48 protein-coding genes and 6 tRNA genes (2 of these 54 running past the window's edge) are annotated in these 57,671 nt (G+C 35.5%); 37 read left to right on the top strand and 17 right to left on the bottom strand.

Annotated elements, in window-relative coordinates:
• The 7 genes from G7059_RS09730 to G7059_RS09700 all read left to right on the top strand — a co-directional run.
• On the top strand, positions 1-277 hold the 3' portion of the coding sequence (locus G7059_RS09730) for a hypothetical protein (RefSeq protein ID WP_166081904.1). It extends 473 nt beyond the left edge of the window; the window shows 277 of its 750 coding nt (coding positions 474-750); its start codon lies beyond the left edge, outside the window; it ends in the stop codon at positions 275-277.
• 11 nt (positions 278-288) lie between these two features.
• Positions 289-681, top strand: coding sequence for a YxeA family protein (locus tag G7059_RS09725; protein WP_166081903.1), 393 nt, complete (start codon positions 289-291; stop codon positions 679-681).
• 370 nt (positions 682-1,051) lie between these two features.
• A complete protein-coding gene (locus G7059_RS09720; RefSeq protein ID WP_166081902.1) occupies positions 1,052-1,720 on the top strand; it encodes an ankyrin repeat domain-containing protein in 669 nt (222 codons plus the stop codon).
• An 11-nt stretch (positions 1,721-1,731) separates the two neighbouring features.
• Complete coding sequence (locus tag G7059_RS09715) at positions 1,732-3,780, top strand: translation factor GTPase family protein (protein ID WP_166081901.1); 2,049 nt, start codon at positions 1,732-1,734, stop codon at positions 3,778-3,780.
• 89 nt (positions 3,781-3,869) lie between these two features.
• Positions 3,870-4,451 (top strand): histidine phosphatase family protein, encoded by a 582-nt coding sequence (locus G7059_RS09710; protein WP_166081900.1) that lies wholly within the window; start codon positions 3,870-3,872, stop codon positions 4,449-4,451.
• A gap of 52 nt (positions 4,452-4,503) precedes the next feature.
• A complete protein-coding gene (locus G7059_RS09705; protein ID WP_166081899.1) occupies positions 4,504-5,709 on the top strand; it encodes an MFS transporter in 1,206 nt (401 codons plus the stop codon).
• 19 nt (positions 5,710-5,728) lie between these two features.
• Positions 5,729-6,397, top strand: coding sequence for an AIM24 family protein (locus G7059_RS09700; protein WP_166081898.1), 669 nt, complete (start codon positions 5,729-5,731; stop codon positions 6,395-6,397).
• Between the two features lie 21 nt (positions 6,398-6,418).
• On the opposite strand, the gene G7059_RS09695 is transcribed toward G7059_RS09700, so the two are convergent.
• The 3 genes from G7059_RS09695 to G7059_RS09685 all read right to left on the bottom strand — a co-directional run bounded on the left by G7059_RS09695 (position 6,419) and on the right by G7059_RS09685 (position 8,674).
• Positions 6,419-6,916 carry a CarD family transcriptional regulator gene (locus tag G7059_RS09695; RefSeq protein ID WP_166081897.1) on the bottom strand — a complete coding sequence of 166 codons (498 nt, stop codon included), beginning with the start codon at positions 6,914-6,916 and terminating at the stop codon, positions 6,419-6,421.
• A gap of 83 nt (positions 6,917-6,999) precedes the next feature.
• Positions 7,000-7,809: an ABC transporter permease subunit gene (locus G7059_RS09690; protein WP_166081896.1), complete on the bottom strand. Its 810-nt coding sequence runs from the start codon at positions 7,807-7,809 to the stop codon at positions 7,000-7,002.
• On the bottom strand, positions 7,790-8,674 hold the full coding sequence (locus tag G7059_RS09685; protein WP_166081895.1) for an ABC transporter ATP-binding protein: 885 nt from the start codon (positions 8,672-8,674) through the stop codon (positions 7,790-7,792). Before G7059_RS09685 ends, G7059_RS09690 begins: the two co-directional genes overlap by 20 nt.
• Before the next feature lie 332 nt (positions 8,675-9,006).
• On the opposite strand from G7059_RS09685, the gene G7059_RS09680 reads away from it, so the two are divergent.
• Genes G7059_RS09680 through G7059_RS09670 form a run of 3 tightly spaced genes read left to right on the top strand, consistent with a single transcriptional unit; the run spans position 9,007 to position 13,806 of the window.
• Positions 9,007-9,885: an ATP-binding cassette domain-containing protein gene (locus G7059_RS09680; RefSeq protein WP_166081894.1), complete on the top strand. Its 879-nt coding sequence runs from the start codon at positions 9,007-9,009 to the stop codon at positions 9,883-9,885.
• A complete protein-coding gene (locus G7059_RS09675; protein WP_166081892.1) occupies positions 9,834-10,553 on the top strand; it encodes an ATP-binding cassette domain-containing protein in 720 nt (239 codons plus the stop codon). Before G7059_RS09680 ends, G7059_RS09675 begins: the two co-directional genes overlap by 52 nt.
• Positions 10,554-10,611: 58 nt before the next feature.
• Positions 10,612-13,806, top strand: a complete 3,195-nt coding sequence (locus tag G7059_RS09670; protein ID WP_166081891.1) for a collagen binding domain-containing protein — start codon at positions 10,612-10,614, stop codon at positions 13,804-13,806.
• 23 nt (positions 13,807-13,829) lie between these two features.
• Here G7059_RS09670 and G7059_RS09665 read toward each other — a convergent pair whose 3' ends face one another.
• Positions 13,830-14,723, bottom strand: a complete 894-nt coding sequence (locus G7059_RS09665; RefSeq protein WP_166081890.1) for an acetamidase/formamidase family protein — start codon at positions 14,721-14,723, stop codon at positions 13,830-13,832.
• Positions 14,724-14,840: 117 nt separating this feature from the next.
• Between G7059_RS09665 and G7059_RS09660 the strand changes: the two genes are divergently transcribed.
• Together G7059_RS09660 and G7059_RS09655 are read left to right on the top strand one after the other, a co-directional pair.
• Complete coding sequence (locus tag G7059_RS09660; protein WP_166081889.1) at positions 14,841-15,287, top strand: GNAT family N-acetyltransferase; 447 nt, start codon at positions 14,841-14,843, stop codon at positions 15,285-15,287.
• 65 nt (positions 15,288-15,352) lie between these two features.
• Positions 15,353-15,706, top strand: coding sequence for a hypothetical protein (locus G7059_RS09655; RefSeq protein ID WP_166081888.1), 354 nt, complete (start codon positions 15,353-15,355; stop codon positions 15,704-15,706).
• Positions 15,707-15,757: 51 nt separating this feature from the next.
• Here G7059_RS09655 and G7059_RS09650 read toward each other — a convergent pair.
• From G7059_RS09650 to argS, 7 genes are all read right to left on the bottom strand, one after another.
• Positions 15,758-15,831, bottom strand: a tRNA-Gly gene (locus tag G7059_RS09650).
• An 8-nt stretch (positions 15,832-15,839) separates the two neighbouring features.
• Positions 15,840-15,915: transfer RNA gene (locus G7059_RS09645), tRNA-Lys, on the bottom strand.
• A 10-nt stretch (positions 15,916-15,925) separates the two neighbouring features.
• A tRNA-Tyr gene (locus G7059_RS09640) sits at positions 15,926-16,009 on the bottom strand.
• A gap of 13 nt (positions 16,010-16,022) precedes the next feature.
• Positions 16,023-16,098, bottom strand: a tRNA-Thr gene (locus G7059_RS09635).
• A gap of 4 nt (positions 16,099-16,102) precedes the next feature.
• Positions 16,103-16,178, bottom strand: a tRNA-Val gene (locus tag G7059_RS09630).
• 153 nt (positions 16,179-16,331) lie between these two features.
• Positions 16,332-17,303 (bottom strand): phosphate acetyltransferase, encoded by a 972-nt coding sequence (pta, locus tag G7059_RS09625; protein ID WP_166081887.1) that lies wholly within the window; start codon positions 17,301-17,303, stop codon positions 16,332-16,334.
• 89 nt (positions 17,304-17,392) lie between these two features.
• Positions 17,393-19,141, bottom strand: coding sequence for an arginine--tRNA ligase (gene argS, locus G7059_RS09620; protein ID WP_166081886.1), 1,749 nt, complete (start codon positions 19,139-19,141; stop codon positions 17,393-17,395).
• Positions 19,142-19,335: 194 nt separating this feature from the next.
• Here argS and G7059_RS09615 point away from each other — a divergent pair.
• A tRNA-Gln gene (locus G7059_RS09615) sits at positions 19,336-19,410 on the top strand.
• A 224-nt stretch (positions 19,411-19,634) separates the two neighbouring features.
• Here G7059_RS09615 and G7059_RS09610 read toward each other — a convergent pair.
• A complete protein-coding gene (locus G7059_RS09610; RefSeq protein WP_166081885.1) occupies positions 19,635-19,955 on the bottom strand; it encodes a hypothetical protein in 321 nt (106 codons plus the stop codon).
• 432 nt (positions 19,956-20,387) lie between these two features.
• On the opposite strand from G7059_RS09610, the gene G7059_RS09605 reads away from it, so the two are divergent.
• The 7 genes from G7059_RS09605 (at position 20,388) to G7059_RS09575 (ending at position 31,853) form a co-directional block, all read left to right on the top strand.
• On the top strand, positions 20,388-20,738 hold the full coding sequence (locus tag G7059_RS09605; RefSeq protein WP_166081884.1) for a hypothetical protein: 351 nt from the start codon (positions 20,388-20,390) through the stop codon (positions 20,736-20,738).
• A gap of 482 nt (positions 20,739-21,220) precedes the next feature.
• Positions 21,221-26,890, top strand: coding sequence for a SpaA isopeptide-forming pilin-related protein (locus tag G7059_RS09600; RefSeq protein WP_166081883.1), 5,670 nt, complete (start codon positions 21,221-21,223; stop codon positions 26,888-26,890).
• Between the two features lie 94 nt (positions 26,891-26,984).
• Positions 26,985-27,623 (top strand): ArsR family transcriptional regulator, encoded by a 639-nt coding sequence (locus G7059_RS09595; RefSeq protein WP_166081882.1) that lies wholly within the window; start codon positions 26,985-26,987, stop codon positions 27,621-27,623.
• Positions 27,624-27,909: 286 nt separating this feature from the next.
• Positions 27,910-28,473, top strand: coding sequence for a hypothetical protein (locus tag G7059_RS09590; protein WP_166081880.1), 564 nt, complete (start codon positions 27,910-27,912; stop codon positions 28,471-28,473).
• Positions 28,474-28,618: 145 nt separating this feature from the next.
• A complete protein-coding gene (locus G7059_RS09585) occupies positions 28,619-30,499 on the top strand; it encodes a glycosyltransferase (protein ID WP_166081879.1) in 1,881 nt (626 codons plus the stop codon).
• Between the two features lie 108 nt (positions 30,500-30,607).
• Positions 30,608-31,360 carry a protein ligase gene (locus G7059_RS09580; RefSeq protein WP_166081878.1) on the top strand — a complete coding sequence of 251 codons (753 nt, stop codon included), beginning with the start codon at positions 30,608-30,610 and terminating at the stop codon, positions 31,358-31,360.
• 70 nt (positions 31,361-31,430) lie between these two features.
• Complete coding sequence (locus G7059_RS09575) at positions 31,431-31,853, top strand: cupin domain-containing protein (protein ID WP_166081877.1); 423 nt, start codon at positions 31,431-31,433, stop codon at positions 31,851-31,853.
• Positions 31,854-31,907: 54 nt separating this feature from the next.
• On the opposite strand, the gene G7059_RS09570 is transcribed toward G7059_RS09575, so the two are convergent.
• The 3 genes from G7059_RS09570 to thrC are packed head-to-tail and all read right to left on the bottom strand — an operon-like array spanning position 31,908 to position 34,697.
• A complete protein-coding gene (locus G7059_RS09570) occupies positions 31,908-32,348 on the bottom strand; it encodes an ACT domain-containing protein (protein ID WP_166081876.1) in 441 nt (146 codons plus the stop codon).
• Positions 32,330-33,214: a homoserine kinase gene (gene thrB / locus G7059_RS09565; RefSeq protein ID WP_166081875.1), complete on the bottom strand. Its 885-nt coding sequence runs from the start codon at positions 33,212-33,214 to the stop codon at positions 32,330-32,332. The genes G7059_RS09570 and thrB overlap by 19 nt, the downstream gene beginning before the upstream one ends.
• Positions 33,207-34,697 (bottom strand): threonine synthase, encoded by a 1,491-nt coding sequence (gene thrC, locus G7059_RS09560; protein WP_166081874.1) that lies wholly within the window; start codon positions 34,695-34,697, stop codon positions 33,207-33,209. The genes thrB and thrC overlap by 8 nt, the downstream gene beginning before the upstream one ends.
• Positions 34,698-34,781: 84 nt before the next feature.
• Here thrC and G7059_RS09555 point away from each other — a divergent pair, with 84 nt between their 5' ends.
• The 5 genes from G7059_RS09555 (at position 34,782) to G7059_RS09535 (ending at position 41,291) form a co-directional block, all read left to right on the top strand.
• Positions 34,782-35,927: a homoserine dehydrogenase gene (locus G7059_RS09555; protein ID WP_166081873.1), complete on the top strand. Its 1,146-nt coding sequence runs from the start codon at positions 34,782-34,784 to the stop codon at positions 35,925-35,927.
• Complete coding sequence (locus G7059_RS09550) at positions 35,915-37,240, top strand: aspartate kinase (RefSeq protein WP_370519180.1); 1,326 nt, start codon at positions 35,915-35,917, stop codon at positions 37,238-37,240. The genes G7059_RS09555 and G7059_RS09550 overlap by 13 nt, the downstream gene beginning before the upstream one ends.
• Entirely contained in the window at positions 37,237-38,244 is a 1,008-nt protein-coding gene (locus G7059_RS09545; RefSeq protein ID WP_166081872.1) for an aspartate-semialdehyde dehydrogenase, read from the top strand. Before G7059_RS09550 ends, G7059_RS09545 begins: the two co-directional genes overlap by 4 nt.
• Positions 38,245-38,577: 333 nt before the next feature.
• The gene (locus G7059_RS09540) at positions 38,578-39,843 is read left to right on the top strand and encodes a PTS sugar transporter subunit IIC (RefSeq protein ID WP_166081871.1); all 1,266 of its coding nucleotides are present in this window, start codon (positions 38,578-38,580) and stop codon (positions 39,841-39,843) included.
• A 62-nt stretch (positions 39,844-39,905) separates the two neighbouring features.
• The gene (locus G7059_RS09535) at positions 39,906-41,291 is read left to right on the top strand and encodes a glycoside hydrolase family 1 protein (RefSeq protein ID WP_166081870.1); all 1,386 of its coding nucleotides are present in this window, start codon (positions 39,906-39,908) and stop codon (positions 41,289-41,291) included.
• A gap of 33 nt (positions 41,292-41,324) precedes the next feature.
• On the opposite strand, the gene G7059_RS09530 is transcribed toward G7059_RS09535, so the two are convergent.
• On the bottom strand, positions 41,325-42,125 hold the full coding sequence (locus tag G7059_RS09530) for a MurR/RpiR family transcriptional regulator (protein WP_166081869.1): 801 nt from the start codon (positions 42,123-42,125) through the stop codon (positions 41,325-41,327).
• Positions 42,126-42,452: 327 nt separating this feature from the next.
• On the opposite strand from G7059_RS09530, the gene G7059_RS09525 reads away from it, so the two are divergent.
• Positions 42,453-43,799, top strand: a complete 1,347-nt coding sequence (locus G7059_RS09525; protein ID WP_166081868.1) for an MATE family efflux transporter — start codon at positions 42,453-42,455, stop codon at positions 43,797-43,799.
• A 32-nt stretch (positions 43,800-43,831) separates the two neighbouring features.
• A complete protein-coding gene (locus G7059_RS09520) occupies positions 43,832-44,404 on the top strand; it encodes a thermonuclease family protein (RefSeq protein ID WP_166081866.1) in 573 nt (190 codons plus the stop codon).
• 13 nt (positions 44,405-44,417) lie between these two features.
• Here the strand turns inward: G7059_RS09520 and G7059_RS09515 are convergent, their stop codons facing one another.
• The gene (locus tag G7059_RS09515) at positions 44,418-44,924 is read right to left on the bottom strand and encodes a GNAT family N-acetyltransferase (protein WP_166081865.1); all 507 of its coding nucleotides are present in this window, start codon (positions 44,922-44,924) and stop codon (positions 44,418-44,420) included.
• Between the two features lie 56 nt (positions 44,925-44,980).
• On the opposite strand from G7059_RS09515, the gene G7059_RS09510 reads away from it, so the two are divergent.
• From G7059_RS09510 to G7059_RS09465, 10 genes are all read left to right on the top strand, one after another.
• Positions 44,981-46,129 (top strand): glycerate kinase, encoded by a 1,149-nt coding sequence (locus G7059_RS09510; protein ID WP_166081864.1) that lies wholly within the window; start codon positions 44,981-44,983, stop codon positions 46,127-46,129.
• 353 nt (positions 46,130-46,482) lie between these two features.
• The gene (locus G7059_RS09505; RefSeq protein ID WP_166081863.1) at positions 46,483-47,172 is read left to right on the top strand and encodes a phosphoribosylaminoimidazolesuccinocarboxamide synthase; all 690 of its coding nucleotides are present in this window, start codon (positions 46,483-46,485) and stop codon (positions 47,170-47,172) included.
• Between the two features lie 44 nt (positions 47,173-47,216).
• The gene (locus tag G7059_RS09500; protein WP_166081862.1) at positions 47,217-50,639 is read left to right on the top strand and encodes an AIR synthase-related protein; all 3,423 of its coding nucleotides are present in this window, start codon (positions 47,217-47,219) and stop codon (positions 50,637-50,639) included.
• 10 nt (positions 50,640-50,649) lie between these two features.
• On the top strand, positions 50,650-51,126 hold the full coding sequence (gene purE, locus G7059_RS09495) for a 5-(carboxyamino)imidazole ribonucleotide mutase (protein WP_166081861.1): 477 nt from the start codon (positions 50,650-50,652) through the stop codon (positions 51,124-51,126).
• On the top strand, positions 51,127-52,311 hold the full coding sequence (locus G7059_RS09490) for an amidophosphoribosyltransferase (protein ID WP_166081860.1): 1,185 nt from the start codon (positions 51,127-51,129) through the stop codon (positions 52,309-52,311). It abuts the gene before it with no gap.
• Positions 52,311-53,324, top strand: a complete 1,014-nt coding sequence (gene purM / locus G7059_RS09485) for a phosphoribosylformylglycinamidine cyclo-ligase (RefSeq protein ID WP_166081859.1) — start codon at positions 52,311-52,313, stop codon at positions 53,322-53,324. The genes G7059_RS09490 and purM overlap by 1 nt, the downstream gene beginning before the upstream one ends.
• On the top strand, positions 53,321-53,917 hold the full coding sequence (gene purN, locus G7059_RS09480; protein ID WP_166081858.1) for a phosphoribosylglycinamide formyltransferase: 597 nt from the start codon (positions 53,321-53,323) through the stop codon (positions 53,915-53,917). Before purM ends, purN begins: the two co-directional genes overlap by 4 nt.
• A 2-nt stretch (positions 53,918-53,919) precedes the next feature.
• Positions 53,920-55,440 carry a bifunctional phosphoribosylaminoimidazolecarboxamide formyltransferase/IMP cyclohydrolase gene (gene purH, locus G7059_RS09475; protein WP_166081857.1) on the top strand — a complete coding sequence of 507 codons (1,521 nt, stop codon included), beginning with the start codon at positions 53,920-53,922 and terminating at the stop codon, positions 55,438-55,440.
• A gap of 1 nt (position 55,441) precedes the next feature.
• Complete coding sequence (gene purD / locus G7059_RS09470) at positions 55,442-56,671, top strand: phosphoribosylamine--glycine ligase (RefSeq protein WP_166081856.1); 1,230 nt, start codon at positions 55,442-55,444, stop codon at positions 56,669-56,671.
• Positions 56,672-56,858: 187 nt separating this feature from the next.
• Positions 56,859-57,671, top strand: the 5' portion of a protein-coding gene (locus tag G7059_RS09465; protein WP_166080031.1) for a hypothetical protein. It continues 69 nt past the right edge of the window; the window shows 813 of its 882 coding nt (coding positions 1-813); the start codon lies at positions 56,859-56,861; its stop codon lies beyond the right edge, outside the window.

Genomic DNA, 57,671 nt, shown 5'->3' with positions numbered 1-57,671 from the left:
CTTCCAAAAAGCAACTACAGCAACAACCTTGTATGTTTTACTAAGTGCTGGAGTATTCCATATGATGTTCTCAATATTCCTAACACAGTCATTTGTTATTAATGCTATTGGAAACTTACAACCTTATTTATTAACGGAAGTTATTGGAAGTATTTCCATGTACATTCAAAACGGTACTGGCGATATTGTTCTAAACCTCATGATTATGGGTGGCTATATCTTAGTAGCTACAGTAGCTGCAATCATTGTCTTTAATCATAAAGAACTAGAGTTCTAGAAAGAATTAATATGAAAAAAACAGTAGGTATTATCGGATCCATTATTGCGATTGTAGTCGTAGGATTCGGAATTATTAAATTTAAAGAATATTATGAAAATCGTTACGTTGCAGGGGATGATGTTTTTGTTAGAATCCCTGACAGTCAATCTGTAACACTTGATGACATTGTCGGAGATGATGAATCATCACTAGGTAAAGGGAAAATGTATATCTTAACAGGTTATACAGAAAAAGGTGATAAAAGAGATGTTGAATTTACAGTCTATACAAAAAATGCAGCAGAACTTTTCCAACCTGGTCAATACTTAAAAGTTGAAGCAAGTGATATCTTGGTTCTTGGACAAAAAGTTATTTCGGAATCTGAAGTTCCTGCAAATGTATTGAAATTATTAAATCAATAATCAAAGAGAACCTGTCATGTTTATGATAGGTTCTTTTATATTATTATGTATTATTAAGGTTTCTTGCTCATGTAGTAAGTAAAAATTATTCTGGTGATAAGATATTAATATGTGAAAAACACAAGCAATTTTATGAAGCAAAGCTGGATTATTAATCGAGAACATAAATATTGTGAAGATATTAAGAAATTAAATAGAAGTACTTGAATCATTTCTGTAATCGGTTACAATATAGATACGGAGGTGATCACAATGTTCTTCTTAGAGGTTGATTCCAATGTACAATGCATTGAAGACGCTGTGATTGCTATGGTTTTAATGTGAGACGGGTATGGACCTGTCTTTTTTGTTTGCTAGGGAGGTTTTAGACATGGATCAGACAAACAAGAAATTATTTGATGCTGCAGCACAAGGAGATCTTGAGCTTGTAGATGTTGCTTTACGAGAAGGTGCTGATGTTAACGTTGTTAATGGAGAACATCGTACTGCTCTAATGCGTAGTGCTAAACGTGGCCATATTGATGTTGTTAGACTGTTAATAGATAACGGTGCTGACGTAACACTACGTGATACATTTGGTAAGGATGCACTTATGAGCTCTGCCAAAAAAGGACATGCAAAGATATCTGAAATCTTGATTAAACAAGGTGCAGATGTTAATTTGCAAGATAATAAAGGTCGTACTGCATTGATGAGAGCAAGCTTCTTAGGACATGTTGATATCGTTGAACTCCTGGTTGAGTCAGGAAGCGATGTTAATATCGGTGATAAGATGGGAAGAACGCCTCTAATGGAAGCAACTATTGCTTATCATGAAGATATTATTAAGTATCTTATTCGCCATGGTGCAGATATTAATGCCCAAGACGAAAAAGGTTGTACTACATTAATGCGTGCATGTTATGCAGGATTTGAACCACTAATTGTTTACTTATTAGATAACGGTGCTGATAAAACAATTGAAGATAATGAAGGAAGACTTGCTATCCACTACATTCGACAACATGATTTTGATGCATTGAAGAAACATTTGAAGTAGGAGGATAGATGATGAGAGACTATAAAAGTGAAGATGTTAGAAACCTAGTTGTATTAGGACATAATGGTAGCGGTAAAAGTAGTGTTATTCAATCCATGCTATTTGAAGCAAAGCAAATAGAACGAATAGTAACTGCAAGTAGTGGACAATCGCTTTTAGACTTTGAACCACTTGAAGTACAGAAAGGTCAAACCTTATCATTAAAACTTGTACCGATTGAGTGGGAAAATAGAAAAATTAACTGTATCGATACACCGGGTTATTCTGATTATGTTGCTGAAACACTGTCAGGATTCAGTGTAGGTGATAATGTATTGATTGTAGTTGATGCTGGTGCATCTGTTGATGAGGGAACTAAATCAGCATTCAGATGGGCACAACGTGATCAAAAACCAACAATCTTCTTCGTCAATAAAATGGACAGCGAACAAGTTAGCTTCCATAAAATCTATAATGAATTACGAGATGAATTAGGTAAAAGTATTATTGCTTTTGAGATTCCTATTCGAGAAAATGATCAAGTTATTGGTAGTATCAACTTATTAAGTAAGAAAGTATGGTATTACGATAATCCTGAAACTCCACAAGAAGTTCCAGCAGAATACCAAGAACAAGTTGATGCTCATTGGGATGAGATATGTGAAGCTGTCGCAATGACTGAAGATAGCCTTATGGAAAATTATTTTGAAAATGGTTCTCTAACAGAGGAAGAGATCCTAAGAGGTGTTTCTTTAGGTGTGCGAAGTGGAGATATTCGTCCAGTTTACTGTGGTAGTGCTGATAAAGGTATTGGTATGAGACGTCTTCTTGATTTAATTACCGAATATTTCCCAAGTTATTATGAAAAAGGGGAAGTTCAGGCTGAAGACGACCGAAAGAATCCACGTACATTAAAAACTCAAGAAGATGAAGTATTAAGTGCACAAGTATTTAAGACAATCGTTGACCCATTTGTGGGTAAGATTAGTTATCTTAAAGTATTGAGTGGTGTTTTATCATCAGACTCTGATGTATATAATGCAAATCGAGATGAAGATGAACGAATTAATACTGTCTATAGTGTTAATGGTAAACATCAAATCGCTGTTGGTAAACTGTTTGCTGGTGATATTGGAGCTGTTACAAAGCTTCAATATACAAAGACTTTTGATACTTTATCAACTGAGGCGAATCCAATCATTCATTCAATCCCAGATATTCCTGCAGGTCTATTTGGAATGGCAATTTGGCCAAAGACCAAGAAAGATGAAGATAAGTTAAGTCCTTCCTTGGCGAAGATAATTGAGGAAGATGTTGGAGCATTGTATACCAAAGACCCAGAAACTAATGAACAAATTCTTTATGGTTTAGGGGAGCAACATCTTGACACAATGATTACCAAGTTAAAAGATAAATACGGTGTAGAAGTGTCTACGACCGTTCCTAAAGTTCCATTCAGAGAAACCATTCGTAAAAAAGTGGTGGGTGAAGGACGTCATAAGAAACAATCAGGTGGTGCTGGTCAATTTGGACACGTCTTTATCGAATTTGAACCGTTTGATACAGATGAAATGGTCTATGAAACGCGTGTTGTTGGGGGAGCTGTTCCAAAACAATACTTCTCAGCTGTTGAACAAGGGCTTCGTGAAGCAATGGTAGAAGGTGTTCTTGCTGGCTATAAAGTTGTCGGTGTTAAAGCTACACTCTTTGATGGTAAGTATCACGATGTTGACTCCAAAGAAATTGCCTTTAAGCAAGCTGCTCGTTTAGCATATCTTGATGCGATGGCTAAGGCTGAACCGCAACTCTTAGAACCTATCGTACAACTTGTGGTAACAACCCCAGAGGCTTACACAGGTACAATTATGGGTGATTTAAACAAACGCCGTGGTATTATTCAAAATGTTGAAGCAATCGATAATAGTCTTCAAGAAATTACGGCAGAAGTTCCAAAAGTTGAAGTCATTAAATACCTATCGGATTTACGATCCATGTCTCAAGGCAGTGCAAGCTATACGGAAGACTTTGTCAGGTATGATGCAGTACCAGAATCACTGGTTAATCAGCTCTTAGAAAGATAAAAATCGGAAAGGTGAATGATTAATTTCACCTTTTCATTTGACTTGGAGTCACTCCAATAAGATATACTGTTTTTGAAAGAGGGGTACTTATGAAAAATATATATTTAGTACGACATGGACAAACATTGTTTAATGTCCAACATAAAATACAAGGATTCTGTGATTCGCCACTCACGGAGATAGGAATCAAGCAAGCTGAAATTGCTCGTGATCATATCAATGAATTAGGACTAAAGTTTGATAGTGTTCATGCTTCTACATCCGAACGCGCAATCGATACCTTGAAAATAATTACTGATATGAATTTTGAAGCACATAAAGACCTAAGAGAGTGGAATTTTGGTAGACTAGAAGCAGAAGGTGAACACCTGAATCCACCACTACCTTATGGTGATTTCTTCGTGCAATTTGGTGGTGAGGATGAGTTAGAAATTCGTAGTCGTATTGCTAGAGCTGTTAAGGAAATAGCAGACCATGATGATCATGAGAACATACTCATTGTTTCTCACGGTGCAGCAATCGCTCAATTTATTCGCTCATGTGAGAGTACAAGTAGTATCGAGCGCAAAGGGCGAATTCAGAATTGTTCAATCTTTAGATTTGAGTATGAAAATGAAGTATTTTCATTAGAAGAAATAATTCAACATGATTTTTCTTCAATTGAAGGATAATTCTTTATAATGAGATAGCGTGGCTTAGAAATAAAGAAAATTGAGGGGAACTATGAATAAAAAACATATATGGGTAATCCTGTCGATGTGTGGATTAGCGGCAGCATCGATGGGAATTTCAGTAAACTCTATGGGGGTCTTTTATGAACCTGTAGCAAATGCAATTGGTGTTAGTGTTGGAACCTTTGGAAGTTCCACTACAGTTTTTATGTTATCAATGGCTTTTACGTCTTTGATTGCACCAAAAATCTATAAAAAACTTGATATAAAAACAATCCTTCGAATTGGCGTCATTCTGACAGTTGCTTCAACTTTCTTAATGGCTTTCTCATCAAGCATGATTCATTTTATGCTTTTAGGTGTAGTAAGAGGTATTGGAGTCGTATTTATCTCAATGATTACCATTATGTCAATTGTAAATAATTGGATCTATAAAAATAAAGGAGTCATCACAAGTATCATCGTAAGTTTTAGTGGTATTGTTGGGGCACTTATTTCTATGGCAATGGGGAGTATCATCGCTAATTATGGATGGACTGTTGGATATCAAGTAGCAGCACTTGCAGTTCTACTATTCTGTTTACCTGCTGTCTTGGTGCCATTTACATCTCGTCCTGAAGATGGTGGAGATGTTCCTTATGGAGAAGCAATCAATGAAGAAGTCGTAAAAATGGATAAAGAACATTTCTCTCGAAAAGATAGTATCTTTATCCTCTTTGTGACCTTTGCTTTCTTGATTAACTTTATTGTTGGTTTTGTTCAGTACTTCCCTAGTTTCGCAACAACCCTTGGGATGGCAATGACAACCGGAACCTTAATGTTATCAATGGCTCAAGTAGGAAATGTTGTATCTAAGATTATTGTTGGCTTTATTATTGATAGAATGGGTGTCTACAAAGCAAGTTTAACGTTACTACTCACAATTCTGACAGCATCAATCCTACTGTACACATCAAATGTTGCAGCTCCATTACTCATAGGATCCTTACTGTTTGGTGCTACATACGCTATTGGTTCAGTAGCAATTCCTTTATTAACAGAACGATACTTTGGTAAGACACATTATGCAGTAGCTTATGCTACAATATCTATGGTGATGAACGTAGGTAGTGCTGTGTCACAATCTGTCTACGGTGTACTCCACGATATCTTTAACAGTTATGCATATATCTTAGTATTGGTTATTGTTTTAGTAGTCGTAAGTATCACAATCATTGCTAGAATTGAGTCGCGAAATAATAAGAAAATAATAGTGTAATACACCGAGGAGGTTTACTATGAAATATTCTATTATAGGAGAAACTTTACCAGCAGTAATCTGTAAATTAGAAGCTGGAGAGAAAATGTTTAGTGAAGTAGGTGGACGTTCCTGGATGAAAGGGAACATCACAACAGAAACTAAAGGTGGAGGCGTCGGTAAAATGATGGGACGAATTTTTTCAGGTGAAAGCATGTTCCTTAGTTATTATACTGCTCATGAAGCCTCAGAAATTGCCTTTTCTTCATCATTTCCAGGAAGTATTCGAGCTTATGAATTACAAGAAGGTGAGAGTATCATCTGTCAGAAACGTTCATTTCTAGCTGCAACTGAAGGTGTTAACTTACAAGCGTTTATGCAAGGTAAATTAAGCCAAGGTTTCTTAGGTGGAGAAGGGTTTATTCTTCAGAAGATAAGTGGACCAGGTACAGCTTTTGTCGAGATTGATGGATTTGCTGTTGATTATGAACTTGAAGCAGGTGAATCCTTGGTATGTGATACAGGTGTAATGGCAATTATGTCTGAGACATGTTCCCTTGAAGTCGTAAGCGTTAAAGGAATAAAGAATAAGTTTCTTGGTGGAGAGGGATTCTTTGATACAGTCATTAAAGGTCCCGGAAAAGTAACCCTCCAAACAATGACAGTTGGTGGTTTAGCAGGAGCTATCTCATCAATGACAGTAAAATAAAAAGCTGAATAATATCAGCTTCTAATTTGAATTATGAAGGATGTTGTGGATGAATTTCCCAACATCCTTTTCATCGATTTCTAGTACATAACCAAGCTCTTCATGAAGAAGTTTTTCAGCTTGTGTTAATATAGCCTCATCTCTTACATGAAGCTTGCGATTATCTTTTTCTAATTCTTGCTTTTCTTCAAACAAGATTTTTATAATTCCTAAACGATCAAGTCGTGTACCTTTAGTAAGTAAATCACTAAACACCATTCGACGTCTATTTTTGTTATCAATATTTACTGCCTCACTTTGAGGAATTGCTTGTATTAATTCAATTATTTTATCTCTTGTTAGTAGTTCTTTTATTGAAGTGGTTTTATTCACAGGAACAAGAATTCGAGTTATTTCATCATCAATAGGAACCATTACATAGTATTTTACAATGTCGTCATCAACTTCACGCTCAGTAATCTCACAAATTTTACAGATACCATATACATTATGCATTACACGATCATTAATAGACCACATTCTAGTCCTCCTTAAGTATCAACTACCTCTATTATACCATTTTTAAGGAATCTTCGTAATCTGATAGAATTTCAAGATAAATACTATACTTTAATATCTCTATTCTTGAAGCTTTGATAAGCGTACAAGAACAGTGCAAGGCTTACAAGACACCATAGAGTAAGAGACATCCAGTTAATCGTGTTTGAGTACAATTGATTGGGCATCAAGGTGTGAAGGATTGATACACCTTTAATAAACTTAAGCTCTTTAATCATTGTTGCCATGGTTCCAACAAGATAAGGGAGAAAGACAAGTGCCATTGATATTCCGATAACTGAGACACTCGAAGGAAGAAGCATTGATAACGATGTTCCCAGTAATAAAAATATGAAAGATAAAAGATAATAGGATAGAAAGACTATTAGATTGTCACTGAGAAGAGTGCCAAGATTTATTGATTCAGGTTTAAACAATATAAAGGATAAAACACTTGAAGCGACTAGTGTCGTGATGACCACAGTAAGTAATAGTATATTGGCAATGAGTTTATTAATTATTAATGATTGTCGTGATTGAGGCTGTGCAAAGAGAAACTCTATAGTTCCTTCTTTTTCCTCTTTAATGTAGGTGTTTAATCCTAAACTCATTGAGAATACTGCAAGTGCCATCATTACATATTGCATAATATAGCCGTAAAACACATTAATATCTGTGAAATCAGGAAAGGTCTCAAAACCTACAATGCTAAGAATGGAGTCAGGTAGGCCGTTTAGTTTTCCGTCTACTAATTCCTTCATGGAGTCGTTGGCCATTGATGGGAAAAAAGCCATGAAACCAAAGACTATTAGAATCAGTATCAGTGCCCATAGAATGGTTCCTTTAAGATTGAGTTTAATATGGAGTCGTATCATGAGTTTCCTCCTCTTTATAAAGTTCTAGGAACTGATGTTCAATGGACAAGTCTTCGATGAGAATATCATCAATCTGTGCTTCAAGCAATGATTTAAAGAGTAGAGATAAATCACCTTCAAAGATAAAGGAAAGTGTATTTTCTTTTTGTGAAAGTATCTTAATAGGGAAATGAACTACTTGAGAAACATCACCAGTAATTTTAATATATTTTCCAGAATGGGTGTATTCACTGAGGTCTGCAATTTTAAGCACTTCACCATTCTTAATAAAAGCAACACGATCACAGTGGTCCTGCACTTCTTTTAAGTTATGGCTTGAAATAAATGTTGCGACACCTTCACGAGAAAGTTTCTTTACATAGCTAAATAAAACCTTTTGAATAAGTGGATCAAGACCACTAGTAGGCTCATCCATAATTAATATCTTAGGCTTAACGATTAAAGCACAAGCGATCGCTACTTTCTTCTTATTACCCAATGACATGTCTTGTAATTTCTTATGTTTGTCTATCTGAAAGTCACGGCAAAGCACATCAATCATCGTATCATCATCAATATCATGAGCTCTCGCTGATAGGTTAATAAGCTCAAGAGCAGTAAACGTAGGATAGAAATTGACTTCACTAGGAACATAAGCAACATGCTGTTTAATCTCAACGTTATCCTTTACTGCATCAAGACCCAGTACAGTTATGGATCCATTATCTAGGAAGATGTAGTTAAGGATAGCTTTTATTGTCGTTGATTTTCCAGCGCCATTAGGCCCTACAAAGCCAAAAACCTCTCCCGATTGTATCTCAAGAGAGACATTGTTAACTGCAAATTGATTTCCATATTTCTTAGTAATGGATTCGATTTTTATCATAGTATCACCTAAATTCATTGTATTCTATTCAACGAAGATTACAATAGTTTTTTTATTTTTATTCAGTCTAATATGTGCTATACTTAAAATATCGTTAGGGAGGTGAATGACGGTGCTAATTTGTATGACTAAAACAATCAAATCACGTTATGACATCAATATGTTTGATGCTTTTTGTCGTACAATAACTTTTACAAATCCTTTATTTAACAAGGGACAAGTGCGTCCACAAACATAAAGGAACTGTATTAATCGTCATGACTTTCGTATCTGGCTGTTTTTATACAGGCAGATTTTTTTGTTCCTTTATGCAAATAATAAAGGAGAACCATATGAAAATACATATTAATGAATTAACGAAGACATACGCAGGAGATTTAATCCTGGATAATTTAAGTCTTGAAATAGTAAAAGGTAGTAAATCCGCAATTGTTGGAGAGAATGGGAGTGGAAAGTCAACACTCTTAAAGATACTGTCAAAAATTGAACCGTTTGACTCGGGTCAAGTCCATATTCCTAAAGATATGAATGTCGGATACATGAGACAAACCTATACTAATTTCCCAGGAAATGCTAAAGAGTATATATTAAGTGCTTTTGATGACTATAAGACTTTAAAAGCTCGTTTAAGTGACTTAGAATTGGCGATGAGTGATACAAGTGACTTAGATAATGTCTTTAAGAAGTACTCAAACGCTCAAGAGAAATTTGAACTGATGGGCGGCTATGAGTTGGAAAATTCTTTAGACTCTTATGCTAAGGGATTAGGGGTTTATCATTTACTTGAACAAGGATTTTCCACCTTAAGTGGTGGAGAGAAAACACGAATTTCTTTGGTCCAGTTATTGCTACAAGACTATGAAGTAATTTGTCTTGATGAACCGACAAACCATCTGGACACAAGGGGTATTGAATGGTTAGAATCATTTTGTAATACGACGTCAAAGACATTGCTTATAGTCTCGCATGACCGTGAGTTTCTGAAGAATATCGTGTCGGTATATCATGAAATAGAAGATGGTAAACTTGTCTCATACCATGGTGACTATGACAGCTATCGTCTCCAAAGACATGAACGATACTTGCGTCTTGTTGACGATTTTGATGAACAACAACGTCAAATTCAAAAGCTTACGCTCGCCGCAAAACGGTATCGCCAATGGGTAATGAGTCAGACAATGAAGGTTTTTTCAAGAAAGCAAAAGCGGTAGAAAAGAGAATTGCACGAATTGATCGATTACCAAAACCAGTAGAAATTCGTAATCAATTAAATCTAAAATTTAATGTCAGAGTAAGAAGTGGAAAAATTGTTTGTGTAGCAGATAATCTAGCAATTGGATACGATACTGTACTAAAAGACTCAATTAATTTTCAGGTAAATTGGCGCGATCGTTTTGCGATTGTTGCAGATAATGGTGTTGGTAAATCAACGTTAATCAAAACAATTTTAGGTGAGTTAGATGCAAAAGAAGGTCAAATTCGAGTTGGAGAATCGGTGAAGTTTTCTTACTTACCCCAAGAGTTGGTATTTGTAGACAGTTCAGTAAGAATACTAGCTTACATTCAGAAGAGTTGCGGACTTGACGAAGAAAGAACACGTAGATATTTAGCTCGCTTTGGGTTCTACCAGCATGACATGTATAAACCGTTATCATATCTTAGTGGTGGCGAACAAGTTCGACTCAAACTCTTAGAAATGATGTTAAGTGATTCAAATTGTCTTATTCTTGATGAGCCAACGAACCATTTGGATATCATGAGTTGTGAAATCATAGAGGAAGCATTACGGGAATATGAAGGAACAATCATAGTCGTGAGTCATGATCGGATGTTTCTTAGTAAACTTGGGGTCAGTAAATTCTATCTTAGAAATATTTAGGTTTTAAGGTGGTAGACATCTATTTATTTGTGTAGATCATTACGATCAAGGAGACGCAATGAAGATAGAAAACATCATACGAAGAACAGTAATTATGTTTTTGGTTTTATTTACAACAGTAGTTACAACGATTACTACAATACATGCCGATGAAGTGACTGAGTATTACGATAGTATCCCGCCAATGAGTGAAATTGATCAATATTTGGATGAAGACGAGATGTTTGTGATTGATAATGAGACGGGATTAATAACGAAAGAAAAAATATCTACAAGTCCTACTTCATCTCAACGTTCCGTTCACCAGATTACAGGAGGGAAGAGATTATCCCAAGCAGTTAGCTATTATTATCGACCTTCACCTACCTATGCTTTTGATTTCCCAGGAGGCTATAGCGAACTTTTTGTGGATGGAAACGTAGCTTATTGTATTGAGCCTACAGTAATTAACTCCCATACTCAATATGCGTTAAAAAAAGATTTAAGTGATATCGATACTGTTAGAGTGATGGATGGTCGATTATCCTTTAAGTTATCAAATCAACAGAGAAACCGTATCAAGTTAATATCCAATTATGGTTATGAGTATCCTGATCATGATACGCAAGGGTATCGCTGGGCAACGCAGCTTCTTATTTTTGATGCCTTAGGATGGGAATTTGAACCTGGGACACTGAATCCCGATTATGAAATAAATGAAATTAAGCGCCTAATAAATGAACATGGTAATCTTCCTAATTGGTGTGTTGATCAAATGTATGTAAATAAGGGCGATGTGATAAGTTTTGAAAGTCCGTTATTAGAAGAGTTCTTATACACTAGATCTAGTGGAGTGGAGGTTCTAGATATATCAAAAACAAAATATACTTTAAGAGTGCTCAGTGATTATGCTTTTATACAATTAAATAAGAAACAAGGTAACAGTGAAGGCCCAAGTTATGTATTTAGTGATGGAACAAGTCAAAAGGTTCTACAAAGTCAACTTGACGAAGAAATTAAGTTCACTGTTAATTTTAGAGTTTTTACTGGTCAAATTGAAATTGATAAAAGAAGTCCTGAAGGTTATCCCATTGAGGGAGCTAAATTTCTTGTGAAGAATGAAGATAATGTTGCTGTTGGAACATACACTACCGATTCAAAAGGTAAGGCTTTAAGCTCGAAATTACCTTTAGGAAAATATAAAGTAAGTGAGCTTTTTGTGCCCAAACCTTTTGTGTTAGATAAGACGGAAAAAACAATCACTTTAACATCCATCGACGGTAAATTAGAATCAATGAGTACAATAGGTTTCGAGAACAAGTACCAACGAGCTTCTTTAGAAATTTTGAAGTACAGCTCTTCTAAAGAGACACTCAATCAGTCGCTCAGTGGAGCAAGTATTAATTTGTATGCTGCAGAAGATATTAATGAAGGAAGTAAAACAATCTACAAAGCAAATCAGTGGGTAGCCACTGGTGTAAGTGATCAAGAAGGTAAGGTAATCTTTGATAACTTGCCTTTGGGTGAGTACTATTTTAAAGAGACAAAGGCTCCGAGTGCCTACGTACTTACAGACGAAGAACACAGGGTAAGCTTAACCTATGACTCTAAGAATCCTGAATCACTCATATCACGACACTATTATCAATTAGGTAATGAGTTACTTACTGGAAAGCTAAAAATATTAAAACAAGATTCAAAAGGGAATCCTTTACAAGGTGCTGTTTTTAATATTGTTGGATTGAATAGTGATATCCTTCAAGAGAACTTGATGAGTGATGAGAATGGAATCGTTGAAAGTCAACAATTGATCTATGGTGACTATTACTTTGAAGAAGTTAATGCGCCTAAAGGTTATTGGATTGATTCAGAACCGGTGCCATTTTCTATTCGGAATAATCGTGAAATCATTGAGATACATCATGTAAATGAAGCAATTGAAGCAAGGGTAAAAGTTACAAAGGTTGATGCTGATTCGAAGAAACCTATACCTGATGTCACATTTCAAATTATCGATGAGAAGGGAAATGCTGTGAGCTATGAGCTCGATGAAAATGGTCAAATTAAAAACATTGATACGTGGTTTACAAATGCAGAGGGTGTATTTATTACAGAGAAATCTCTTCCTTATGGAAAGTATCAACTTGTTGAAGTAAATGCACCGGAATGCTATATAAAAATGGAACCTTCGAGCTTTACTATTGATGAGAGTAGTGATATTCAAAAAGACTTAATTTCAGGTGACATAATTGATTTGGGACAAGTCGAGAATGAAAGAATCAAAGGACGTGTTGTCATCAAAAAGATTGATACGGAAACGGGAGATCCTGTTGAAGCTTCTTTCAGACTCTACGATAGTGAAGGTTCAGTCATAGAAGAATTAAGCACTAATAATGGTGAGGCATTCATTGAATCCTTAGAATATGGTGAGTATAGCCTTGAAGAGATATGGGTAGAAGAGCCGTATGCGATAGACAAAGAAAAGAATCTCAAAACCTTTAAGATTGAAAAACACGAAGAGACACAAGAACTCACTTTTGAGAATAAAAAAGCACGTGGTTTTATTCATATCTTAAAGATTGACGAGTCTACGAATCAAGCAATTGCGGGCGTGAAATTTGGTTTATTTGACATCACTGAAACTTCCTTTTCCGATTCACAGCTGCTAAAGGATAGTAATCCATTGTATGCTGGGGAAACAGGCGATGATGGCACACTAGATTTTCTGAATCTTGATATCACAAAAAAATGGGGGCTCGTTGAAATTGAATCGCCGTATGGTTATGCTTTGAATGATGATGTAGAAATGTTTGAGTTTGAATATCAAGGGATGTATGAACCTGAGATACATCTTGATAAAGCGATAGGTAACAAACGATTAGAGGTATTAATAAGGGTTATTAAGTGCGATGCTTTCAGTCTTGAAGAAATAGAAGATGAACACATTCGATTTGAGCTTTCCAATACAAAAGGGGATATTATTCCAGTGTTCCAAAGGCATGACAACGGGATTCATGAATGGAAGGTTAGTGCTCTTGAATCGTACTCGTTGAAAGAACTACAAGCTCCTTTTGGCTATGAATTATCTGAAGACTCCATAACAATTGAGACAACGTATCAGACTGACGATAATACTTATGTCGTTAAGTTTTATAATATGCAAGCCAGTCCAATGTTGCCATCGACAGGACAAGGAAAAATAGCGAATCTACCGTGCTTGATTATGTTAACAGGGATATGTTTACTTGTGTATAAACAACGGAAGAACGAATAAAAACACCAAGTTTTCTTGGTGTTTTAAATCTTGGTGAAATCTAATAATTCTGTACTTACAACTGCGCGTACAGTTTTCATAGGATTTACTGCCTGAGATATTTTATAATCTACAAACATTGAGTTAAACATGTATGCATCATTCCAAGTAATGCCTAAACCACGTTCTACAAGATCACACATCACTTTACTTGCTTCATAGATTGCATCATCTAATGTTTCGCCAGAGACAATCGCCATAAACTCTTTATCGTTTTCGAGTAGAGGCCATTCAATCTGTTTATTCTTAATAAGTGATACTTTTAAATCTACCTCAGCTTCTATTTCTAGACCAGCAACACAGACTTCGCCATCGCCCATCACTGCATGACAGTCACCTAGTGCTAGCATTGCACCTTGCTCTCTTACAGGGAAGTAGAGACTTGAACCAATTCGTACATCAGTTGTATCCATATTGCCGCCATGGTTGCCAGGAGTGCCTGTAACAACACCGTCTTGCTTAGCTCCTGGTGATACTCCAATGACTCCAATCATGGGATCAATAGCTTGCTTAATACCTAGAAAATCGACCATACCTTCTTTTACTGTCACGATTCGTGTAGCTGGTTTATTAACCAGATCACCTAGTAGACCCCCGCCAGGTAATACTACAATTGAACCTTGATCTGCAAGACGGATATCAAGAATATCTACTTTTAGAACATCTCCAACTTCAGCCCCGTTAATATAAATAGGACCGGTTGCGGGGTTAACTCTCGAGAAATCGATATTAGAAATTATGTCATTTTCATGTCGAACCTGTTGAGAAAAACAATCATTACAGTGAACTGTGAAAGACTCACCAACATTAACTTCGCCAATGACATCGAGACCAGATTTAAACTCATAAATGACTTTAGTAGCATCAAATATTTTCATAATACCCTCCTGTATCTTCTTTTAGATAGTGTAGCAAATATCTTTCGTCATGTACAATTGAACACGATTAAACGATTGTGATATAGTAAAATAAGTTATAAAGGAGTGAGATACGACATGAATATTGATTTTGTGGAAGCAAATGAAACTAACTGGAAAAATGCGAAACTTGAAGTTTTTGATAATCAAAAGTCATTTGTATCGAACCCCACAAAAATTCTGGCGAAGGCCTATGCTTTCCGCAAGAGTAATGCTAGGGCAATGTATATTACATGTAATGATGAAATTGTTGGGATGTTTATGCTTAAAGATATACATATGGATAGTAAGTTCTATTGCAGTATTGATCAATTTCTAATTGATAAAAATCATCAAGGTAAGGGAATTGGTGAGCTGAGCCTTCTGAAACTAATTATTATGATAGATGATAATAAGTATGATGGCATTGAGCTTTGTTATATAAAAGAAGACGATGTTGCATATAATCTCTATAGAAAATGTGGGTTTATACGTTATCCTATATTTGATGACGGAAATGAACATGTAATGATTTATAGTTTCTGAGCTAAACATATGACAGTGTAAAGTAAATTTGATAGGATGGGGATAATAGTAAGGAGAGTTGTGATATGAATAGAAACATCGCTCTTGTATTTATTACAAACTTAATATTGAACCCCTTTTTGGTTTATATGGGATCTGATTTTGTAATTAGGAAGAAAACAGCATTCATAATAATTGGGGTTTACTACCTTGTATATGGACTAATGTACTTTTTAAGCCCTGATCAAATTTTCGATATATATAATAAAATAATCGCTTGGACCTTCTTAATAGTATCAGCAGCTTTTATGCTCTCGTTTCCAATGGGTTTCGTCTTTGCACTTACGGGAGGCGTAAAGCTCGCAGCAAGAGTCTTGCTTACAGTTTATCTGCCAGTAGTGGTGGTTGGTCTAGCGAATTTCTTAAACACAAAAAAATAAATTCGAAATAACATAAAAAAAACTCACCTTTTCGGTGAGTGTTATTTCTATTGGAGCGGGTGAGGAGAATCGAACTCCCGTAGCCAGCTTGGAAGGCTGGAGTTTTACCATTAAACTACACCCGCAATAAGAATGGTGTCCCGTGTAGGACTCGAACCTACGACCCACTGATTAAAAGTCAGTTGCTCTACCACCTGAGCTAACGGGACAAAACTTGAATGGTGGGGAGAGGCAGATTCGAACTGCCGAACCCTAAGGAGATGATTTACAGTCACCCGCGTTTAGCCACTTCGCTATCTCCCCACATAATTTTAAATGGTGCCGACTAGAGGACTTGAACCCCCAACCTACTGATTACAAATCAGTTGCTCTACCAATTGAGCTAAGTCGGCAACATGGTGGAGGTTAACGGGCTCGAACCGCTGACCCTCTGCTTGTAAGGCAGATGCTCTCCCAACTGAGCTAAACCTCCATGTGTTCCTTAATGCCTTAATAATATAACATGTCCTACCCGTGATAGTCAACACAAAAAACGAATAATTTTGACAAAATTACATAATATTTAGAAAAGCCAATTAAAAGGCGCTGAAAACAAAAAAAAGGTGCATTTTATGCACCTAATTTATTAGATTAATGTTTGTGCTGCTGTAATAATTGCAAGTTTGTATACATCTTCTTCAACACATCCACGAGATAAATCGGAGATTGGTTTATTTAAACCTTGAAGAATAGGACCGATTGCTTCGAATCCACCAAGACGTTGTGCAATTTTGTATCCGATATTACCTGATTGAATTTCAGGGAAGACAAATACCTTAGCTTGACCAGCAACTTTTGATTCTGGAGCTTTCAATGCAGCAACTGTTGGAGCAAATGCAGCATCGAATTGTAATTCACCATCAATTTGGTATTCTGGAGCTAATTCTTGAGCAATTCTTGTTGCTTCAACAACTTTATCAACAATTGGATCTTTTGCTGAACCTTTTGTTGAGAAACTCATGAGTGCAACAATTGGATCAATTCCGAATAACTCTGCAGTACGTGCTGATTCAACAGCAATTTCTGCTAATTCTTGGGCATTTGGGTTAATGTTGATTGCGCAGTCTGAGAATAAGTATGTTTCATTACGTTTTGACATAATGAATGCTCCACTAGTTCTTGAAACACCTGGTTTTGTTTTGATAATTTGTAATGCAGGACGAACTGTATCACCAGTTGAGTGGATAGCTCCACTAACCATCGCATCAGCTAATCCCATGTATGTCAACATTGTGCCAAAGTAGTTAACATTTTCAACCCATTTTGCTGCATCTTCACGTGTTAATTTACCATTACGACGTTCTACTAATGCATCAATCATTGCATCTTTCTCTGCATACTCTTTTGGATCAATGATTTCTAAACGATCTACCATAAATCCTTTTTCGTCTGCTACGCGAGTAATTTCTTCTCTGCTACCTAACACGATTGGATGACATAATCCATCTGATGCTAAGCGAACAGCTGCTCCGACGATACGAGCGTCAGAACCTTCTGGGAAAACAACTTTGATGTTTTTTCCAGAAACTTTTGCTTTTAAACCTTCAAATAATTCCATAAAATCAATTCCTCCTATACTTTGACTATTATATCACGATGTTTCTAGAAAAGTTAGAAAAACCACTCGGAATGAGTGGTTAAGTGTATTTACATTGCTTTTACGGTCTTGATACCTAATTTATCAAGGTTAAATTCCAAGGTTTTATGTGTAACTTTGAGTAAGTTTAACCATGAATTTTGTTGTTCAACATTTTCTTCTTTTACAATATTGTGCTCAGCATAGAATTTTGCGAATGCAGCTGCAATATTATAAGTGTTTTCAGTTACATAACTTGGAGAGTGTTCCGTCATTGCCATTTGGAATTGCTCAGGGTTTCTTAAGAGTAGAAGAATTAAGTTTCTTTCGTTTTCACTAGCAATAGTTTTTTGAGGAGCAATCATTTCAGGATCTTGTTGTAATCTTTCTAAGATACCTAAGATACGTACATTATTATATAGAATATAACTTCCTGTTTTTCCTTCAAATGCTAAAAACTTATCAACATCAAATGCATAGTCTGATGAAGGGTGGTTAATTAAGTCTCCAAATTTGAGAGCTGCAACACCAATACGAAGAGCATCTTCATCTGTTGCGTTTGGATTGTTCTCTAGTAGTTTTGATTTAGCTGTAGTTTGAACGGTGTTTAATAATGAAGATAGACTCATAACACCACCATCACGAGTTTTGAATGGTTTTCCATCAGGTCCATTCATTGTTCCAAAGCCTAGGAATTCAAACTCTGTGTTTTCTCCAACTAAATTTGCTTTTCTAGCAACGCGGAAAACTTGCTCAAAGTGTAATCCTTGACGTTTATCAACGACATACCAGATCTTATCAGGATTGAAGTCTTTTTGTCTCTGTATGATTGTTGCAAGATCTGTAGTAGCGTAAATACTTGATCCATCAGATTTCTCAACAATAACAGGTGGCATTGGTGATTTATCAGTTTCTTCTAATACATCAACAACTTTAGCGCCATCGCTATCACGAATTAAGCCTTTGTCGTTTAATGTTTTCATGAGTTCAGGAATATATGGAACAGCATCGCTTTCTCCATACCAATAATCAAACTCAACATCGAGCTTGTCGTAGTCCTTCTTAACATCAGCTTTTGATACTTCGAGGATTACTTCCCAAAGTACATAATAACCTTTGTGTCCTGATTGAAGTTTTGCAGTAATCTCACGAGCTGCAGCAAGATAATCTTCATCTTCTTTACTCTTAGCACTTGCAGTAGGGTATACTTCGTAAAGAAGCTCAGGAGTTACTGTAATTGTCTCATCAGTATCTGCATCAAAGCCTTCTTGGAAACAAGCCCACTCAGGATTGCGTAATTTTAATTCGTAAATTACTAAACCAATAGGAAGACCCCAGTCACCAAGGTGAATATCACCAATGACATTGTATCCAGAAGCACGACCTATACGTTTAACTGCTTCACCAATAACAGCAGTACGAAGGTGTCCAACATGTAGTGGCTTAGCGACGTTTGGTCCACCGTAATCTAATACCAATGTTTCTCCAGAACCAATTTGCTTAATTCCAAAGTTTTCATCGTTAACCATCTTATAAAGTGAATCAATTAAGTATTCATCATTCATTGTAATATTAATAAATCCAGGTGCAGCAAATACAGCTTCTTTTACCCTTGAATCCTTATCGAGTTCGGCAGCAACTGCTTCACCGATTTCTTTAGGATTTTTCTTCTCTTGTTTTGCAACTACAAAAGAATCATTGGACTGAAATTGACATAGGTCTGGTCTTTTTGACTCTGTAACATTACCTACATTTCCTTCGTATCCACATGCTTTAAATGCATCTTTTACCATCTTTTCCAATTCTATTTTTAGTGACATTTTTATACCTCTTCCAATAACGTACATATTATATCAAAATCATGTGATTAAATATAGCACCAAACAATGATGGGTATACTAATTCTCCTATATATAAGGATAGGTGATACGGAATGGGGTAAAAATGAAAAAAATGTCTAGAATATCTTGCATTGTTATAGTGTTGTGTTATAATGATTAAGCAATTGAAAAATTGGGCCATAGCCAAGCGGTAAGGCATCAGACTTTGACTCTGACATTCCCTGGTTCGATCCCAGGTGGCCCAGCCAATTCTAAATTAAACGAACCCTTTGAGAAAAACTCAGAGGGTTTTTTATTTGGAAAGCGATATTACGAATAGAATTAGGTGTTCACCTTAATCGAGTAAGAGCTTTAACAATTAAAGAATGCACCAAAATGGAGCATTCTAATTTTGAGTGTAAGGTATTTCAGTACTTCGATAAGTCAAAACTAATAAGAACTGAAAGTATGTTTTTGATCCTTATACACTGAATTAAGATATTACAATATAGTCAAATGTCGCAACAACTGTGCTATCTCCTTTAGTCATATAAATTTCCCCTCTATAATCTCCTAGTTCACTTGTGTCAATACTTCCTAAAACAACTTTATCAACATTAATTGGTTGCGTGAAATTAATAATTTCCTCGAACGAAGGTAAACTACCTTGTTTTACCTGAATTTTTTCAGAAGTAGTTATGAATACTGGCCAATTATTCGCACTTTCGTCCTCTTTGTAATCTTTATAAACAACAACACAGAGGATAAATAGTAAAGCTACAATGACGATGTGTTCGATTTTATATTTTTTCATAATTGTTCTCCTGTAATATTTATTCGTAATGTTGAAGCAGTAAGCGCATACATATCTCTAGTTTCAATATATATAGATATAATTGTTATGTCAAGTGTATGTTAATGTAGATGTGTGGAGTTCGTAATCTTGGTAGTATGAAAGAGTTCTCATCCAAATCATATCCAATTGAGATTCCAACTAATGTTATATTTTTTTAAAAAATGGATTGTCCAATATAGGGGATCTGATATGATATATGTAACAAGTTATCTATTTCACAAAACTCTTAATTCTCTTTTTTTAAGAAAATGATGTAATTTTGAAGCTGTCTACAACTTAAACTCAATTCATTAAATAGTCTGGTGCCAAATTTTAGAGTAATTATTTTTTGAAAAAAATAACGTCTTCAGTTTACTTACAAAGATAAAATAGAAAGGATGATTTGTCACGATGAAAAAAAAGATAAGTGGAATAGTTGTGTTAGCTGCAATATTTGTGATTTTCGCTGGCATTACCCTTAGTAAGGGAGAGATAATAAACCCAAATTCTATTTCATGTAAAGTAAATGAAGTAAGTAATAAGAGTGTAAGTATTGAAATTAGTGGATCCATGAATAGTTCCAAAAAGTTTACTCGTTATGAACATGACTATAAAGAAGGAATTCTGACTCTATATTTCTATGATTCTATATTCTTTGGTGACAATTATCCGCAAGACATAATAATTTACGAAGACTTCAGAGAACTATCAACTATTAAAATTGCTGACAAGGATGACTCAAAAATCATTTACGAAAACTAATGCGTTGAATATTAATTATTGTATAGCGGTATAGCTATTTCTCAGATTGGAATTGAAAATTTTAGATCGTATGCATGTGTAGTTCTATTATTGTTCCAAGTTAATTTACAAGACTAGCTTGTGTTGAGGAAAAATCAAAGGAAAAATAGCATTTGATATAGTTTTAATACAATTTGCACTTCAAGGTAGATTTTTAATAATATCGGAAGTGCTTTTTTATTATATTACTCTATTAGTAGGTCGTTTCGTGTCTAGGATATTATATTAGTCTAGCTCCCAAATTTAGACTTGTGGAGTTAAATATGTTAGTAATTTTGTCTTATTCATTACATATTTGTACCAAACGGTATTGATTAATGATATATTAGTGATTATGTGGGATTAGCTCGTTTAAAGGAGTATTATGCTTTAGACAGTGGATACTATATAAAATACATACTGAAGTGAGCTTTTCGCCATATAGAAAATCGGGGGTTTTTGAGGTGAGAAATAAATTTAAGGCCGTTGCAATAATGACGTTGTCTTTTTTGTTGTGCATTACTAACGTACTTGCAGAACCGAAAAACAATACTTTATTAGCAAATGGGCCAATAGATATTGGTACACGTGTTGGGAAACCAGAGTTAAACATTCTGGAGAACAGCAACATTGTATTTAGAGATACAGAAGGAAATATAGTTGAAAATCCGTCTATCAACTCAAAAGTAGTTGTGAGATTCGATTGGTCATTATTGAATGAAGATTCACTCTTAATTCAAGATGGAGATTACTATTCATTTAAACTACCTGAAGTCTTTAAAATACATACTGAAATGTCCGGAAGTTTAGGTGATTATGGGACATTTAAAATAGATACATCTGGCGCCGTTACTTTTACATTTAACGAAGCAGTCAGTCAAAGTTCGAATGTTAAGGGATACATTCAGTTTGATGCTAAGTTTAATGAGAAAATAATTGGAGGACCTGGAGAAAAGGTAATTGAACTTCCTATTAGTAAGGACAATGAGTTCAAGTTCAACGTTACACCTATTTCAAAGGATACTTCAATTGAGAAGAACGGAAAGCTTGATAAAGAGCTAAATCCGAGTAAGATTACGTGGGAAGTAAAGATAAACAAAGCATATGAAACACTGTCTAATGTTGTAGTTCAAGATACTCTTCCACATGGCTTAACTCTTGAAGGGGTAGAAGTATACCCAGTTAATTTAAATCATGATGGGAGTTTTCACTCGTACGGGGAAAAAGTCTCGACAGCACTTTACAAAGTCGAAGGGTCTTCAGTGAGCTTTAACAATGCTATCAATCAACCGTATGCAATACGATATATTACGAAGATCGATGAGGCTGTAAAGCCTAATGCTGGTGGCGATGTAACGTTTAAGAACCATGCAACAATGAGTTCGAAAGAGAATGACGTTATTGTTACAGATTCAACTGTCATTGCAAGTTATGGAAAACTACTTACTAAGCAGAAGCCAACATATATTGCTGCAGATCAATCCTTCACATGGACTGTGAATTATAACTATGGTGAGAAGACGATTCAAAATCCACTGCTCGAAGACATATTTGATGGAGATTTAGAATATGTAGCAGGTTCTTTTGTAGTCACTGATAGTAACGGTAAACCTGTAAATTACAAGTATACTCTTTCAAATGATCCAAAGAATAAACTGAATATTCAGTTTGAAGAGCCTGTATCCAAAGCACTTAAATTAACGTACAAAACTAAAATCAAAGATGGAAAACTTATTGTTGAAAATAAGGAATACTCAAACAGTATCACTACTGGAAGTACATCAAGTGGTAGCGTAGGAACTGCCAAGCCACAAATGATACATAAGACAACACCAGCGATTGACTATCAAAACAAGTTAATTGATTGGAAAATCGATGTAAATATTAATCGCTATGAGATACGAAATTATACATTAACAGATACTTACTTATACAAAGGACTGGGTCTTGTAGATGCTTCATTTGAAGTTTATGATGTAACAAAGAAACAACTGGTAGATCCTGTGAACTATGATCTCGTTAAACGTTATGAGAATGACGTAGAGGAAGGCTTCCAGCTAATATTTAAAGGTGAATACGAAACTACATCTAGCCAATTAAAAATTAGTTTTAAAACAAACTATGATGTGAATCATTTAGTTGGTGGTGATGGATCAACTTTTAGAAATCACGTAAGTCTTGATTGGACAGATAAAGATAATATTACGCATAAACATACGAGCCAAGCTGATCGAAGAGTTAATTCACAAACAGTTAAAAACGGTCAGAAATCAGGTAGCTATAATGCGATAACTAAAGAAATTACATGGAAAGTTGATGTAAACTATAACTCTGAAGAGCTCAAGAATGCCAAGATAGTTGATGTAATTCAAGCTGGACAGAAATATATCGATGGTTCTCTCATATTAAAAACATATACTGTCGATACAAACGGAAACTTAGTACCAAACAGTACTACAGAAGACTTGAGTTTCTTTGATATTGAATATCCTGATCCAGTCAATAACAATACTTTAACAATTACACTACCAAATAAGAATGAACTAAAGTATTCTATTGAATTTAAGACTTCAGTTCGAAGTGAGGCAATTAAGGCGAATTACCAAAATAGAGCTGTTTTTACAAATGGTGATTATGTAAGAAACTTGGATGCATCAGTAACAGTTACTAATGGAGAGAAATATGTAAGCAAGACAGGTAAGCAAAATGGCTCTCTTATTCACTGGTCAATTGCAATTAATGAATCGCAATCGACAATCAAGGATGCAGAGTTACACGATCATCCTTCTACCAACCAAATCTTGTTGGAGAATACATTTAAACTCTATCCAGTGACCGTTCATGAAAATGGTACTTATACTATCGACTATAGTAATCCACTAGAAGTTGATAAAGAGTATGTAGTGTTATTTAATACCGATGCAGAAGGTAAACAGGTGTTTGTTCTAAAGTTCTTAAATACTATTGATAGAACATATGTTTTAGAGTATGACTCACAAATTAGTACTACTCCTGACAATAAAACGATCTCTAACCGTGTTAGCTTAAAGGGTAAAGAGTTGAGCTATGAAGATGGTGGAGGAACTACATCAATTGTTATTGATGTAAACCAAGCAGGTGGAGGTGCAGTTGGTGTTAAAGGATCTTTAACGATTCAGAAAACAGATGAACACGGGAATCCACTTAAAGGTGTAGAGTTTGAACTTTACAATCCATTAAATCGTAAAGTAGCGACACGTTTAACAGATGCTGAAGGAAAGATTAGCTTTGTTGGAATGGTGTATGGAAATTTTACAATAAAAGAAACTAAAGCATTAGAAGGTTATGTTATCGATGAGGAGTTATTTAACGGTAAAGTAATTACCATTAATGATGAAACATCAGATCCTAATCATATTGTTGTGTTAAAAAATAGAATGAATACACTAACAATTACCAAGCAAAACGTGAAGGGTGAATTGCTTGATGGTGCAGAATTTAAGCTTGAAAAGAAGAATGGTGAAGCTTATGACCTGATTCATCAAAGCATTTCATTACACGACGGACAACTTGTACTAAGCGGCTTAAAGTCGGGAGTGTATCGATTAACAGAACTTGTGGCACCACAAGGGTATGTACGTAACCTTGAAAGCTTAGAGTTTGAAATCACAGAAAATTCTATTGGACAAGCAGAAGATGTTACTGTTAGTTACACGAATTATAAGGGAAGTGTAAGATTGAAAAAGACTGGTGAAACAGGAGATGTCTTACCGGGAGTTACTTTTAATCTTTATGATGTTAATGACAATGTGGTTCTAGAAAATTTAGTATCAGATAATAATGGTGAAGTATTAATAGAAAATCAACTATCACCAGGGGAATACTATTTTGTTGAGAAGGAAACGGTAGATGGGTATATTGTGAATGAATCACCGTATCATTTTGAAATTAGTAGTGAATCAAAAGGGGAGCCATCAGTTGTTGAAGTGAAGGCTGTAAACTACAAAGGTTCAGTTGAATTTAAGAAAGTTGCTGAAACTGGAGAAGTATTGTCTGATGTTGAATTTGAGTTGTATCAATCAGGTAATGAAACTCCTATTGAGAAAGCTATATCTGATGAACAAGGAATGGTTCGCGTAAATCAACTTGCTCCAGGAAGCTATTACTTTAAAGAAGTTAAATCAAAAGAAGGGTATATCCTAAATACAAAACAAATTGATTTTACGATTCCTCAAAAAGCAAATCATGAGCGCGTCATTGTGTCTCTTGATGATTATATTAATTATCGTGGAATCGTTGAATTTAAGAAAATTAACGAGAAGGGTTATGCCTTATCCGGAGTAGTGTTTGAGTTATTCGAAGAAGGTAATAAAACAGCCCTCAGTGAACATGTCTCTAATGAAATGGGTATCGTAAGCGCAAAAAATTTAGCACCGGGATCATACTATTTCAAGGAGAAAGAAACTCTTGATGCTTACATTCTTAATTCAAATCCAATTGATTTTATTATTGAAGAAACAGCAGAAGAAGATAACACTAAAGTTACACTAATAGATTTCATAAATTATACAGGCACAGTAGAATTTATGAAACTTGGTGAGGATGGTGAGGTATTATCTGATGTTGAGTTCGAGCTTGTTAATGCAGATGACGATAAAGTTATTGCTGTGGTGCAGTCGGATAGTGATGGTCGTGTTAGTGTAGACAATCTAGCACCCGGTAATTACTATTTTAAAGAAACTAAAGCAAAATCAGGATATATCATTAATTCAAAACTAATAGAGTTCATTATTCCTGAGACTTCAGCTAACGAAAAGCTAGTGGTTGAACTCGATGATTTTATTAATTACACGGGAACAGTAGAATTTACAAAGCTTAATGATGAAGGTATCGTCTTGCCAGGAGTCGAATTTGAGCTTTATCGTGAGGGTAAGCTTGAAGCGATAGCTAATTACATCTCTGATGAAGACGGAGTTGTTAAAGCAGATAAACTTGGACCAGGGAAGTATTATTTTAAAGAAACAAAAGCATTGCCTGAGTACATTTTAAATACAAATAAGATAGAGTTCGTCATTCCTGAAGAGAGCGATCAAGATGACGTTTATCTTGATCTTGGTAGTTTCGTGAATCATAGAGGAATGGTTGAATTTACGAAGAAATCAGAGACTGGGGAAGGATTATTGGGAGTTGAGTTTGACTTGTATCTTTTAGGACAAGAAACACCACTCTTGTCTGTAAGCTCTGACACAGTAGGACTCGTTAAAGTTAGTCAACTAGCACCAGGGACCTACTACTTCAAAGAAACAAAAGCAAACGAAGGCTATCTAATAAATTCAAATAAGATCGAGTTTGTGATTCCAGAGGGTACAGATTCAGACTATACACATATTGTGCTTGATGATTTCATTAATACTAAAGCAACAGTATCGTTTATCAAACGAGCTATTGATGGAAAACCATTGTCAGGTGCGATTTTTGAACTCTATCAAGAAGGACAAGATGAAGTGATTGCAGAAGCAATATCTGATGAAAATGGATTAGTTCAGATTACTTCATTAGCACCTGGAAAGTACAGTATCAAAGAGAAGCTTGCAGCTGAGGGCTACATTCTTAATTCAATGACAATTGATTTTACTGTTCCAGTAAGTTCTAGTGAAGAAACACCACTTATTCAGCTTGATGATTTCATTAACTATCAAGGTGGTGTTATGGTTGAAAAAGTAGATACTGATGGCAACCGAATTGGTGAAGCGGTTTTTGAATTACGTAACTCTCAAGGAATCACACTTGCTGAACAGACAACAAGCAATGGGTTGACATACTTTTCACAGCTTCAACCAGGAGAATATACCTTAATTGAGACTATGGCTCCAGAAGGATATGTTGCAAGTGATATGGAGTACCAGGTGATAATTGCTTCAGAATACAATGGAGTATATATTCCGGAGAAAGTGATTGTCGTTAACGAAAAACAAGAAGACAATCCAAAACCAGTAAGTCCTCAACCCGAAGATCCAAATGACGGTATACAAGATGATGAAGAATTGCCAGATACTGGAGTTTCAAATGGTACTATGCATTCATCAATCGCATCATTGATGCTTGGGTTAGTGTTACTAGTTATAAATAAAAGAAGGTCATCAAAAGAAAGATAGGTAATTATTCAACAGATATTAAGATTGAAAATACAAAGTTTAATTCAATTGGCTAATGTCGTATAATAGAATTAAGTCGCAAAAGGAGGGTATTATGCTAAACCAACACATGTTAGAAACGTATGCCGAGGTAGGGCGAATACTCTCTAGTTCAAGTAGAATTAGTATTCTTACATACCTATTGAATAACAGTAGAAGTGTCGAATCACTCTCTCAATTAACAGGACTTAGTGTTGCCAATGTTTCAAAACACCTTCAAGTTTTATTAAAGGCTGGGTTTGTATCCAATAGTCGTGACGGTGCTTACATTGTCTATGAAATCGCAGATGAGGATACCGCCATGCTATTTGATCATTTCTTAAACATAGGTAATGACTACTATGAGAAAAGAAACACTGTAATTGATAACTTAAGTGAAGTAGAGCATCTTGAACCATTCACGATGCAAGAACTGGATGAGTTAGTAAAGAGTGGCAAAATTATACTTCTTGATGTAAGACCAACAGTTGAATATGAACATGCTCATATTGAAGGGGCAGTATCAATTCCAGTGGAAGAAATAAAAGAAAAACTTGAGTTACTTCCTAAAAACAAACCAATCGTTGCGTATTGTCGAGGAGCTCACTGCTTACTTTCAGGCGAAGCGGTTAAAATTATCGAAGAGTCTGGAAGACAGGCAATTCGATTAAAAGAAACCGTAACTGATTGGGTAGAAATTAGAAATGCTGAATAATATGACCCTACAGAGGACCGTTGACACAAGTCAATGGTCCTTTTATCGTCGGAATAATGGTTGTGAATGTAAAAGGACTTAAGATAGTAATACGGAACCTGAATTAAATTTCTTATTCAATACAAAACTCTTTCATAGATATATCTATGTGATATTATAGGATTTTTAATAACTCCTTGAAAGAGGCTCAAATTATCGTTAAGCTATAATTAATTAATGACACTGATAGTATTGTGCAGAGATAATGAAGGTAACAATGAACCAATAAAGTAGAGGAGATTATAGGATGTTACATGCACTTAGAGTTATTTCAGAAAAAAGCAGTAAATATTTGTTTATTGCCTCAGCTTTTGTAGTAGGTGTTTTCTGTTGGATAGCATATTTTACACTTTTTAAAATTGATCCGATGAATCAAACAACTTTGAACGCAAATCCGTATGGAATTTATGAAATGGTAAATCTTTTACTGCTTGCCAATATTATTGTTCTGATAGTATGTATATCTGTGATAGTAATACAATTTCATGATAAAAAACCAATGTTTGGTTCACTGTTTATTATTGCTATGGCAGTGATAGCGGTAATGTATATGTATGAATGGAAACAAGATCTTGCAGCGACATCTCTTGGTACAGTATACTGGGATTACTTTTGTGATTACATTTCCCCTGCAGACTTCTCTTTTCCGTTTATTCCGATACTAATATTGAATTTGAAGCTGACGTTTGTCTATTACTTTAATGTTGGAATCTTCTTCGCATCACTAAGTGCACTTCGCAATAGGAAGATGTACATGACTCAAATATTAGATATCGATCCACCGAGCCAAACTAAAACTTCTAATCTTTAGAAGTTTTTTTATGTTTTAGGATGAACATACATTATTTATATGTTATAAACTTGCCTTTATTATTAGTTAGGCTATAATAAAGGTCGTGTCTAAAAATATCCAAGTGAAATTTTTAGTATTAAACTATTGAGGGGAAAATTTGTTTATGAATTATGGATTACTATTAATCATGTATGCGATTGTTTCATTGTCGCTTACATTTATTGCGTATGTTTTATTCAAAAAGGGATATCGAATGAAGCGTACCATATTAGTGCTTACAATGATGCTTCAACTGGCATACTTTGTTTATCGTATCAAATATACGATACCTACTAACAGTATCATGAATAAGAGTTTTGGGATGCTAATGCTACTTGCGGAATGCATTGGCTTCTTTCAAAGCCTTGTATCCTTCTTATTATTCTGGAAGCCAGTTACAGTATATGATAAGCAAGTTGAAAGCTTCGACAATGTACCAACTGTAGATGTATACATAGCAACTTATAATGAACCCATTGCAGTCTTAACACCGACGATCATCGGTGCGAAGAACGCAAAATATCCAGAATCAAAGAAAAAGATATATGTATTAGATGATGGAAATCGTCAAGAAGTTAAAGAGCTTGCATCAAGTCTTGGTGTTGAGTACATCGCGAGAACTGAAAATATCCATGCAAAGGCAGGGAACTTAAATAATGCTTTCAGTCAGACTCATGGTGATATCATTGTTACTCAAGATGCGGATATGATTATGAAAGAAGACTTCTTTATCTATACGATTCCATATTTTGATGACTTAAAGATGGGTTATGTGCAAACACCACAGACATTCTATAATCTCGATATATTTCAGAAGAACCTATTCAAGCAACGAGAAGCAGCAAACGAACAGGACTTCTTTATGCGCTATATGCAACCTGCTCGTAATGAATGGGGAGCTGCCATGTATATAGGAAGTAACTGTCTTTTCAGAAGAGAAGCTTTGGAATCGATTAATGGGTTCTCTACAGGTGTTATCACGGAAGATATGGTTACAGGTATGTTGATTCAGAATGAAGGATGGAAGACGACCTATATTAATCGTGAACTTGCTACTGGTCTATCAGCTGAAACTGTGGAAGACTATGTTAAGCAAAAGAAACGATGGGGACGTGGAACGGTTCAAGTTGCTAAGAAATATGGAATATTCAATAAAAAAGGTTTAACTATGATGCAACGTATTATTTACTTTGATGGAGTAATTTACTGGTTAACATCTTTTAGTAGAATGTTCTTCCTATTGAGTCCATTTCTCTTTGTATTTTTAAGTATCTATATTATTCAAGCGAATTTAGTTCACTTGTTGTTGGTTTGGTTACCATTCTATGTTTCGCAACTAATTCAATTTAAGATTATTTCAAACGGTAAGATAAGTATCTTCTACTCACAAATCATGGAATATGTAATGGCTCCATATTTAGCCAAAGAACTCATAAGCGAGCTATTCAGCCTTAAAGGTTCAAAGAGTAAATTTGAAGTTACTGAAAAAGGTCTCAATACAATGTATCGCTACTTTGATGGTAAGACAGCAACGTTCTTTTCTATCCTTGCTATTGCTTACGTGTTCGCAATTATAATTCATAGTATTCAATTGTTCCAACATAAACAATTTCCTGGCTTAAGTCTATTCTGGATGTTTTATAACTTGGTGTTGTTAATCTTTGTTGTTATGAGTTGTCGTGAGAAGTCTAAGCTAGATATTATTAATAAATATAAAAGTAAGGCATTACTTATCAGTAATAATACCGAACAAGAAATCGAAGTAAAACTTGATATATTAGGAATTGATAATCTCATCGTTTATATGAAACCAATCGATGTAAGAGCATTAGCTGGATCGTTTAAACTAAATATAAACAGTCATCAAATAAATATTGATGGAATTGCTGATATTCGTAATGAATCAAAAAAACTAATGTCAGGTAAATTAGAGATTTCCGACTCAAAGACTCAAGAGATCTTAATCTCACAATTTTTCTCGCAGGACTTTGCAATCGAAGTTTAATATCTAGCTCAATATTTCTTCTAAGAGATATTGGGCTTTCTTATTGAATGAGTGGATTGCTTTACTAAAGACACACCAGCACTTATTATTTTAGAGTGAGGTGATTGTATGAACGGTATTGTAATTAACGAATTGAAACAAGAAGAGAACTCTTTAATATCTACAGCTATTGATGATCATTCAATGAAGACGATTCAAGATGGGGATATCATTCTTCATCTTTTTCAACATTCAGGAATTAACATGGGGAATGATGATACAAAAATCAAAGACTTTAAGCAAGGCTTGGACTACTACCAGAAAAATAATGTCCCAGTCACAATCAGAAATGCTGGTGGAAGATCGGTTGTTTCTGATGAAGGTGTCTTGAATATGTCATTAATTGTAAAAAACAATAAGAACATGTATGAGAACTTTGAATATCTTGATCAATTTATTAAAGATGCCTTAAGACCCATAACCCAGGATATTGAAACTGGTCTTATTGATGGTGCATATTGCCCAGGGCAATCAGATATGAGTATCTATGGTAAAAAGTTCTCTGGTACAGCTCAACGTAAGCGTAAAGATGTTTCTGCGTTAGTTTGTTATATTGGGGTTAATGGAGATCAACATGAACGTGGAGAGCTTGTAAAAGGTTTCTATGATAGTATGCAAGAGCATGACATTATCATTGATCCTCATGCAATGGGTACCTTGTCTTCATTAATTGGACGAGAGTTTACAGTACAAGAAATTGGTGATTTGATGATTGAAGAATTGAAGCGAAGAACGGATACTTTTACCTATACTGAAGCAGTTGATACGACTACTGATAGCTTTAAAGCATCCTTAGAATCTACCTTAAAAAGAAATCAATAAAAACTAATCATAATCCTTGCACAAGTGAATGATAACGGTTATCATTAAGGTATAGAAAGAAAGGTGTTAAATGATGTTTGATTATAGTGATCGTGGTAAAAAACCAGTTGTTGAAGATATCGAAGGTATGACCTTGGAAAATGAAAACTACAGAACTACGATATGGACTGGAAGCAAGTTACAAGTAACCCTTATGACTATTCAACCTGGAGATGACATTGGATTAGAGATTCACCATGGCATTGATCAATTCTTAAGAATTGAAGAAGGTGAAGGCCTTTGCGAAATGGGAGATGCTGAGGATAACTTAACATTTAAAGAAGAAGTGAAAGCAGACTATGCAATCTTTGTTCCTGCTGATACATGGCATAATGTTACCAATACAGGTACAAAACCATTAAAACTTTACACAATCTATGCAGGACCAGATCATGTTGTGGGTACAGTTCACCCAACACATCAAGATGCTATTGATGATCCTAATGAACACTAACTATTAACAGAAAAAATGTAGAGCCTATAATACGATAGGTTCTACATTTTTTATTTATTCTATTGAAAGTAAATCAAGTTTTGAAACACCATGTAGACTTGTAATTCTATCAAGAAGTTCATTAATAGAAATTGTTAAGCCATTAATATCAATACTAATAAACACACTAGCTGTGTTTTGAATAGGTAAGTTTTGGTTGATTGCTAACAAGTTACAGCCATGAGTTGATAACTCATTAAGTATTCGAGAAACAACTCCCTTAACATCTTCCACTACAACATGTAACAATGCCTTTTTTTCCAAACTTTTAAAGGTACTCGCTTCAAAGACTGAGTCTTTATACTTATAATAAGCACTTCGTGATATATCCACAATCTTCACTGCTTCACTGACTTGTGTTACTTCTCCAGAAGCAAGCATGTTTTTAACTTGAATTACTTTATGAAATACTTCGGGTAATACTTTTACATCAACTACTAAATATTGGTCAAGCATATATGTGCTCCTCTCGTGTCAATTCTAACATGATTAAGTGTCCATTTATACTCTAGTTCTTCTAATCGGGTAGAAATTACAGAAGTAGGAATGTCGGTGTCAAAAATTCCTAAAAGTGTTGGACCACTACCTGATATTAATATTTCAAGGGCTCCAGATTCTTCGAGTATAGCTCTGATTTTTTCATACTCGTGGATAAGTTTCATACGATAGGGTTCATGAAGAGCATCATCTAGACAGTTTTTTAAGAGTAGTGAGTCTCCTTGAGCGAATGCTTCCATTGCAAAGAGAAGTTTAGTTTGGTTGGAAACAGCGTCTTTGTGTTGAACCGTCTTTGGTAAGACTTTTCGTGCTTGTTCTGTTGCTACTTCAAAGTCAGGTACCAAAGTTATGAACGAAAACTTTGAATGAACGGAATATTCTTGTGTGTATATTTGATCGTTAAACTGTGCTGAGGCAATCAATCCACCTAAAAATGCAGGCGCAACATTGTCAGGATGTCCTTCCAGTTCAGTACAGAGATAGAGAATATTATCGTAATTTAGTGGTGTGTTTGATAAGGAATATGCAGCTAAAACGCCAGCTACGACACAGCTTGCACTTGATCCAAGTCCTCGTGCTTCAGGGATGTCACTGTTAATATGAATCGTGATAGGTTTAGGCTCTAAGTCAAGAAACTTTGAAGCATGAATGAAAGAACGATACACAAGGTTGTTCTCATTTTGGTATTCAGGTTTACATCCACTGATACTTAATACATCACTGTAAGCAAAACTAAACTCAGCATAAACATCCAGTGCAACACCAAGACAATCAAATCCAACACCTAAGTTAGCGGAACTTGCTGGTACTGTAATTTTAATCATTGCCTTGTCCTACCTTCGAAATCACATAAGACTTCATGCACTCAGTATCTATCTTTGTGTCGTGTAGTATTTTTTTATGCTTTAATTCCACAAGTGCCTCAGGGATTGGTATTTGTGTTAATGAGTGAATAGCGTCCATCATGACAAAGTCATCCTCAGATTGAATATCAATTCCGAGAGCTTTACCTGTGGTTCCTGGGAACTTGTAAGGTGATGCGGTTGCTATCACTATATTCTTATGGTCACTTAACTTAAGATCAGACATGACTTTCCATGCTACGGCAGTATGTGGGTCAAGAAGATACTTCTCTTCCTTATAGACAGTGGCTATCGTATCACTGACTTCATCATCAAGAGCATAACCACTTAAGAAATCTTTTTGTATTTCTTGATGAATTTCTTCACTTACTTGAAACACTTGTTTATTCTTCAAGCTATCCATACACTCTTTAACATAATTATTATTTTGTCCACTTGCATAGTAAAGTAAACGTTCGAGATTTGATGAAATTAGTATATCCATACTTGGTGATGAAGTCTTAATAAACGGTCTTCTAGTGTCGTAAACTCCAGTTGAGATAAAATCATGCAATACATTGTTGGCATTAGATGCAGATACGAGTTTGTTGATGGGAAGTCCTAATTTCTTAGCAATGTACCCGGCAAGGATATTACCGAAGTTTCCTGTTGGGACTATGAAGTTCACTTTTTCATGCATTGTTATTTCATTGGTATTAAGCAACTGTTTGTATGCATCAAAGTAATAAATAACCTGTGGGATAAGGCGACCAATGTTCACAGAGTTAGCGCTGGATAATTGATAGGAAAACTTATCGCCTATTGTTTTTAAGTCCTCATCAAGAAAGAGTTCTTTCACAATACTTTGGGCATCATCAAAGTTACCATTGATCGCACACACGTGAACATTCTTTCCTTCTTGAGTAATCATTTGTAATTCTTGCACCTTTGATACTCCTTCATTGGGGAAGAAGACAATGATATTCATCCTTTCTTTATTCTTAAACCCTTCAAGTGCAGCCTTACCAGTATCACCACTCGTAGCTGTCAGAATCATAATGTCTTTTTGAAATTGTTGGATCTCTAAAGCATGGTTCATAAGACTTGGGAGTATTGATAAAGCAATATCCTTAAACGCTTGTGTAGGTCCATGGAAAAGTTCCAATACAAAATTATTACCAACCTTCTTAAGTGGAGTAATTGCGGGATCAGAAAAATTTAATGAATAAGCTTCAAGAATGGATGCTTCGATTTGTTGGGAGTCAAAGTCTGGAAAGAACAGACTCATAACACTTAGTGCTATTTCCATATAACTTAAGCTCGGTAAAAGCTCAATATCAAAAGTATGTTTATCAAAATCTCGGAGTACATACAGTCCACCATCAGAACTTAAGCCTTTTAAGATAGCTTCACTGGAACACATTTTTTCATGAGCATTTCGACTGCTCTCATAATAATTAATCATTGGATTCACTCCTTGTGTTTAAACTATGTACTATGATACAATGACCACAACAGAAATACAAGTGTATTTAACAGGAGAGCGAATATGGAAATCGCAATTTTAGGTTTTGGAACCGTAGGATCAGGTGTTTATGATATTATTTCAAATAATAAATCATTAGATATTGAAGTAAGCCATGTCTTTTCACGACCAGGTCGTTTTACTACGGGTATTCGTTTAACCGAAAATATTGATGAAATCATAAGTGATTCGAAAGTGGATTGCATCATTGAAACAATGGGGGGCTTGCATCCTTCCTATGAGTACATTGTCAAGGCATTACGACATGGTAAACATGTAGTTACCGCAAATAAAGAAGTCGTTGCTGAACACTTCTTAGAATTCCATTTTTTAGCACAAAAGCATGGTGTTAAGTTTCGCTATGAAGCAAGTGTAGGAGGTGGAATACCTTGGATTCATAATCTTTATCAAACGCTTCGTAGTGACACTATTACATCAATCCAAGGAATCTTTAACGGAACTTCTAACTTTATACTTGATAAAATGACTCATGAAAAATTAGAGTTTGAAGAAGTGTTAATGATTGCTCAGGATTTAGGATATGCCGAAAGAGATCCTAAAAATGATATTGATGGTTATGATGTACAAAGCAAGATATTAATTAGTTCTAATATTGCATACCAAACGACCATAAAGCGTGATGATATTCTTAGGCTCAGTATGAGAAACATTACTAAGAAGGATATTGAATACTTTAATTCAAAGGATAGAATGTTGAAGTATATTGGTGAATCTGAATCTTATGATGGATTATTTGAATCATCAGTAATGCTTCATGTACTTGATTCAAGTGACATTAAGGCGAGTGTGAGAAACAATAATAATATTGGGGTATTGCATGGTGAGATTGTTGGTGAACTAGCATTCTTTGGTCAGGGTGCGGGGAAGTATCCTACTGCACACTCAATAGTTCAAGATATATTAAGTATTAAGGAGAATACTTATGAAGTAAGCTACAAATTTAATAATAGTTTGAAAGTTAAATCTCAAAAGAAGAGTACTTATGTAATTCGAAGTACAAAGGAAATCGGTACAAAGTATCTCCTCAAGAAAGATAAGGAATATCAATTTACACGAGAAATAAATCTATCCATGCTTCGTGACTTACTCATGGAGCTTGATGATGACAAAGCCGTGGTGTTTAAAGGAGTAGGGGCATGTATATGTTAAAAGTTGCGAAATTTGGTGGAAGCAGTGTAGCGAATGCTGAGCAATTTCAAAAGGTAAAAGAGATTGTCCTCAGCGATAAAAGTCGCTCAATTATTGTCACAAGTGCAAGTGGGAAATCAGATCAAAACGACTCTAAGCTAACAGACCTATTATATTTATTGTATGAGCATTATAAATACGGTGTCGATGCTGAGATGATTATTGATAAAATTTCAGGGAAACTGAGTTCTATCCAGAAAGAATTAAACTTATCATCAAAGCTAATGGATGAGTTTAGTGACTATGTAGAGTCAATCAGTTCTAGAACCCATCTTGATGAAATTGTAAGCCGTGGTGAGTATTTCACCGCAAAGTTACTAAGTGAGTATCTGTCTTATTATTTTGTAGATGCAAAAGACCTCATTATTTTTAACTATGATTTGAGTTTAAATTATCAAGCTATGGAAGAACGTCTCTATAAAGTACTCAGAGATACACCGAAGATAGTTGTACCAGGGTTCTATGGTTCATTACCAAACGGAGATATTAAGATTATGGATCGTGGGGGTAGCGATATTACCGGAAGCATCTTGGCGAATTTATCGAATGCTAGTTGCTACGAGAATTGGACAGATGTATCAGGAATCCTTAAAGCAGACCCTAGGATTATCAACAATCCCAAACAAATTGATGTCATAACCTATGATGAACTCCGTGAACTTTCATACATGGGAGCTTCTGTACTTCATGAAGAAGCTATCTTTCCAGTCAAAGAAAAGAATATCCCCATCCAAATTCTAAATACAAATGATCCTACTAATAAAGGAACAACAATTCTAAATACAGTTGAAACGGAACGAAAACAAGAAATTACAGGAATAGCTGGTAAGAAAGACTTTTCGATTATTACTATTTTTAAAGCACATATGTCAAATGAGCGAGGTACACTGCTTGCAGCTCTTCGTGTTCTGGATACGTATCAATTAAGAGTTGAGCATATTCCTACAGGAATTGATATGTTCTCCTTAGTGATTGAAACAAAGCACTTAGAGAATAGTTTGTATGAAGTCCTTGGTAAATTACAAGAAGCTTGTAATAGCGATCGTATTGATGTTGTCCACGAAATTTCACTTATCGCAGTTGTGTCACGGTTTATGAAACAGAAGACAGGAATGAGTGGTAGACTTTTCGGTTCACTGGGGTCAAAGGGTATTAACATATCCCTCATCTCACAAACAAGTGATGAGTCTAATATTATTGTAGGTGTTAATAATGAAGATTATGATAAAACAATTCAGACTATTTACCATGAATTTGAAGGAGGCGTGGCATGACATTTCATAACATTGCGATTTTAGGTGCTACAGGAGAGGTTGGTAAAGAAATACTAAATCAACTTCAAGAGCGTAAGTTCCCATATAAAGGAATACGACTCTTTGCATCACAACGAAGTGCTGGGAAAGAGATTGTCTTTGATGGTAAGCGTATCGTTATTGAAGAACTTAATGAAGATGTATTTATACAAGACGGGATTATCTTCTCCGCTCTTGATGATGACTTAGCACGACACTATCTGCCACGACTTGTTCATGATGAAGTTGTGATTATCGATAACTCAAACGCATATAGAAAGGATGACACTGTACCATTAGTTATCCCCGAAGTAAACCCAGAGGATATAATTGGACATCAAGGGATCCTTGCGAATCCGAATTGTTCAACCATTATTGCTTTAGTTGCCATTAACGCACTACATAAAGTTGTACCTATAGACTCAATGATTGTTTCAACCTATCAAGCAGTATCAGGGGCAGGTAGTGCAGGAATCTATGAGCTTGAAGAACAAATTCAAGATATTGCTTTAGGAAAGGAAAGTGAACCAAGAGTCTTTCCATATCAGATTGCATATAATCTAATACCGCAAATAGGTGGATTTGATAGCGAAGGGAATACAAGTGAAGAGATGAAGTTACTTCATGAGTCTCGTAAAATACTCCATCATGAGAGTTTACAGGTATCGTGTACGTGTGTTCGTGTTCCTGTAATGCGATCCCATTCGGAATCAATTAGTTTGTTCTTTAATGAAGCAATCAGTGTTTCAGAAGCTAGAGACATCCTCATGAATGCCGAAGGAGTAAGACTCGTAGATAATCCTAATAAACTAGAATATCCAATGCCACTGGATACGTCTTATCAAGATAATGTCTTTGTAGGGAGGTTGCGAGAGATACAAGTTTTAGGGAGAAAAGGTATAAGTCTTTGGTGTAGTGGTGATCAAATTCGTAAAGGAGCTGCAACAAATGCAGTGCAAATAGCTGAGAAATATCTTAATATATAAGTACAGGGGGAATTTTGAGTTTCCCTTTTTTTGTTGTAGAGACCACAAAAGAGTATAAAACAGCTAAAAAAGACATAAAACCAAGAAAATCATTAGTTTTTACGAAAATATTATCCAATAGGAAATAATTCTCTGAAAATGAAAGAGCTTTCTTGAATACAATCTTGATTGTGTTGAAAGCGCTTAATGCACATGTAAGAATAGAAGTATAAGAAATACCAAAGAGTTAGGAGGAACGGGGAAAGAGAAGAAAACTGAATAGCTCAGATATTAATATTGGATTTCTAAGCAACTTACTGGATAGATTTAAGGAAAGAAAAAGAGGAGAAAAATATGAATAGTTTTATGGATAGAATGTCAGAAAAATTACTTCCAATTGCGAATGTATTTGGAAACCAAAGACATCTGTTAGCAATACGTGATGCATTTACTACAATAATGCCGTTGATGATTGTTGGGGCACTTGCAGTAGCAATCAACAACTTACCAATACCAGGATTCCAAGAATTTATGGGAAAAATATTCTCATATGCACTTGAAGATGGTAGCCCAATATGGAAAACACTTGGAGGAAATATTTGGAATGGTTCATTTGGAATCATGTCAATCTTCATGGCTTTCTTAATTGGAGATAACTTAGGTGAATCCTACAAGATGAATGGGAAAATTGCTGGTGCTACTTCATTAGCTTCATTTGCAGCTATTGGTGGTATGGTAGGTGCTGATGCAAAAGGTCTCTTTATTGCAATTATCGTAGGAATTATCTCCGTTGAATTCCTTCGTTTCTTATCATCAGTTCGAGCATTACAAGTGCGTATGCCAGATGGCGTTCCACAAGGTGTTGCTGATGCATTTAATAATATGTTCCCAATGATGATTGTGGTAACTTTAGTTGGACTTGTCACAACATTACTTTTACGTTTTGGAATTCCAAACATTATCAATGTGTTCTATGAGTTGTTCCAAAAACCATTTATGAGTTTAACATCAACACTTCCTGCAGCAATTATTCTTGCATTTGTACCACCATTCTTATGGTTCTTCGGGATTCATGGTGCAAACATGATTGATCCATTTATGCAACTAATTAATGCTCCTGCTATTGAAGCAAACGCAGCAGCAATAGCAGCTGGAAAAGCTCCAGAATATATCGTCAATAAAGCATTCTTCGATGCATTTGTAAACATGGGTGGTACAGGTACAACAATTGCTTTACTTGTTGCAATTTTCCTAGTAGCACGTAAGAATAGAAAGATGTCAACAATTTCAAGTTTAAGTATTGGGCCAGGCTTATTTAATATTAACGAACCCGTACTATTTGGACTTCCTATTGTATTGAATCCTATCTTCTTTATTCCATTTGTTTTTGGTCCAGTTGTTCTCTCAACAATTGCATACCTATTAACAAGTGCGAAACTTATCCCTGTTGCTACAGTTGTTATTCCTTGGGTAACACCTCCAGTAATTGGTGGAGTCTTAGCAACACAAAGTATTCAAGGTGGAGTTCTTGCAGCATTCAACTTATTATTAATGGTCCTAATCTATGTTCCATTTGTAGTTATTGCGAATAGAGCAGACGAAAAAGAACAAGAAATGTAATAGTATTTTCAAAGGTATGTTCCATTTGGAATATACCTTTTTTAAGATAAAGGGAGGTAACAATGACAAAATTTGATTCGCTTAAATTTCCTAAAGATTTCTGGTGGGGAGCTGCTGCTTCCGCACCTCAAACTGAAGGAGAAAGTCTCGCATATGGTAAAGCACCGAACACATGGGATAAATGGTTTGAGATGGCACCAGAGGTATTTTCAGAAATAGGTCCTGGTAGAACATCAAACGTATACAATCTCTATCGTGAGGATGTCCAACGTATGCAAGACATTAATCTCAATTCATACCGTACATCAATCTCATGGTCACGTTTATTACCGGATGGTGAAACATTAAACCAAGAGGCAGTTGCTTATTATCGTGATTACTTTCAAACGATGAGAGATAAAGGTATTGAGCCTATTATTAACTTATTCCACTTTGATATGCCTTGGTGGATGATGGAACTTGGTGGCTGGATCAATCCGATTATCACTGATAAGTTTGCATTCTATGCAAGAACCTGTGTTGAACAGTTTGGTGATCTCGTAAAGTATTGGGTTACTTTTAATGAACCAATTGTTCATGTCGAGTGTAGTTATATCTATGAGTTTCATTACCCAGCAATCCGTGATTTTAAGAAAGCTATTGAATCTGGATACTATACGATTCTAGCTCATTCTAAAGCAATTAAGGCAATGAAAGAAGTGTCCTCAGATATTAAAGTAGGAACCATCTTAAACTTAACGCCAATCTATAGTAAATCAGATTCAAAAGAGGACTTACAGGCAGCAAGATATGCACAACTGCTTAATGTTGATAGTTTCTTAGAACCGATGGTTAAAGGGACTTTCCCTAAAGACTTAGTATTATTGTTAGAGGAAAATGACTTGTTACTTAATGTGAATGAGGATGATCTTACAATTATTCGTGAGAACACAGCCGAGTTCTTAGGTGTTAACTATTATCAACCAAAGCGTGTACAAGCACCTGAAGGGGATGTCAATAGACCAGCTCTCATGCCAGAGGACCTCTATGCACCGTATATCTGGAAAGAGCGTAGAATCAATCCTTATCGTGGATGGGAAATCTATCCAGAAGCTTTATATGATATATCAAAATTAGTTCAAAATGAATATGGCAATATACCATGGTTTGTATCAGAAAACGGTATTGGAGTCGCAGATGAAGCGCGTTTCCAAGATGAGAATGGAATGATACAAGATGACTACCGTATTGAGTTTATTCAAGAACACTTAACAATGCTACATAAGGGTATGGAAGAGGGAAGTAATTGTTTCGGTTACCACTTATGGACATTCGTAGACTGTTGGTCATGGTTAAATGGATACAACAATCGTTATGGACTTTACAGTATTGATTTAAAAACACAAAAACGTACTCTTAAGAAGAGTGGTCAGTGGTTTAGTGAATTTATTCAGAAACAATCTCAATAAGTAAAAGAAGTCACAGCTTTAGCTGTGACTTCTCTATTTCTTATTCAAAAGTTCTGAATGTTCATTAGCGTATGTAAAGAATACATTAATGAAGTAATCTACGAAGAGTAGTAATTTGTATTTTCCGGTATATATTGGTGATTTAGAACCAAGTGGGATGAGATAATCGAAGTTACTTGCGAACTTCATATCGGTATTTTGGGTAATTAAGACTTTCTTTGCACCAGACATAATGACTGGAATGGTGATTTCTTTAGCCATAACGAATGTTCCATCTAAGGAAACAAAGATAAAGGAATCTGCAGATGTTGCGTTTTCCGCAATTTTAATCTGTTCATGTTTATCTTGAACAAACTCAACATACTTACCTGTTGCAAGGATTGCGCGATGTAAAATCGATATAATATTACTTGGGATGTGCGTCGAGAAGATATATACGTTTTCTTGATTAAATATAAATTCTGCTAGCCATAATGCATGGTCTTTAATATCTATTTCATTAAATCCTTCGAAAGAGTTAATGATTTCTTCTTTATATTGACTCAATGACTTCGTGTTGAAGAATGAGTTATCTACTTGTAAATCGTCATATTCAGCAGGAATTCCAATGAAGTCCTGTTTCATTTCGTTAAAGCTATCGTAACCAAGATTCGTTGCAAAGCGACTGATACTTGATACGGACGTGTAACATGCTTTAGCTAATTGAGTAATCGTTACATTCTTATTAGCGTAATGCAAGTTTTGTAACATAAGTTTCGCGATCTGAGCATCTGAACTATTTGCATGAGATTGCGAAGTCAAAACATTTTGCAGTTTAAAAATAAAACCTGACATAATATATACCTCCTTAAAAGTATAGTCGTTGCACCCATATTAAAACAAAAGCTGTCTTGTCATTCAAGTCAAATAAGCGAATTATTAACAATTTATAATAAAAACTTCATATATTGCCAATGTTTTCATCAATAAATAGTTAATGTGTGTACAATATCTTATTCAATTAATTTCTATATTTGAATTATAACATAAATCGTTTTCCAATATTTGACTTTGCTTCATGTTGTTGTATAATAATGTGACTACATAAAATCCTGCCGAGGATAATCTTGTGAGATAGGCCAGTGTTCACAACACTGACCTATTTTTTTTAGGAGGAAAAATATGGAAAAATCTATTCGTAAAGAAATCATGACCTATGCCATCCCAGGCATCTTAGGTTTGGTAGCAAATTCACTGTATATTGTAGTTGATGGGATCTTTGTATCAAAGATGTTAGGAGCGAAATCACTTGCGGCAGTTACTACTGTTGTGCCAGTGGTGGAAATCTTAATTGCCTTGAGTTTAATGATTGCTATTGGCGGTGGTATTCATATCTCTATTCAAAAAGGTCGTAACAATCTTGAAGAATCTCGTTATTATTTTAATCAAGGATTCTATTTTGTTATTGGTATTTCTATCTTAATACTTATTGGTTCAATGGTATTTAGAAACTCGATTGTAACTTTATTAGGAGCTACTCCAGAAATTTATGAAGAAGCTCTGAACTACTTTACATGGTTCATGATGTTTGTACCGTTCTTTACCTTAAACTATGCCTTGGGGACATGGATTCGTAACGATGGTAAACCTAACCTTGCAATGTTTGCTCAAGTGATTGGTGCCCTTGCAAACATCGTTCTTGATTACATTTTTATGGGTCCAATGAAAATGGGGATTGCGGGTGCTGCCATTGCAACAGGACTTGGCCCAGTCATTGGTATTGCATTACTTCTTCCACACTTTATCTTTAAAAAGGGTGATCTCTACATTGAAAAAGTACGTCCAAAGGTATCGTATATCAATGATATCTTAGTAGGTGGTCTTCCTTCCTTTTCGATTGAGTTCTCACTAGGACTTATGAGTTTCTTAATGAATCTTTTTATTGCGAAATCAATGGGTGCGGAAGGTCTTGCGGCATTTGGAGTGATTGGTTATATTAACTTAATTCTACTTTCGGTCTTTTTAGGTATTGGTCAAGGTACTCAACCATTAGTAAGTCGATTCTATGGCGAGCATGACATCGAAAGCATTAAAGAAGTCTATAACTTTTCAGTCATCTTAAGCATTGTCTTTGGACTAGTAAGCTACGGTCTCTTATTAGTCACACGTTCAACAGTTATCGGAATATTTGTAGAAGCACACGATACAGAAGTTATTGCACTCTGTTTTACGGCAATTACCTACTTCTTCTTTTCATATTGTGTTACGGGAGTGAATGTCGCAACCGCATCAATATTTGAAGCGAAACATTCGGTACTATTCTCAGTTCTTATTTCTCTTTTCAGATCGTTCATTATCTTAGTTCCAATGTTATTTATTATGAATGGATTCCCAAATGCAAGTGCTCTTTGGTTGGCAGTACCGCTAACAGAAATAATCACACTTCCGTTCTCGCTGATTCTCTGGAACAAGGATTTCAAAAAAACCAAATCAGACTTCAAACTTCACGAATCAACTTCAAATCTATGATATGATACCTAAGGATTATAGAAGGGGAATGTATGTCTAAGAAACGAATTACGAAGTCACAACAAAATCAAGCAGAAAAGTTTATTAAGAAGAATGTCAAGAATCCAGGAGTTGCCTTAGTACTTGTAGTATTAGTGGCAGCGGGTGCATGGCTTGTTAATAACCAAGATTTATTTATTAAGAACAATTCAGTTCCTGCTTCTTTTGCGGAAACACAGGAAAACATACGATGTATTGATGGTGATACCTTCGCTTATGGTGAGACAACTGTGAGAATGCTCGCAATTGATACACCAGAGACAGTTAAACCAAATACACCTGTGCAACCGTATGGTAAAGAAGCCAGCAACCGTACATGTAGCTTATTAAAGAATGCGCAGTCAATCAGCTTTAAACAAGATGTTGGGAATGAAAATGACAAGTATGGTCGACAACTTGCTTGGGTTTATGTTGATGATGAATTACTTCAAGAAATATTAGTATCAGAAGGTCTTGCCATTATAAAGTATGTCAACAAGAAAACAGTTGACACTGATTTATTAAAATTATTAGAAACTGCAGAAGCAAAAGCTAAAACAGAGAAGATTAATATTTGGAGTGAGTAAACCTCACTCTTTTTTATACAAGCATTTCAAAGGCAAGACGTGGACTTCCATCGCTTAAAGTAATCATGCCACATTTCTCAAATGGAAATTTGCGAATCAATCCTAACATTTTTGTATTCTCAGTGTGAGTATCAATTCTAAGGCTTGCTAGAGCTTGTTTACGAGTCAAGTCTATACAGTGATTGATGAGTGATGTTGCAATGGATTGTTGCGTTGCATTACTTGCAACCGCAATACGATGAATTGTAGCATAAGCATTATCTTGCAACCATGAGCCACCTTTTAATGTCTTGTAGCTGGGTTCTTCTTCAAAAAGTAGTGCTACAGTAGCAATTATTCTATCTTCTTCACACATGACAATGGTATGATTGTTATGGATGTCATGGCAAATGGTCGCTTCATTAGGAGAACCAGTTTGCCACTGAGGAATGCCAGCTTCTTTAAGTGATTGTTTTGCTTGCATGATGATGAGCATAATTTCATCCAAATCATCAAGTGTAGCGTATCTAATAAGTGTCATAACATTCCTCCATATAGAATAATTATACCTTTATTTGAAATGAAAAGGAGCAAAGAATGGTAGAAAAAATATTAATTGTTTCGGATTCGTTTAAAGGCAGTGCTACTTCTTTAGAAGTAGGTCAAGCAATAGCCCGAGGAATCCGTAGTGTCGATAATAGTGTAGAACTTGAGGTAGTTGCGATTGCTGATGGTGGTGAAGGTACTGTCGCAAGCATTATCTCAAGTAATGGTGGTAAGTTTGTTGAGATGGAAGTTACAGGTCCTATGGGGAAAGCTGTTCAGTCACGGTATGGTATCAAAGACACGAGTGCTTATCTCGAAGTAGCTGAAACTTCAGGTCTTGCATTACTGAATTCACAGGACTTACAACCACGTTTTGCGAGCACTTATGGTTTGGGTGAACAAATACTCGATGCTATGTCTAAAGGCTGTACAACACTCTATATTGGACTTGGGGGTAGTGCTACCAATGATGCTGGACTCGGTATGGCAAGAGCGTTAGGATATCGCTTCTTAGATTCTGATAAGGAAGAAATTACCAATGATGTTTTTGGCTTCGAAACAATAGAATCACTTGACGATAAAGATGTTGATCCAAGACTAAAAGAGCTTCAAATTCATGTCTTAACAGATGTGCAAAATCCACTATGTGGAAGTAATGGTGCAAGTGCAATCTATGGACCTCAAAAAGGGGTATTAAAAGAAGAAATTGAACGCTTTGACTCAGCAATACTTCATTTAGGAAAAATAATGGAATCCTATGCGTCAAAAGATATATTAGATGTGCCAGGTGCAGGTGCTGCAGGGGGACTTGGAGCAGGATTACTTGCTTTGACACATGCGGAAATTAATAATGGCATGGATACAATGATAGAGATATTAAAGCTAGAAGATAAAATTAAGAATGCAGATTTAGTAATCACTGGTGAAGGTAGAATTGACGCACAAACCAAGAACGGGAAAGTTCCCTATGGCATTGCGAAAGTTGCCAAAAGATTCAATAAACCAGTAATAGCTATCGTAGGAAGTCAGTCTGAAGACGCCCATACACTTAAACAAGATGGTATTGATCTTATCTTAGATATTATCAACGAACCAATGACTCTTGATTCAGCATTCACAAAAGTTTGTGAATTATTATCGATAACTGGCATACACGCCTACAATGCTTGGACACTAAGTGAAAAACACAAGAGAAAATAAATAGTTGAAAGGTGGTAATTTTATCTAAGAAATGTACTTAAACGCATTAGCGAGTGATTTTAAGAAAATATTTGAAGATTCATACTGATTATTTTGGTGAAAATTTTTTCAAAAGGCTGTGTTGACATCGCTTATTAGTGTTGTTATATTGGTAATGTAAAAACTAAATATGCTCATGTATATGGGCGAAAGTGTACCTAGGGTTCCGGAGCAAAGCTTGCTGGTCCAAGCGGTACAGACATCTTATGTCACACCTAAGGGATAAAAGCCCAGAGGGGTAGGTTTCGCTAAGCCTGCCTTCTCTGGGCTTATTTTTGTTTTTTCGAGCGAAATCTATCTTAAGGAGGACAAAGATGATTTTAGTCAAAAAAGGTAAAACAAAAGATGTTTATCAAAATGATAATGGCACATTACAACTGCTTTTCAAAGATGATGTAACAGGTACAGATGGAGTCTTTGATCCAGGTGCAAACACTGTAGGATTAACACTTTCAGGGATTGGTAAGGAAAACCTGAAACTATCCAAGTATCTATTTGAACTATTAAACAATAATGGCGTAGCTACACACTATGTAGACTGTGATGTAGATAATGCAACAATGACAGTATTACCAGCTACTATGTTTGGTCATGGAGTTGAAGTAATTTGTCGTTTTGTAGCAACAGGAAGTTTTATTCGTCGTTATGGTGACTATGTAGAAGATGGTACAGTCTTACCTGCCTATGTAGAAATCACATTAAAAGATGATGATCGTAACGATCCACTTATTACTCAAGCAGGTCTTGAAGTTTTAGGCATCATGAGTGCAGAAGAATATAACGATCTTGTAACGAAGACACAAGATATCTCAAAACAAATTAAAGCAGAATTCAACAACTATGGAATTGATTTACTCGATATTAAACTTGAGTTCGGTAGAAACCAAGAAACAAACGAGATTATGTTGATTGATGAACTATCAAGCGGTAATATGCGTGTTTCTGAAAACGGAAGCGTACTGAAACCATTTGAACTCATCGACAAAGTATTAAATCAAAAATAGTTGTTTTAAATATGAAAAATAGAGTGAACATACAAGGAGGAATTATGGGTCAACTCATTGTTACAAATCGCAACGGACTGGATGCTACTGAATCAAATTTTCTAACAAACGAAGCAAAAACATTCTTAAATCTACATTCATTAGTAGGAATTCAAATTTTCCACATTTTTGAATTTGATAATGCTACTCCAAAACACATGGACGTTATCAAAGAAAGAGTCTTTGACGAAGGATCAAATATCATTACAACAACCTTACCAACTTTACCAGATACACACTTACATGTGCGTTATCTACAAGGTCAATACGATGCTTTGCAAGATGAAGTAGAATACATGGTAAAGAAAATGATGGGAATGCGTTCAGTGAATGTTTCTCATTCAATGATTTGTTCTTTAGAAGGTATTAATGCAGAAGATTTTGAAACATTCAAAAAATACTACATTAATCCTGTAGAGCTTGAAGTGTATGGTGAAAAGAAATCAACACAAAACCTTGATACTTCTGACTTAGATCCAATTAAAGGATTTATCACTATGGGTGATAAAGAAATTCAAGAGTTCAATAAAGACTTTGCAATGGATCTTGAGGATATGAAGTTTACACAAGCATACTTTAAGAAAGAAGGACGTAATCCCAATAGAACTGAATTAAAAGTAATTGATACCTATTGGTCAGATCACTGCCGTCACACAACTTTCTTAACTCACCTTGATTCCGTTTCAATTGAAGGTCAATACAAGGACTTAATTACAGAAGCTTGGGAATCATATTTAGAAACACGTGAATCAACACAATCAACACATAAACCAATATCACTAATGAATGTTGCGACAATCAATGCTAAAGAGATTCGTCAAAAAGGATTATTAGAAGATCTTGATGAATCAGAAGAAGTAAACGCTGCAAGTATTCATGTTGATATTGATGGTGAAGATACCTTATTACTTTTCAAAAATGAAACACACAATCACCCAACAGAGATTGAACCTTACGGAGGAGCATCAACCTGTATTGGTGGTGGAGTACGTGATCCATTGTCAGGTCGTGGATATGTATATCAAGCAATGCGTATTACAGGAGCTAAGAACCCTACATTACCATATGCAAGTACACGTCCATTAAAATTAAGTCAACGTCAAATATGTCAAAAAGCAACTGATGGCTATACAGACTATCTAAACCAAATGGGTATTGAAGGTGGATATGTAAAAGAGTATTACCATGATGGCTTTGAAGCAAAACGTCTTGAACTGGGAGCACTTGTTGCTTCTGTACCAAGTGATGTAGTTCAAAAGAGTATTCCAACTCCTGGTGATCGTATCTTGCTTTTAGGAGCTCGTACAGGTCGTGATGGATTGGGTGCTGCAGTTGGATCATCGAAGACTGTAAAGAAAGATGCAATGGAATCAGTAGGAGCTGAAGTTCAAAAAGGGAATCCAATGATTGAACGTAAGATTGTCAGACTCTTTAGAAACCCACAAGCAATTCAATTAATCAAACGTTGTAATGATATGGGAGCAGGTGGAGTATCTGTAGCTGTTGGTGAACTAGCAGACAGCTTGAAGATTAACCTTGATGCTGTTCCGTTAAAATATGAAGGATTACACGGTGGCGAAATCGCACTATCAGAATCTCAAGAACGTATGGTAGTAGTTGTTGATCATAATGATGTTGAAGAATTTAAGCAATATGCAGAATTAGAAGATTGTGACTGTGTAGAAATTGCGGAAGTTACAGATAATGGCTTTATGGAAATGATTCACAAAGGTAAGACTGTAATTAAGTTAAGTCGTGAATTCTTATCAAGTAATGGTACAGATAAACATGCTGAAGTTCGTATTGAATCAAAAGCAGTCGCAACAAATATGGATAGCATTAACCTTGCATCTCAACGAGGTTTAGCAGAACAATTTAATCAACAAGGCTTACGCTTTACAGAGTTAACACCTGCAGAAGGAATGTCTGCACCAATTCCAGTATCAACAGGTTTATCAAAAACTGCTTCAATTATGACTCACGGTTATAATCCATTTATTTCAGAAACAAGTCCATTCCATGCAGGTTATATAGCAACAATCGATGCAATCACAAAAGTAGTAGCAATGGGTGGTTCAGTGGATAAAATTCGTTTAAGTTATCAAGAATACTTTGAGAGCTTAGGTAAAGACCCAGTTCGTTGGGGTAAACCATTAGCAGCTCTATTAGGAGCTTTCAAAGTGATGAAAGAACTTAATATTCCAGCGCTTGGTGGTAAAGATAGTATGAGTGGAAGCTTTGATGATATCGATGTTCCACCAAGTCTACTATGTTTTGCAGTTCAAACAACACCAGTAAATAAGCTAAACAATCGTGTATTGAAAGATGTAACATCAAAAATTGTCTTGGTTAATAGTGGCTATACTCATGATGCATTAATTGATATGGATCACTATGTTCGTACAATGAATACAATTAAAGAATTAAATGATGCAGGAAAAATTTTTGCAGCATCATCAATTACCCGTTCAATTGAACATGAAATCTTTGAAATGAGTGCAGAAGATCGTCGTGCAGTAAGTTATGACATCACACCTCAAGAAGGCATCATGCCAGGGTCACTCTTAGTTCAAGTAGAAAATCCAGAAATCTTAGAAGGATTGGATTACACAGTTATCGCAAGTGTCACAGCAGGCGACATTGATGAAAGTCTTGAAGAGAAAATTAGTGCTTGGGAAAAACCACTTAAAGAAGTATATCGTAATACAGAGTGGAAGAAAGTTGCTATCAAGCAAGAACAACATCCTAAAACGATGAGAAAACATATTCAAAAATGTAAGATGATTATCCCAGTTTTAAGTGGAGTTACAGGTGATATTGATCTTGAGCTCAATCTTAAGAATCTAAATATTGAACACGAATTTGTGGTTATTAATCATGAAAACTATGAAGTATCTATCCAAGAATTTGCAGAGAAGCTTAGCGAATCAAATACACTTTTCTTAGCAGATGGATATAAGATGATTAACAACGTTATGAATAGCGGTACATACTATCAAGTGTTCTTAACACACCCTCTTGTAAAAGACACAATTAATAAATTAATTCGTCGCCAGGGTGTTGTCTTAGGAAGTGGTGCTGGTTTTGTTGGTTTAGTAAATACTGGATATTTCCAAGGAAATACTAAGGTTACAGCAAGCAAATATCACAAGTTTATTTCTAAAGATTTAATTGCACGTGTTGCAAACAATCGTAATGTCTTGTTCCAAGGAATGTCAGGACAAGATGTCGCAGTAAGCCTCAATGGCTTCTACATCAACGTTGAAACAGATAGTAAGGAATCATGTTTCCTCGTTTCAGAAGAAACATTGGGAGAGGAACCAATGGTCTTAGGTCTACAAAGCAAGGATGGTCATGTTGTTGGTACAATTACTCAAATTGAAAACAACGAAGTTCTGTTAAGTACATTATTGAACTACTTTATATAAGGAGGAAAATATGAAGGTTTCATTAATCATGGGGAGCGCAAGTGATCAACACATTGGATCATCATGTGTTGAAGTGCTCAAAGAATTTGGCGTTAATTACGAAGTGCGTGTAATTTCCGCTCACCGTGCCCTCACTGTACTCCAAGAGTATTGTGAAGCACAAAAAGATGATACTGATGTTTATATTGCGATGGCAGGTAAAGCAGCTCATCTTGCAGGAGTTCTAGCTGGAATGGTTACTCAACCAGTTATTGGAGTTCCTATTAAATCAAGTACACTTGATGGTCTTGATGCACTACTTTCAACAGTACAAATGCCAAGTGGTGTTCCTGTTGCTACAGTAGCAATTGATGGCGGTACGAATGCAGCACTTCTTGCTATTCAAATGCTAGCAATTGGAAATACAGAGTTAAAAAACAAATTAATCCATTATAAAGAAACAATGAAGGAGAAGGTTTGCGCAATGGACGCAAGCCTTGAATTGTAGATGAGTGGTATCATTGGCTGCATTTCTTTTAGTGGCGAGGATGTGTATCCAAGTCTTATTGAAGGAATGTATGGACTCCAACACCGAGGACAAGATAGTGTTGGCTTAGGATACTATGTTGATGGAAAACCTGAAATTTACCATTACCCAGGAGTAATAGGAGATCATAACTATCCTATCGTATCGACAAACTCAGGCATTGGATTTATTAATTATGCCTTTACTGAAGAAAAGAAATCTCAAGAACCGTTACCTAAGATGATCAATAATACAATGGCAGCTTTTGATGGGAAACGATTCTCTGAATCTGCTGCTGCATTTGCTCATGTAAGTGTAACGCCAACTCGTCTTGTATGTTCACGAGATCCTTATGGAATTAAGCCACTTATCATTGGTAAGGTCGATAATACATGGATTGTATGTTCAGAATCATGTGTTATCGATACAATGGGTGGAACTATAGTACGTGATGTGAAACCTGGTGAATCAATTACAATCACCAAAGAAGGAATGCACTGCAGTGATGCAGCATTCTCAAGTCATCACTTATGTCTCTTCGAACTTGTATATATTGCCCGTCCTGATTCACATATTGATGGAATATCAGTATACGGTGCTCGCATTAAGATGGGGCACTACTTATATGAAGAGAAGCCAACAGAAGGAGATATAGTAGTCGGATCACCAGATTCTGGAATGATTGCTGCCTTAGGATATTCTCAAGCTTCGGGGATTCCTTATCAAAAAGCACTTGTAAAGAATCGTTATATTGCCCGTACTTTTATTAATAATGATGATGCTCAAAGAAAACAAAGCATTAAGATAAAGTTATCAGTTGTTAAAGAATTGATAACAGGGAAACGTGTAATCTTAGTGGATGATTCCATTGTACGTGGATCAACCATTAAACGTGTTGTTAAGTTACTCAAAGAAGCAGGAGCAAAAGAAGTCCACATTCGTGTCTCTTCACCTCCAGTACTCTTCTCAGATAATGTCAGCATTGATATTCCTAAGAAGGAAGATTTACTTTGTTATGGTAAAGGCTTAGAGACAGTGCGTCAGGAAATAGGCTGCGATTCACTCTATTTCTTATCATTACAAGGATTAAAGGATGCAAGTGGAAATCAAGAATTTTATACCCAATATTTCGATGGTAAAAGCCCATTTAAAGGAGAGAAGAAATAATGTCACAAACATATAAAGCGGCAGGTGTTGATAAAGAAGCTGGTTATGAACATGTTGAACGTATTAAAGCGAGTGTAAAAAGAACACAAACTGCAAATGTGCTATCACATTTGGGTGGGTTCTCTGGATTATTTGAATTGGATTTAAATGGGATTGAGAAACCTGTATTGGTTTCCGGAACAGATGGTGTTGGTACTAAAGTAAAACTTGCATATGAACTTAACATCCACAACACAGTTGGAATTGACTGTGTTGCGATGTGTGTTAATGACATTGTATGTCAAGGTGCTAAACCTCTATACTTCCTTGACTATCTTGCAACAGGACATCTTGTACCTGAGAAGACAGTACAAGTTGTTGAAGGTGTTAGTGAAGGATGCATACAATCAGGAATGGCTCTTATCGGTGGTGAAACTGCTGAAATGCCTGGTGTATATCAAGGTGATGACTATGACTTAGCAGGCTTTGCAGTTGGAGTTGTCGATAAAGATAAGATTATTACTGGTAAAGATATTAATGATAATACTGTTCTTATTGGTATTCCAAGTACTGGTGTTCACAGTAATGGATTCTCATTAGTTCGTCATGTATTAAAAAATACAGACCTAAATGCAGAGTTTGAAAACACAGGTAAAACTTTAGGTGAAGTCTTAATGACACCAACTAAAATTTATGTAAAAGCTGTATTGAATCTAATGGATCATGTCGAAGTTTTAGGTCTTGCACACATTACAGGTGGTGGTTTGATTGAAAACGTACCCCGTATGTTGCCAGAAGGATATCAAGCAAACATTGGTTTTAAAGCATTAAAAGTACCAGCAATCTTTAAATTAATTCAAGAAACAGGATCGATTTCTACAGACGAAATGTTGAACACATTTAATATGGGAGTAGGAATGGTTGTTGCAGTGGATAAGGAAAATGCAGCACAAGCATTAGAGATTCTTGCTTCTGAAGGAGCGTATGAAATTGGAATCGTTGAAAAAGGCGATCAAGGTATAATCATTCAATGAGAAAACGATTAGCGGTCTTAATCTCAGGAAATGGTAGTAATTTACAGGCCTTACTCGATGCTAAGTTTACACAAGGTGAAGTAGTCCTTGTTGTCTCAAATAAGAAAACTGCATACGGACTTCAACGTGCTGAGAACCATGGCGTTGAAACATTCATACCTGATAAAGAGAACTACAATGCATCCCTCTATGAAAAACTTATGGATGCTAACTTGGATGGAATCGTCTTAGCTGGTTATTTAAAGATTATTGATAAGAAACTCATTGATGCATTTGAAAACAGGATGATTAACATTCATCCTTCATTAATTCCTAGTTTCTGTGGTAAAGGATTCTATGGTGAACGAGTTGCTCAAGCAGTTCTAGACTATGGCGTCCGTTATACAGGAGCTACAACACATTTTGTAACTGAATTAGCGGATGAAGGTCCAATTATTTTTCAAGAAGTGGTAGCGGTAAACCCTAATGACACAGTTGAAACTTTATCAAAACGTGTCCTTGAAAAAGAACATCAAATTATTGTTAAGTCTGTTGAGTATTTTTGTAATGATGCCTTACACGTTCAAGGTCGTCATGTATTAATAGGAGAGTGAATATGAGCAAACGAGTATTAATGTCAGTTTATGACAAGGAAAGTATTGTTGATTTTGCAAAAGAATTAGTTAAGCTAGATTGGGAAATCGTATCGACAGGTGGTACTTATAAATTATTGTTAGAAGAAGGCGTTAAAGTAACAGAGGTTAATTCAGTTACAGAATTCCCAGAAATTTTAAACGGTCGTGTTAAAACACTTCATCCTGCAATTCACGGTGGTATTCTTGCAAAACGTGATTGTGGCATGCATATGGATACTGTTAAAGCTTTAGGGATTGAACTCTTTGATATGGTTGTTTGTAACTTATACCCATTTGAAGCTACAGTTCGCGATGACAGTAAAACTCACAACGATATTATAGAAAATATCGATATTGGTGGACCATCAATGATTCGCTCAGCAGCAAAGAATTATCGTGATGTCTATGTTGTTACTGATAAAGATGACTATGATTTAGTAATTGACGCACTACAACGTCATGACCTTGATATTCATCATTATCTAGCATCAAAAGCATTTGCTATAACAGCAAGTTATGATGCATTAATTTCACAATATTTCTTACGTGAGGAAGGTATTGAATTACCAAATACATTGACAAAAACATACCGTAAAGTTTCTGACTTACGTTATGGTGAAAACCCACATCAAAAAGCATCATACTACGAAGAAATTACTGCTTCTGAACCGATTGAGTTTACACAACTGCATGGTAAAGAGCTATCCTACAACAACATCAATGATATGACGGGTGCACTTCGTGTTCTTCAAGAGTTTACAGCACCTACTGCAGTTGCAGTTAAACATGCTAACCCAAGTGGAATTGGTAGTGCTGAAACACTTAAGGAAGCGTTTGAGAAAGCACGTGATTGTGATCCTGAATCAATTTTCGGAGGAATTATTGCATTAAATCGTCCAGTAGAACTTGATACAGCGATGCTACTAGGTGATATCTTCTTAGAAGTGATTGTAGCTCCTTCGTTTACTGATGAAGCTAAAGAAAAACTTATGAAGAAAAAGAATGTTCGTCTCATTGAAATGCCTAAGATTCAAGAATACCATGAAGATTCAATGCTTATCAAAGATGTTCTAAATGGTGTATTAGTTCAAGATCGTGATTTAGCATTAATAGATGAAGCTAAATATGAAGTTGTTTCTAAACGTCAACCAACAGAAGAAGAGTTAGAACAGCTTGAATTTGCATGGAAAGCATGTAAACAACTTGCTTCTAACGCAATTGTAGTTGCTAAGAACAACATGACACTTGGATTAGGTCATGGTGAAGTTCAACGATTCTGGGCTTGTGAGAAAGCTATTGAACGCTCATTATTCCCAGTTGAAGGTAGTGTTATGGCTTCTGATGCATTCTTCTTTGAAGATACTATTGAACTCTGTGAAAAACATGGAATCAAAGCAATTATCCAACCTGGTGGTTCAGTAAAAGATCCTAAAGTTATTGAACTTGCTGACAAATACGATATGACGCTCATATTTACAGGAATGCGTCATTTTAGACACTAATATGAAAATACTTGTAATTGGAAGTGGTGGGCGTGAACACGCTCTGTATTGGAAGTTAAAACAGTCTCCAAAAGTTACCTCGATAGTTTGTGCTCCAGGTAATGGAGGAACTGACAATAATGTTGATATTGCTGCAGATGACATTCAAGGACTCTTGAACTATGCACTTAAACACAAGATTGACTTAACCGTTGTTGGACCTGAAGACCCACTATGCTTAGGAATTATCGATACTTTTCAAGAACACGGACTTGTTATATTTGGCCCTAACAAACACGCTGCTCAACTTGAAGGTAGTAAAGACTTTTCTAAATCTTTCATGGTACGACATAATATTCCAACAGCTGAATACCATACTTACACCGACCATCGCGATGCATTAAATGCAATTGCATCCATGAAATTTCCTCTTGTAATTAAAGCTGATGGTTTGTGTAAAGGTAAAGGCGTTATTATCTGTGAAACACATAAAGAAGCAAAAGATACACTGCATGAAATTTATGTAAACAAGCAATTTGGTGAAGAAGGGAACAAAGTTGTCTTAGAAACATTCTTGGATGGCTATGAAACATCACTTCTATGCTTTGTCTCCAACAATCGTATTTTCCCAATGGAAACTGCCCGTGACTATAAAAAGATCGGTGAAGGAGACAAGGGTGAAAATACTGGAGGCGTTGGTTGTTATTCACCAGCACCTGCATTTAATAACAAAGTAAAAGCAAACATTGATAAAATTCTAGCGAACATTGAAGTTGGACTCTATCATGATGATTTTGATTTCAATGGTATTCTCTATGTAGGATTAATGATTGTCGGTGATACACCGTATGTCTTAGAGTTTAATACTCGTTTTGGAGACCCTGAAACGGAAGTATTATTACCAAGACTTCAAAGTGATCTTGTAGAGATTATGATGCATGTAGAAAATGATACGCTGCAACAATCTCACCTACAATGGGATCCACGAACATGCCTAACCACAATTGTGGTATCAAAAGGATATCCAGGAACGTATGAAAAGAACATTCCAATGATTCTTAACGATGACGGTCTTGTATTCCATAACGGTACTAAACGTACTGAAACAGAACTTCTATCAGTAGGAGGACGTGTTCTATCCTTTGTGGAGATGGGTGATGACTTAATCACTTTGAATGCAAAGCTTAATGAACGTATCGAAAAACTTGAATTTAAGAATAAAGTATATCGTAGAGATATAGGACTTATCTAATAGTGAGACTTGGGATTATTTCCCAAGTCTTTTTATTATGGAAGGAGATGACTTTGATAGAGTAAGTTGTATAAAATACAGTATTTTCATCTTTAAATTTCTAATAGACAAGAGTTAGGATGTGACTTATATTTACTATGCTATAGTTAATAAAAATAGGTGCTTACGCTCATAGAATGGAGATAAGATGAAGAATAAAAAGAATTTGGTAATTGGAATAATTGTATCAATATCCGTTATTTTATCAGTGATGATATTTTTAGGGTATAGACACAGCAGTTCTTTAGCTAATGAATATATTGTTGAAATACAAACTATTGTGGATGAGTTTGAACAATCAGACAATCGAGAAGTTAAACTTGAGGCTTTTGATAAACTCATAGAATTGAAACGGAATTACACAGATGATAAAAGTATATTCAAAAATATTGGGGAGTATAAAGATGTACTGGATATTTTAGATGAACAAGTTAACGAACTCGTTATGCATTTTAAAGAAGAATACGAAAAAATATTAGATAAAAACGCAATAGAAGACGTAAGTGATTTATCTAAGGAAGAAGTTGAAACAAATTTATCAGCTTTAAGTCAATTAATTGATTTAATCAAGACCGATGAAATCTTACAAGAAGAGGAAATTGCAGAATTTGAGAATAAATCAACTGAACTTGTAAGTAAATATAATACTAAATTAGAAGAGATAAAAGAAGCAGAGAAAGCAGAAGCGGAGGCTAAGGCTAAAGCGGAACAAGAAGCTAAAGAAAAGGCTGAAGCTGATGCAAAAGCAAAAGCAGAACAACAAGCTCTTGCAAACGTAAATAAACCATCAACCGGAGGTGGAAATGCATCAAACAATAAACCTTCAACTGGTGGAGGCTCTACTTCAAGTAAGCCAACATGGAAAAATAGCGAACCAGATTTTGGAGTTATTTCTCCAAAAGGTTGTACTATTATGGGTTATTGGGTTAGCAAAAAAGATCCATCAGATGAAGAATGGTTG

The sequence above is a fragment of the Erysipelothrix sp. HDW6A genome (assembly GCF_011400295.1).
Taxonomy (GTDB): Bacteria; Bacillota_I; Bacilli_A; order Erysipelotrichales; family Erysipelotrichaceae; genus Erysipelothrix.
This window is presented reverse-complemented; position numbering and strand designations above follow the sequence as displayed.

Bases quoted from the DNA above. Each gene is read 5' to 3' on its own strand.
- G7059_RS09725 (WP_166081903.1), top strand. From the start codon at position 289: ATGAAAAAAACAGTAGGTATTATCGGATCCATTATTGCGATTGTAGTC.
- G7059_RS09720 (WP_166081902.1), top strand. From the start codon at position 1,052: ATGGATCAGACAAACAAGAAATTATTTGATGCTGCAGCACAAGGAGAT.
- G7059_RS09715 (WP_166081901.1), top strand. From the start codon at position 1,732: ATGAGAGACTATAAAAGTGAAGATGTTAGAAACCTAGTTGTATTAGGA.
- G7059_RS09710 (WP_166081900.1), top strand. From the start codon at position 3,870: ATGAAAAATATATATTTAGTACGACATGGACAAACATTGTTTAATGTC.
- G7059_RS09705 (WP_166081899.1), top strand. From the start codon at position 4,504: ATGAATAAAAAACATATATGGGTAATCCTGTCGATGTGTGGATTAGCG.
- G7059_RS09700 (WP_166081898.1), top strand. From the start codon at position 5,729: ATGAAATATTCTATTATAGGAGAAACTTTACCAGCAGTAATCTGTAAA.
- G7059_RS09695 (WP_166081897.1), bottom strand. From the start codon at position 6,916: ATGTGGTCTATTAATGATCGTGTAATGCATAATGTATATGGTATCTGT.
- G7059_RS09690 (WP_166081896.1), bottom strand. From the start codon at position 7,809: ATGATACGACTCCATATTAAACTCAATCTTAAAGGAACCATTCTATGG.
- G7059_RS09685 (WP_166081895.1), bottom strand. From the start codon at position 8,674: ATGATAAAAATCGAATCCATTACTAAGAAATATGGAAATCAATTTGCA.
- G7059_RS09680 (WP_166081894.1), top strand. From the start codon at position 9,007: ATGAAAATACATATTAATGAATTAACGAAGACATACGCAGGAGATTTA.
- G7059_RS09675 (WP_166081892.1), top strand. From the start codon at position 9,834: ATGGGTAATGAGTCAGACAATGAAGGTTTTTTCAAGAAAGCAAAAGCG.
- G7059_RS09670 (WP_166081891.1), top strand. From the start codon at position 10,612: ATGAAGATAGAAAACATCATACGAAGAACAGTAATTATGTTTTTGGTT.
- G7059_RS09665 (WP_166081890.1), bottom strand. From the start codon at position 14,723: ATGAAAATATTTGATGCTACTAAAGTCATTTATGAGTTTAAATCTGGT.
- G7059_RS09660 (WP_166081889.1), top strand. From the start codon at position 14,841: ATGAATATTGATTTTGTGGAAGCAAATGAAACTAACTGGAAAAATGCG.
- G7059_RS09655 (WP_166081888.1), top strand. From the start codon at position 15,353: ATGAATAGAAACATCGCTCTTGTATTTATTACAAACTTAATATTGAAC.
- pta (WP_166081887.1), bottom strand. From the start codon at position 17,303: ATGGAATTATTTGAAGGTTTAAAAGCAAAAGTTTCTGGAAAAAACATC.
- argS (WP_166081886.1), bottom strand. From the start codon at position 19,141: ATGTCACTAAAAATAGAATTGGAAAAGATGGTAAAAGATGCATTTAAA.
- G7059_RS09610 (WP_166081885.1), bottom strand. From the start codon at position 19,955: ATGAAAAAATATAAAATCGAACACATCGTCATTGTAGCTTTACTATTT.
- G7059_RS09605 (WP_166081884.1), top strand. From the start codon at position 20,388: ATGAAAAAAAAGATAAGTGGAATAGTTGTGTTAGCTGCAATATTTGTG.
- G7059_RS09595 (WP_166081882.1), top strand. From the start codon at position 26,985: ATGCTAAACCAACACATGTTAGAAACGTATGCCGAGGTAGGGCGAATA.
- G7059_RS09590 (WP_166081880.1), top strand. From the start codon at position 27,910: ATGTTACATGCACTTAGAGTTATTTCAGAAAAAAGCAGTAAATATTTG.
- G7059_RS09585 (WP_166081879.1), top strand. From the start codon at position 28,619: ATGAATTATGGATTACTATTAATCATGTATGCGATTGTTTCATTGTCG.
- G7059_RS09580 (WP_166081878.1), top strand. From the start codon at position 30,608: ATGAACGGTATTGTAATTAACGAATTGAAACAAGAAGAGAACTCTTTA.
- G7059_RS09575 (WP_166081877.1), top strand. From the start codon at position 31,431: ATGATGTTTGATTATAGTGATCGTGGTAAAAAACCAGTTGTTGAAGAT.
- G7059_RS09570 (WP_166081876.1), bottom strand. From the start codon at position 32,348: ATGCTTGACCAATATTTAGTAGTTGATGTAAAAGTATTACCCGAAGTA.
- thrB (WP_166081875.1), bottom strand. From the start codon at position 33,214: ATGATTAAAATTACAGTACCAGCAAGTTCCGCTAACTTAGGTGTTGGA.
- thrC (WP_166081874.1), bottom strand. From the start codon at position 34,697: ATGATTAATTATTATGAGAGCAGTCGAAATGCTCATGAAAAAATGTGT.
- G7059_RS09555 (WP_166081873.1), top strand. From the start codon at position 34,782: ATGGAAATCGCAATTTTAGGTTTTGGAACCGTAGGATCAGGTGTTTAT.
- G7059_RS09550 (WP_370519180.1), top strand. From the start codon at position 35,915: ATGTATATGTTAAAAGTTGCGAAATTTGGTGGAAGCAGTGTAGCGAAT.
- G7059_RS09545 (WP_166081872.1), top strand. From the start codon at position 37,237: ATGACATTTCATAACATTGCGATTTTAGGTGCTACAGGAGAGGTTGGT.
- G7059_RS09540 (WP_166081871.1), top strand. From the start codon at position 38,578: ATGAATAGTTTTATGGATAGAATGTCAGAAAAATTACTTCCAATTGCG.
- G7059_RS09535 (WP_166081870.1), top strand. From the start codon at position 39,906: ATGACAAAATTTGATTCGCTTAAATTTCCTAAAGATTTCTGGTGGGGA.
- G7059_RS09530 (WP_166081869.1), bottom strand. From the start codon at position 42,125: ATGTCAGGTTTTATTTTTAAACTGCAAAATGTTTTGACTTCGCAATCT.
- G7059_RS09525 (WP_166081868.1), top strand. From the start codon at position 42,453: ATGGAAAAATCTATTCGTAAAGAAATCATGACCTATGCCATCCCAGGC.
- G7059_RS09520 (WP_166081866.1), top strand. From the start codon at position 43,832: ATGTCTAAGAAACGAATTACGAAGTCACAACAAAATCAAGCAGAAAAG.
- G7059_RS09515 (WP_166081865.1), bottom strand. From the start codon at position 44,924: ATGACACTTATTAGATACGCTACACTTGATGATTTGGATGAAATTATG.
- G7059_RS09510 (WP_166081864.1), top strand. From the start codon at position 44,981: ATGGTAGAAAAAATATTAATTGTTTCGGATTCGTTTAAAGGCAGTGCT.
- G7059_RS09505 (WP_166081863.1), top strand. From the start codon at position 46,483: ATGATTTTAGTCAAAAAAGGTAAAACAAAAGATGTTTATCAAAATGAT.
- G7059_RS09500 (WP_166081862.1), top strand. From the start codon at position 47,217: ATGGGTCAACTCATTGTTACAAATCGCAACGGACTGGATGCTACTGAA.
- purE (WP_166081861.1), top strand. From the start codon at position 50,650: ATGAAGGTTTCATTAATCATGGGGAGCGCAAGTGATCAACACATTGGA.
- G7059_RS09490 (WP_166081860.1), top strand. From the start codon at position 51,127: ATGAGTGGTATCATTGGCTGCATTTCTTTTAGTGGCGAGGATGTGTAT.
- purM (WP_166081859.1), top strand. From the start codon at position 52,311: ATGTCACAAACATATAAAGCGGCAGGTGTTGATAAAGAAGCTGGTTAT.
- purN (WP_166081858.1), top strand. From the start codon at position 53,321: ATGAGAAAACGATTAGCGGTCTTAATCTCAGGAAATGGTAGTAATTTA.
- purH (WP_166081857.1), top strand. From the start codon at position 53,920: ATGAGCAAACGAGTATTAATGTCAGTTTATGACAAGGAAAGTATTGTT.
- purD (WP_166081856.1), top strand. From the start codon at position 55,442: ATGAAAATACTTGTAATTGGAAGTGGTGGGCGTGAACACGCTCTGTAT.